Source organism: Rhizobium leguminosarum (assembly GCF_010668065.1).
In the GTDB taxonomy this organism is placed as follows: Bacteria; Pseudomonadota; Alphaproteobacteria; order Rhizobiales; family Rhizobiaceae; genus Rhizobium; species Rhizobium leguminosarum_S.
In genome coordinates this window covers 57,525-115,195 of sequence record NZ_WUEN01000014.1, presented here as the reverse complement: position 1 = coordinate 115,195, position 57,671 = coordinate 57,525, and the positions used below count along the sequence as shown (strand labels likewise).

Sequence of the window (57,671 nt, the reverse complement as noted above, 5' to 3'; positions counted from 1 at the left end):
TCGCCTCGGCACAGGTGATGATATTGCGCTCTGATAAATCCTTGCGCAGGAAGGCGATCGGATGCTGCCGCAATGTCAGCCCGGTATGGCTGTAGTCCTCAATGACGTTATGCCCGTCCGTCATCTGCCGAAGTGCCACCTCCGGCTCCTGCTGCTCGGCGATTGCAGCCATCTCCCGTTCGGCCGCGGCGGCAAACAGCGGCAGTGGTTCATCGCGCAGCGCCTTGATCGCCCAGAGCGCGTCGCGGCGTTCGAGCTTCAGCGACGGCAGAAAGGCATCGGCCTTGGCAAGCTGGACGAGCGCTTCCGATGGCACGCCGGATCGCCGCCACATGTCATCAACCGAGCCAAAGGCCGTGTTCATGCGTGCCGCGACGATGCGCGCGGCGTCAGCGATCGCCAATCCCTTCACCTGCCGGAAGCCGAGCCGCACAGCGTGGCGGCCAGAATTGCCGATCCGCTCCAGCGTGCAGTCCCAACGGGACCGGTTGATGCAGACCGGCCGCACTTCGACATCGTGGGCTCTCGCGTCGCCGACGATCTGCGCCGGCGCGTAAAAACCCATGGGCTGCGAATTGATCAGAGCAGCGCAGAAGGCTTCCGGATAATGGCATTTGATGTAGCTCGACGCATAGGCGATCAGCGCGAACGAGGCCGCATGGCTCTCCGGAAAACCATAGGAGCCAAAGCCTTCGAGCTGGGAGAAAGTCTTCTCGGCGAATTCCTGAGTGTAGCCGTTCCTCACCATGCCCGATACGAGTTTGTCCTTGAACCGCGAGACGCCGCCGGTGAACTTGAAGGTCGCCATTGACTTGCGGAGTTGGTCCGCCTCGCCGCCGGTAAAGCCGGCACAGACCATCGCCACCCGCATCGCCGACTCTTGAAACAGCGGCACGCCGAGCGTCTTGCCGAGCACCGCTTCCAGTTCTGGCGTCGGATATTCCACCGCCTCCTTGCCTTCGCGCCGACGTAGATAGGGATGCACCATGTCCCCCTGGATCGGACCGGGCCGGACGATCGCCACCTGCACCACAAGATCATAAAATGTCCGAGGCTTGAGCCGCGGCAGCATCGCCATCTGGGCGCGGCTTTCGATCTGGAACGTGCCGAGCGTATCGGCCTTGCGGATCATCGCATAGGTCGCAGGATCCTCCTGCTCGATGTCAGACAGGTCGAGATCGCGGCCCTTGTGCTCGCGGATCAGATCGAAGGCCTTGGCCATGCAGGTCAGCATCCCAAGCGCCAGGATGTCCACCTTCATGAATTTCAGGGCTTCGACGTCGTCCTTGTCCCATTCGATGATCTGACGGTCCTTCATCGTCGCCGGTTCGATCGGCACGAGATCGTCGAGCCGATCATAGGTGAGGACGAACCCGCCCGGATGCTGGCCGAGATGCCGTGGCGCGCCCATCAATTGCTGCGCAAGCTTCAAAGTCAGCACAAGACGCCGGTCGTCTGGATTGAGATTGAGCTCGCGGACATTGCGATCGCAGACCTCCTCCGACCAGGACCACATGCCGGACGACAGCGCCTTGATCACGTCCTCCGGAAGCCCAAGCGCCTTGCCGACATCGCGGATCGCGCCGCGCGCGCGGTAGCGGGTTACGGTGGCGCAGAGCGCTGCCTTTTCTCTGGTATAGGTTCGATAAATCCACTGGATCACCTCTTCGCGCCGCTCGTGCTCGAAATCCACATCGATATCCGGCGGCTCATCGCGCTCCTGGCTGACGAAGCGTTCGAACAGAAGATCGTTTGTCGAGGGATCGATACTGGTAATGCCGAGAATGTAGCAGACGGCGCTGTTGGCGGCAGAACCCCTCCCCTGGCAAAGAATGCCTTGAGACCGCGCATAACGCACGATCGAGAAGACAGTCAGAAAATACGGGGCGTATTTCATGGTGCGGATGAGATCGAGCTCGTGCCGCACGACCTTCAACACATCGGGCGGCAGACCTTCGGGATAGCGATCGGGCACGCATTGCCAGACATAATGCTCCAGCGATGCCTGGGCATCCTTGCCCGGTACGATTGCCTCCTCCGGATATTGGTAGGTAAGCTCCTCGAGCGAGAAAGTGCAGCGACGGACAATCTCCATAATTCGTGCCAAAGCCTCAGGATATCGCGGAAACAGACGCTCCATTTCTTCCGGCGGCTTCAGATAGCGGTCGGCGTGGCGCTCGCGCTCGAAGCCCACCTCGTCGATCGTGGTGCGGGTCCGGATGCAGGTGACGATGTCCTGCAACTGCCGACGGCCTGGCTCATGGAAGAGGACATCATTGGTGACGACCGTCCGCACCTTGAACCGCGCCGCAAGATTGGAAATCTCATGCAGCCGCAACTGATCGTTCTGCCGGCGCCGCAGACAAAGAGACACATAGGCGCGATCGCCAAACAGATCGGCCATCTTGCGCAGCTGGATCGCGCAGACGTCATCCGGCAGATCCGGCACCAGGATGCCGATCATGCCGTCGGCGTAGGCAATGACATCGTCCCAGTGCAGGATGCAGTTGTTCTTGCCGCCGCGCGACTTTCCGAGGGTAATGAGGCGGGTCAGCCGGGAATAGGCAGCCCGGTCGCTCGGGTAGACCAGCAACGACATGCCGTCTGCGAGATCGAGCCGGCAACCGACAACGAGGCGTAAGCCCGTGGCGCGCGATGCTTCAAGCGCCCTAACGATTCCGGCCAGCGAATTGCGGTCGACAACGCCAAGCGCCTCGATACCGAGAGCCTTGGCGGTCTCGAACAGTTCCTGCGCCGAGCTTGCGCCGCGCAGGAAGGAAAAATGGGTCGTGACCTGCAGCTCGGCATAACTCATGCAAAGATCCCGTGCATGAACCAGCGATGGCTTCCGGTTTCAGGATCGATTCCGTCACCGGAGCGAAACACCCACAGACGCTCGCCGGCCTCGTCTTCGATGACGAAATAATCTCGCACCGCCTCCATCTCGGCGTCGCGCCGCCACCACTCGCCAAAGATCCGTTCCGGACCGTCGGCCCGCTTGACCTTCCGGCGCTTGCCGCGCCAGGTGATCGAGACCGGCGGCCGGTCCGGCAGCAATGCGATGGCCTCGATCAGTTCGGGATGGGCCAGCAACCGAACCGGCCGGCGCCAATGGCTGACCCAGGTGACCTCGACCGGATCGGCAGCAGGACTGATCCGATGGACGGAGCGCTCGGGCACATCGGAGGCAACGGGTGCCACCCGATACACACGCTGGCCGCGGTTGCCGTAGATATCGATCAACGGTGTGACGTCCTTCACTTCCTCCTCGACCAGCGAGGAGAATTTCTGGCGCTCCTCCAGCGGCTCGGCCATCACCGCAACCAGGTTGAGCTTTTCGATCCCGAAGCCGGGTTCGATCTTTTCCGTCCGGTCGCGAAACAGCTTCGTCAGCCAGGCGACGTCGCGCACCGGCTTCACCGTGCCGGCGCGGATTGCCTGCCGCGTACCGTCAACCTTTTCGACGATCAGGTCGGCACGCCGAACACCAAGGCCGCGCCTTTGCAGCTCTTCGATCAGTTGCACCACCAGCCGGCCGACATATTTGTCAATCGTTTCGGCAGCACCGATCGGCTCGGCGAAGGCTCTGGAGACCTCGACGAGCTCGGCGGTGCGGATCGGATCGATCGGTTCGCAGGCGCGGCCGAACATCTGGTCGAGCCGCCGGCCGATCTCCGGGCCGAAACGGAGCGTCAGCGGCGCGCGTGGGGTATTGGCGAGTTCTCCGATTGTCTGGAATCCAAGCGTGCGCAGATCGCTGACGACTTTCCCAGGAAGGCGCAGCAACGATATCGGCAATTTTTCGACGGCACGGACGGTCTCACCTGAGGGCACGATGACCGTTTCGCGGCTGATGGCACGGGCACAGGCGTGGGCCGCACCCCAGGTGTCGGCGATGGCGACACGGGGCGTGAGTTTTTTTGCCAGGAACTGATTGGCGATCTTCGTCACCATGGAAAGCTCGCCGCCCTGCAGGTGGTCGGCACCCTCGGTATCCATGACGATCCCGTCGATCCCATCGACCGCGACGATCGGCGAATAGAGCGCTAGCGCCCAGAGCGTAATGCGTTCGAGTGCTGCGGCATCCTTTGCAGGATCCGCGTCGACCAGCATCAGGCCGCGGAACAACGCCTGTGCTTTGGCCGCCGGCATGCCGACATGCACGCCGGCCTTTCGAGCGGCCGCGTCGGCGGCCGACACCCAGCGTTTCGAGCCGCTCCTGGCGATCACGGCGATCGCCTGTTCAGGCGGAATAGAGGGATCGGCGCGACGAATGCGATCCGTCGGCAAATCCGGAAGATAGATCGAGACAACCCTTGTCATCGCACGCCCTCACGAGAAACTCAGCACATTCACCCGCTTTCACGCGCATCAACTCCAGCAACCATTGGGCCCTTCCGACACCCGGCACAGGCAATTCCTCCGACGGCATGACGCTCACCCGCCATCGGGTGATCGACGCCGTCGGCTGCCCGAAATCATTCGCCTCCGTCTGCCGACGCCAACGTCGGACGGCAAGCGCCATCGTGCCCGTGCGCTCGGCCGCCAGCTGCAGCCGGCGCGAGCTGACCATAGGCAGGCGAACGAGTTCACCGACGACGGCGCCGAGCCCGCCGAAGGACAGCCCCTCCTCCATATTTGCCAAAACGTCCTCCTCCCTGTCGGATTCGACAAAGATCACCCGGTCGGGATGGAGGCCGACCTGGGCGAGCGCCGGAAAGAAGAGATCGGGGCGCGTCAGGCACCAGACGATCGGGCCTTTGGTGCGTGCTGCGATGCCCGCCGCACACAGGGCTGCCGCTGCACCATCCACCGTGCCCGACCCGCCGCCGGCAAATTCGTGCAGGGCGCCATAGGCCAGACCACCTCCCGGCAGGACTGCGTCGATTTCCGATACGCCGAAGGACAGACAGCCAGCCTTTCTGGCTGACACGCCCTCCAGCGAGGCAATGCGCTCGCGCAAATCGGAAATCACCCGTTCACGGGCAGCAGTCATCGTTCACGGCTCCCTTCAAGGTCGTGTTGGCGGTCGACATCATGTCGATCAAAATGCGGATGTTCTCTATATGTTCCCGAACAGCGGTTGAGTCAAGCAACCGGAGGACGGGAATATTATCCTGAAGAGGGAGTTCAAAGTAGCTGAGAGAGCGTCTTATGTCTTCCTGCAGTTGCGTCGCCCCGCAGACCCTGGATCTATCTACCCCCTGCCCCTTCCTACATTCACCCCAAAGAAGGTCAGCGTCTCGGAGCCATCTATTTCCGCGGAGGCGTTCCCTCCGCCCTTTCTGTTTGGGGCCAAACGATTGCAAAGTCATAGGCGCTCCGACAGAAGACATCTTCGATCACGCGTGCGACACCGGCAACGGGTTTTCGGGCGCTCCCATCTTTGATGCAGAGTCGGAACGCGTTTCGGCGTGCATTTGGTCGCGGTGCGGTCGGTGGTCAGGCCTATCTGTTGCGGTCGCCAGATTGACGGCTTCAGCAACGATAGCCTTTAACGCCAACGCGATCCTGAGATCACAAAACGGCGTTTGAAGACGCTGCCTTGACAGGGACTTTTCACGGATTCACAAATATCTAATATTGAATAGTTGCTCGCACTCAAGTACAAGTAGTGTAGAGGGCGGCGAGATCCAAGGTTAGGACCGAGGGGCCAATCTCCTACCACATTGCGGATCTTTGCGAGGCTAATCATGAAAACCATGACCTTGGCATGCATATTCGTGCTCACGATTTTCCCGGTATCAAGCGGAGCCGAAGACCTCACGGAAGCGAGCTGGCGAGAGCTCACCGACGACACGTCAAGGGCCACTCTGTTCGAGGACGAGATCATTCCTGCCCGGCTCGCCGAGAACGAAAAACTCGAAACCGATCCGACGATCTCGCTGAATATCCCGAAGGAATTCTGGTTCCCGGACGATGCCAAGTTCGACAAAGTGCTGAATAAGCCTAGGGACAAGACCCTATTTGGCGTCGATATCAGCCATCACAACGGAAAGGTGAGCTTCAAGAACTTGCGGCTGCAGCATATCAGCTTTGTCTACATGAAGGCCACCCAGGGCGTGCGGTTCAAGGATGGGAAGTTCGGCACATATTGGAGCGACATCGCCGCTCTCGAGGAAACAAGCCGGCTCTATCGGGGCGCCTATCACTTCTTATCGGCCAACGGTAGCGCCGAGGATCAGGCCAACAGTTTTGTGGACTACATCACGCTCCATGGGGGACTGAAACCCGGCGATCTGCCTCCCTGTCTCGATCTCGAATGGGATCGAACATCGACCAATCCCGATCAATGGCGCGGCCAAGACCCGGACGCCATCCTGACCAAGACGCTCAAGTGGCTCAAGATCGTTGAAGATCGGACCGGTCGCAAGCCGATCCTCTACACTGCCCGCAGTTGGTGGCGCGAACGGATAAAGGACGAGAAAGCGCTCGCCCGCTTTGATGGCTATCACGTCTGGATTGCCGATTATTCGACTTCGCACAAAGCCGCTGAAAAGCCCGCGATCATCAATGGCAAGGAGCAAAAGCTGTGGCAGTTCACAGACAACGCGCTCATGGCGACCGGATACAATCGCGGGATAGACGGAAACATCTACTACGGCACGACTGATACCTTTGAGGCGGATTTTGGGATCTCGCAATGATGAAGAGGTAAGTTTCTAACTGGGGAGGTGAGCGATGAACGAGGCCGTCATTGACACCGCAAAAGCTGGCTCGTGGTGTTTGCTTTTCGCACTGGTCTTCTCGGGCTCGCTGTCTTTCGCGACCTCCTCCTTCGCGTGCGAGAACGGCCCTGACTTGACGAACGACGATATGTGCAAGTTCGTTGTGCATTATGTCGATGAGGGCAAAATCCCGGTAGATGAGAACATCGCGTCGCGCATTGTTCCCGAAAGCGGCACTGCCCTCCCGGTGCGCAGCTACGCCCTGATCGTCGACGTAAACACGTATCCCAATTTCTTGAACAAAGACGATCGGTATCTCGCACCTGCCAAGAATGATCTTGCGAATCTGGTGACCTTCTTCAAGGAGCAGAAGTTCGAAGAGATCATCGTGTTGGAGAATGACAATGCCACGCGCGGCAACATAGAATACTTCCTTCGGGACTACCTGAAGGGTATTTCTCGGGCCCGCGATAAACGGAGCCGGATCGTTTTCGCGTTTTCTGGACATGGTTCCCCCGGAGCCACACCTTCCGACCCAGGAGCGATAGTGCTTTCACAGGCACGCCATGGAACCGACGCCGCCCAAATAATGCAGCTCAACGAGCTCGCCCCATTGCTGGCAAACGTCGCAAAAGAGAGCTACCACTTCCTCGCCCTGATCGGCTCCTGCTATTCCGGCGGCATTTTTCCCAACGTAGACGGTACCTTCGGAACCAATAACGTTTTCCCCCGGGCTCGCGGTGCTCATGCGGTTTCCAGCACCACTGCTGACGACCTGGCCTATGGACTCGGCGAGAAACATGGAAGCCTGTTCTTTGACAGCTTCATCGATGGGATAAACACCGGGTGGGCCGACCCGATCTATGCCGGTCTGGTTTCCTTCGAAGACGGGAGACGCCAGATCGTCGGCGGCGGCATCGCGCGCCTGGGTCCGATCACTGCGTACATTTCAGGTAGGCTAGATCAATCCATCAATCCGCGCACAGGCAAGTCCTTCCCGCAGATACGTTCGGGCAACCTCTACAGCGGCAGCGATGGCGCCTTCTTTTTCCTCGTCCCGAAAGCCCGCGGCGTTAAGCTCGACTCCGGCGATATACCAGTCGCGGGCGACGCACCCATTGAGGTCAGTCTCGCGACCCAGAGTACCGGCAGCGCTCTCCAGGACCATCCGGACATCAAAGTTTTCAGCGCGCCCGACGCCTACGAGATCATCGGCATCGATATTAGCCACCATAGTGGGCAACTGAACTGGGAGAAAATCAAAGCGGCCAATGTCGACTTCGCATTCACGAAAGCCACCGAAGGGGCTACGTTTGTCGACAAACGGTTCAAGGAAAACTGGAACGGCGCACGTGATATGAAAATCGCTCGCGGCGCGTACCACGTCGTGAACTTCTGCAAGGACGCAGAATCTCAGTTCAAGAACATCGCAACCGTCGTGCCAGCTGAGACAGATGCGATGCCTGTAGTCATCGATCTGGAATGGTTCGAGGACGGCCCCGCGGCCAGAAGTCAAAAATCCTGCAGAGACATCAAAAGCACAAGAGAAATGCTTCATCAGCTGCTCGAAAGAGTCGCCCTGCACTACAAGAAACCCCCGATGATATTTGCGCACGAACAGGGAGTAAGGGAACTCCTGGGCAATGAATTCAACGACTATGCGCTTTGGCTCCAGGATTGGACGAAGGACGGTACCCCAGAAGCATATGGGCCGCAGCTGTCCGGCACCAATCCATGGACGTTTTGGCAATACGCGGGGAATACGGAATTCGCAGGCATCAACAACACCGATGTGAATGCCTTCTTTGGCAGCAAAGAGCAGTTTCAACGGTTCGTCGATGGCAGCCCAAACCTCGCATTGCGCGCTGCCTCGGAGAAGCAACCCCGTTGATGCCTTCGCTGATCGGAGGTGGTAGAGAGACCGAACATGTACTCAAGAACGAGCATTGGTTTTCTCTTCCTCCTTTTATCGGCAACTATATCTTGGTCCGCCGAGCTCAGACTCGGCTGGGAGGTAGTCCAGCCCTTCCGCTTCTTTCGCTTTCATTCTGACGCACACATCCATGAATGGGCGTTCGCCGATGCGGTAAACGCGTCAGGCGGCTCAACCGAGGACATCGTGTCCAAGATGGAGTCACGGCTAAACAGCACCGCCTGGTGGACTGGTCTATCCGAGATCGCCGGGATGACGAGACTTGAGAGATTTCGGCAGTTGCGACGAGAAGAGCTCAATGAGTTGAAGCGACCCTACATCGAGTTCGATCCACGATTGGGATGGGCTTCGATGTTGCGAAACGAAGCGCGCGGGTCCCCCGCCGGAGGCACATGCTGGGACCCTGACCGAAAGACCTATAAGGGATGCGTCAGTGATATCGGGCAAATTGGGGAAGTTAACAACGACGACTATGTCATGCCGAAGCGGCACACGGTGCAGCTTCGGATCGAGGAAAAGACCACCAACGGTTGGCGGCCCTATGCGGGTGCCTGTCGCTACGCCATAAGGAAGACTGCGGAGGCGGGGTACGGCTTTGTACCGAGTCCCCTTTACCGGGGACCGGAAAGCTGGGCGATCTCGAGTCCCAATTGCGAAGTCCCCCTTTTCCTTAGGACCCGCTTCGGAACATCCTATCCCATCGAAGTGACGTTCCCTGCGGCACCCGAACAGGCGTTGACCGAAGAAATCTCCGTTACCGACCTGCTAGTCGTTGGGATCGGCGATTCCTTCGCGTCTGGTGAGGGAAATCCCGAGTTGCCAGCGGTCCTTGATAAGAGACGCGGAACCTCCCCTTACGTCCGTCTTTCCGGCACGAGCGACAATGTTCCCGACGGACAATCGATCATCCCAACACGAGAGCGGAACAGCGATTACATCACGAGCAATTCCCGAGCCCAGTGGCTTGACGATCAATGCCACCGTTCGATTTACTCAGCACAGGCTAGGGCAGCTATTGCGCTTTCGCTTGAAGGCCAGCGGCATCACGCGATTACGTTCGTATCCTACGCGTGCTCCGGAGCGGAAATCACGGACGGTATCTTCTGGCCGCAAGACCATCGGGAGTGCACGGACAATTCTCCGGCCCGCGAGCGCCTCCACCAACCTCAAATTAGCGGGGTCATAGAAGCGCTCAGCGCCAGCGCCGCGCGATATTCACAATTTTCCCTCGGCCTCGAAAGTGAGGACCTGTACTACAAACGCTATATTAAGAGGATGGAAGTTCTGGGCGCGACCGCGGGATTGCCGGCGCTTCGAAAGACCAACTATACCTGTGCCAGTTGGCCAGGGCGCTCGGAAATCCGCCGCAATGCGGTCCTTCGCACAGCCGGGCTTAACCGTCCGATCGATCTCATGCTGGTGAGTATCGGCGGTAACGACATCGGGTTCGGCCCCCTGGTCTCGAAAGCTGTGATCAATTCCGGTGTGGCATCGGCAAGCCTACCCATCATCACCGAACGCGCCATTCGCAAGTACCAGCAGGAAGCTGGCGCCATTACCTTGGACGAAGCGAACGCGCGAATGGACTTTCTGGACAGACGTTTCCTGATGTTGAACACTGCGATCATAAAGAAGTTCGAAATGAGCACTCCGTCGCGCGTCGTGATCACAGCCTACCCAAGACTGACCAAGACCCAAAACGGGTTCTGCGGCCCTGGCAATCGCGGAATGAACGTCTCGACATTCTTTGCAACCGTCGAGGGCGAAGGGCCCAACAGGGTGACGCCCAAATCTGCTGACGGGATTGTCGCGGCGCTCAACGGCAAGATCCGGTCAATCGCGGAACGCTATGGGTGGTCGTATGTCGAGGAACACGTTTCAAAATTTGTCGGCCACAGCTTTTGCGACTCTTACTCAGGTGTCACGAGCACCAACCGTTTCATCGAAAGCATGGACATCCCGCATCGTGGCCGAGCAGCGCCCAACTCACCCTGGCTCGCATTCGAACCCACAAAGGATTTCTACCCCTACGAAAGCAGGAAGAGATGGGTTCGGACGTTTAACGACGCCTATCTGTTATCGTTCTACTTCAAGGGATCGACCGCTGGCGCTCCAGCTGTGGATGACGACATCGGCATATACCAGGCGCAACGCGCGCTGGGTGGTCCCATGCATCCAAGTGCCGAAGGGCACGCCCATATGGCCGACGCGATCGTTGAGCGGGCACGCAAGCTGCTGTTCATCAGCGGCCTTGCAGCGCCTTTAAGTGAATAGGGATCGCGCTGCGAGCCCCACAGCACGGCACCCCGCGTGGAAAGGATTTTGGTTGGGAGGATGATTGAATGTCACAAGAGCATAAATCACTGTCACCGAAAATCGTCGAGGTGTCCTCAAAGCGCGCGGGTGGAGTCCGACAAAAGATGACACAATGCAACGAGAGAGATTGCCTCGCGAGTTCGTTAGAGATTTGATCAAAAGCTACCCAGAGGTCTAGGTCGCGCGAGATGAATTCGCTGCAATTATCGACTCGTATGGAGGCTGGATATCCAACTTCCCTGCATATTCTCTCAAGGGTTTGAACCACGTCTTCGCCTTTGTAGCTGAAGCGAGCGTCGACTGCCGGCGAGAAGCGCGAAAAAGTGTCGACTACCGTCAGCACCCTGATCTTGCGACCGGTGGCCAACTGGTCATGAACGAAGTCCATCGCCCAGACATGGTTGGAATGGGTCGGTTCCGTGCGATCGGCGCGAAGCTTCGCCTTGACCCGTCGCTTCGGAACCTTGTTGCGGAGCTAGAGGTCCATCTCCTTGTAAAGCCGATAGATTCGCTTCGGATTGACGGGCCACCCGTCGCGCTTGAGCAGGACATGAACGCGACGATAACCGTAACGCACTGGCGTCTGGCAGATGTCCCTGATCTTCAGCTTCAACTCGGCCTGCTCGCCGCGCCTGGACTTGTAGACATACAGCGACCGATCGATCTTCAAAACGGAACATGCACGCCGGATCGAGACCTTCCAGTCCACCTTGACCGTGTCGACAAGCTTGCGCTTGCGAGCAGGCCTCAGAGCTTTTTTGACAGCACGTCCTGAAGCATGGCCTTGTCCAGTGACAGGTCGGCGACAATCCGCTTCAGCTTGGCATTCTCCTCTTCGAGCTGCCGCAGCCGCTTCATCTCCGACGGCATCAGCCCAGCGTATTTTTTGCGCCAGTTGTAAAACGTCGCGTCCGAAATTCCCGCCTTGCGGCAGACTTCGCCGATCGGCGTTCCATCTTCCGCTTGCTTCAGCACGAATGCGATCTGCGCTTCCGAAAACTTCGAGGCCTTCATCGAATTCTCCTCTTCTTCCCATCAGGGATCATAAGTGGAAAATTCCAGTTCCAAATGGCCTAAATTATTGGGGGCACCTCAAGGTTAGTATAGTCGCCACTTTACTCGCTAATGACTACGATACTCTCTAACTGAATGGTGCTATATCTTCAAACGACCATAGCTAGGAATTTGCGAAACACCGGGAGGCCAAAAAGATGCATAGACGATCGATCCTGCGGGCAATTGCGTTGCTCCCTTGGACTACTCAGTTCGGTTTCGCACAAGACGTTGTAGAAGATGAAGATCTGGATCTGATTGAAGTTCCCAAAGTCCTACAGCGCGCCGACTTCGGTCTAGCCTGGCAGCGGATCGACGACGGTATCGTGGTGTCGGATTTTGTCTCGCCGAAGATTCCAGCAAAATACTTGAACGAGCTTTGCACGACGCCGATCGGGAGCGCCGATGAAATTGACGCTATTATAACGCAAAAAACTGGTATCAATTTCATCGCTTGGTTTAATTCGACTGTATCTGGGACAAAATATTGGGAGACAAAGAACATAAGCCACGCTGATGCGCCGGCAAACTTCAAAAAATTCTGGGACTTATTTCCGACGCACCGGGGGTCTTTGAGCTTGTTGGACTTTCTTACCTACATGTCAGTTTTTATCAATGAAGTGGATGGGAACCTGACTTTTAGGTCGGAAAAAATCAACTCAGTAAAACACAAGACACAGCCTGGAATAACTTATTTATTTGACCGGTTAATCGTCGACTCGCCTGAATTCGGAAAGTGGAGCAAGAAATCATATAACGAAGCACCGAATAGGACATGTTTTCAGTTGTTCAATGATGCGTCGTTCAGACGGCAATTTTCGGAACTTAAATATGCAGCTCAGCTTAGCGGAACACAGGACCGCGTCTGGGACGGTAAGCTTTATCCACGGGCTACATATCCAGTATCAACCTCTCCCGAAGAGACTGGCATCATTTTGGAGTGCGACTTCTACAAATTCAGAGGTAGGGGACTTATACAAACAACGTGGAGAGCAAATTACCACCCTCTGGCTGAATACATTCAGCACTACAATGGAGTTTCTCCGACGATACGTGACCTCAAAAAACGCTGGGATGGGATATCAGCCGATCGAGCCCTAACAATCAGCAGCAATGTGGAGTGGGATACTGCCTTCAAGGATCCCGCGTGCGAGGTCTTAACTTACGGGGTCTGGAGACACCGCGAAGACAATGGATATTGGCTGAGCACAGATCCTGATACGATAAACGGCACCAAAGCCGGCTCACTCCTGTTCTTTGGTAACAATCTCGGGGGGGCAGGCTATGGGCATCGCCTGCGCGCCAGGGTTTTCACGATGGCGAATCTATTGCTTAGGTGAAGTAAATGCGTCTCATCGAATTAATTGCCGCGGGAATGATTGCAATCACCTCTGCTCGCGCTGCACCTTGCGCCGAGGTTAAGCTTCTGCGTGACGATCAAAACGTAGCCGAAATAAGCCTGTCTGGTCGAATTGTAAAAGGCGACAACGAAAAGCTGCATGCTTTGATTTCGCCAATTCGGAATGACCCCGAAAATCCGTACGCGATGCTGAAAACCATTAATCTCCAATTGGACAGCGAAGGGGGGGACTACTTCGAAGGCATCAATATGGCGCGTACCATCCGTACGAACGGCGTGCAGACCTGGGTTTTGGCAGACCGTGATTGCGTTTCTGCTTGCGCTTTTATGTTTCTTGCAGGCTCCTATTTTAATAATGATGGAATAACCCAACGTCTCCTCCCCAGCCGAACGATCCAACCTGGCGCCCACTTAGGATTCCATTCCCCGTACAACGACCTCGATCTTGGCAAGTTTGATGACGGTGTCAAAGCCATCCGTGCCTTAAGACAGGTGCTGGGAGTTGCGCTTCCTTCTGACCTATTTCTGATCGCATTGGAAACTGGTCGAGATGAAACCTTTGACATCGAGTTTGTGGCAGACATTCTGCGTTGGGAAATTGACCTCGAAGGATACGCTCTAGGAGATGTACCAGAGCGTGAAGGCCTTTATAACGCCTGTGTTAACTATATTAAATTGAAGCTAGAGCTTTTCCCCTACTACGACATCAGCGTGCGCGACATCGTTTTCGACGCATTTTATTGGCGTGCGCATGAGGAAGAGCAAGACCTGACTCCGGCTCAGATTGCTGCGATCTCAGAGCCTTCCGCTAGTTTTGACGGCCAGACGTTCGCAGATCGCTATCGCTTGGAGCAAGACGGTTCAGTGCCGCTCGTGCGTGATTACTGGATCGAGATTGCAGAGGAAGGGTCCGAGAGCCTCACCTCAATAAGGGAAAGTTCTGATGGGAGGCTCTTTCGACTGAAACGCTCTCCCGAGAGCAATAGGCTTGGGATGGCCTCGGGATTTGCGTATGGGGACGAGTTTTGGTCAATGGGGTGTACTGCGGTCTGGGACAAGAGTACCCGTTCTGTTGAGATTGCAGAGGGAGTTCACGAGCTCAACACACGCCAGGAGCTTCAGAAAAAGTTGGGCGAACAACAAATTCTTATCGAGGACTTCCCGTTAGAAGGGAGCGTATACTATAGGGAGTGGATATTGCTCCCGATGGGTATGCGCCTTGAAGATCTCCGTATGAAGTACTGAGGCGGGACGTCGTCTTCGCTACATTCGCTTCTCGGCTTGAATTGGTGTGGGTGTCTGATTTCTGCTCAGAGCCAAAGTTGCCCCTCCCGAGAGATGGCTGACATTTCATTCCGGAGATGGAGTATTCGAATCGCCTCATCTTCTACGGTGATGCGGGGTGTGCTGCGCTTCGAGCTGATGATAGAACGTGGTGTGTTCAAACGTAAGCGCCCGGTGAGGGCCGTCTTGCGAGGTTGAGACGAACATCGGAAGTCCTAGTGCAAACACTAGGAGTAGTCCTATGACGAAGCATCAGATTGAAGTGATCACGTCTGTCGAGCGCCGACGGCGCTGGTCTCACGAAGATAAAGAGCGGCTCGTTGCAGCCTGTTTCGAGCCAGGTGCGGTGCTTTCCGAGATTGCGCGATCGGCCGGTATCCATGTCAGCCAGCTCTTCCGTTGGCGCAAGGAGCTTTGCCAAATCGAGGAGCCGAGGACGGAAACAGCGAGCACGTTGGTGCCGGTGGTCGTGTCCGAGGCCGCGCTTCCAGCCTCGCCTATTCCCTCGGGCCACCCGCCCCATCGCAGTCCTGCCGGAAGTGCAGCGATGTGACGATTGAACTCGGTCAGGACCGTCGTATCCGCGTAGACAGCGACATCGACACGGACGTGCTTGGCCGCATTCTCGATGTCGTGCTGGGGCGGAGATGATCCCGGTTCCGAGTGGTGTGAAGGTCTGGCTGGCGACCGGTCACACGGACATGCGCAAAGGCTTCCCCGGTCTGTCGCTGATGGTGCAGGAGACGCTGAAGCGTAAGCGATGTCCGCATCACACAGCCCAGAACGTTCATCCATTGCAAAGATCGAACCAACCCTCCGTAGTTGCGCTCAATGTAGGATTGGGTTGTGATGCTTAGACAAACTTACGATCCAAAGGTGACGCGAGAACTCGCGGTGATGAAGGTTATATTCCCTTTGATTGGATTGGTGATCTGCGTCGCCATTCTTGGCCTTTATCTCACTTCGCCGGATCGAATCGCGGCGCTGATCGCTGCCTTCATGGCGACGCTGATCATGAGTGCCAAGCTCAACGACATCGATCCGCAGGCTTGGCTTGCTGACGTCCTGGCCCGCATCGCCGACACGCCAATCAGTAAGCTGGAGCAATTGCTTCCGTGGAATTGGCAGCCACACGGACTGAACGCTCAAGCAGCCTAACCTGCGGCCTTCACCGGATGCTTACGTTCAAACAACTACAAGCATCAGGAAAGGAGGCGCAGCATGAGGCGCATTATTGACCTTGATGTCTCGGTGATTGAGACCCGCCATGTAAAGGCATTCCTGAAGGCGCAAGCTAACAAGACGGATCGCAACGATGCGCGCGGCACCGCTCAGATGATGCGCGTCAATCTGTATATCGCCCGGGGCAGGTGTCGGTGCCTGAATAGATGGATATCTTCGAATTCAACGGCAACTATCGACGTCCCGAATTTGGGTTATGCCCGCATTTTCTTAGATATTCGCAACTCAGTCTGAGAAGGAAACCAGCGGAGTACACCGGACGTCGGATAGACCGATGCCTTAGACCATTTCCCATATATGTCCACCCGTTATCGCGAAGGCGGCTCGACACCATGTATTACAGGCCAATGCAGTGTCGCCGTTATCGCGGCCGCCGCAACTATGTAGGCGTCTCGACAAACGAGCGGCGCGCAGCTTTTCCATCTCCGCTGTTGGCTTGCAACTGGAGGCGGCGACCTGCTTCAGCGCCTCTTCCTGCCTCTTGAACATCCAACGGCATGTTGTTGCCGTTTATCGGCCTGCGCCTGCGCTCCAAGTGTTGCCTGCGGGGTGGCGCCATGGCCATAGTCGCTGTTCAGAAGTTCGGGTCGATCTCGTCGCGGATACATTTGTAGACTTTCTCGGAGCCCCCAAAACGCGCCAAAGCACTTTCACCCGCTTCTGCAATCCGCGCTCCCGTTATCGGCCTATCCAGAATGAGAGCATTACCGGGGAAGAGCAGAAGGGCTGTCCGTCCCGCCTGAAAACGGTTTATAGCGTCCTGACGGTGCCGCGGTTGATCATTGTCAGCCATTCCATTGAGCTTGCGATTCATTGCAATGTTGGCTTCGCCAATTTCCTTAACAGGACCGTAATCGCCCACAATCCCAAAAACTGTTCTCTTCGTCGTGCTCCGCGAGAAGCCGACGACGAGGCTGCGCTTGACTAAGCCGTTGTCGGCAAATTCGGATGGCGCGGAGCTAGTTTGTTTTGGGAGGACGATGGCGGGAGCGGACAAGGCGTCAATCCACTTCGACTGATCGCAGTCACCCACCCGATTCCAGCCACCCGCGACCGCCACATCAGCGGTCATCGACACAAGATAGCCATCCGGCGTTATGCAGGGCTTCTTGGTCACCGTATTCTTTTCGATAATATCCGGGCTGAGAACCTGCCAAGTATTATTAAGAGGGAACCCGGAATCGCGGACTGCGACGAAATCCGAGACGGGCCTGTCGGAGTTATTGTAGGCGTTCCGGATATTGTTGATGGCACACGGGGTAGCGGACGGATCGGAGGCGCAGCGTCGTCCAGTCGTATCATCAACGTGGTATGATATCTTCGTCCCGTCAGTGTTGACCTTCAATGAAGTGACGAAGAGAAGTGGCCGGATGCCGCTGAGTTGGAAGACAGCATTCCCGCGATAGACTTGCACAACCCTTGATCCACCTTCGTCAGGTCGCGTGAAGCTTGGTTGAAATCCGCAGTCGCCAGGATTGGCATTTAAGTCCGACGACAGCATGAAGAGGGAAAGCAACGCCGCACGACAAAATTGCTGATTAGACATACCTAATATCCCGAAGGTTTGTGATCAATCGACATGGTTTAATTACAAATTGACCGCATCCGCCCGGCCTGTTTGCTGGCGCACGATGAACAAGCCCGCCAGACATTTCAGCCAGTGGCCTGGCCCATCGGTGCGCTTTTTCCGCGCGTCCATGGCATTCCACGCATCCTTGGTTCGCAAAATCAAGGCGCTGCTTATTGAACCCTTCCCAACTTTTTGGCACAGCCTAAGCTGATGCCTGAGATGCGGCGACCTTAAGCAACCGGTGCGAGTTCCTCCATCTTTGCGAGGTACTTTCGCGCGATTTTGATCGCTGCAATTTTGTCAGGATGGAGCTCGTCATGCCAATGCCCGGTGCAGCATCCCCTGGCATTGATCAGATGGACGCCGCTTTCCCGACGTTCAAAATCCGCCAGGAGTCCGTAAAACTCGTCAACGACAACGCGGATGATTGCGGCTGCGATTGGATCGCTCGCGTCATAGCCGAGCGCGCTGAACGGCGAACCCATCCACCGGCCACCGGGGCGAGGTATGGCATGGTCATAGCCGTGTAGCAGAATTTGAGTGTTTCCGCTCCATGCCTGGACGTTGTCGATGATCCGCTGATAACCAGCAGCAACTTCAGTAAAAATTACCTTCAGATTATCCTTGCGAACATACGCCCAGGGATCGCCGGCACCGCTGCCTGCCGAAAATGGCTTTACGAAACGCGCCAAGCTTCGCCCGCCGAGAAAATCGTTACCTCCGCCGGAGAGTATGAAGAAACCGAAAATCCCGCTCTGTATTGGAGCCTTATATTGCTCCTTCGCGACGATGTCCGAGAACTCATCGCCCGGCCATCCAATGTTGTTCACGAAGCAACGACGGTCACCCTCGATGATATCGACGAAACTCTCGTTGAAACCTTTGACCTCCGAGATTGGCCAAAGGATATTAACCCAAGAGTCCCCTTCAGCACAAATCTTGTAAGGTCGCGTCAGACGCGCTTGTAGTTCGTGATCAACGGAAGGGGACGGGCTCGGAAATGGTGGATAAGGCTGCCGAATGGCCTGATACTCGGCTTCGGTCATCGGTACCGTCACTTCTCTTTACTTCGAAAACGAGACTGTCGCTTCGTTTCTCGAGCTTGATGTCATCAGGAATCAGACGCGCGTTCATTCTGTTCCCAGCTCCTTATTCAAGAGACGACGATCAGCTTTTAGGTGGGCATTTTGCCAACGCTTTTGTCAGCTTTAGCATCGGTGCAGCGGCGTCTCCGGAGACCCCTGATGAAATCATGCATTTCACTGCCTCCACACCGGTGTACTCGGGCCGGATCAGGCGGAACAGGACATGAGCGGAAGCACAATATGGTGAGGCCATGGATGTCCCGCTCATCTTTCCATAGGAGGAGTTTGAAGGGTTGCTCTGTCCGTCGAAGGCCAGCGAACTGATCACGTCGACACCGGGGCAGGAAATGTCTGCATCGACATTCGAAAAGTTTGCGCGCTTACCGGCGGTGTCGTGTGCGGCGACTATAACTCCGTTTTCTATGCCTTCGTCTCGGGCTGCCAATGCCGCCCAGTTGAACGGGCTTGCATACTTCGAGCTGATCGGTGTTTCACCTTTTTTGCTGTCGTTGCCGGCAGCGGAAAAAATTACTTTTCCGTCTTTGTTGGCTGCCTCCAGGATGGACACCAGGATCACGCCTTGGGATTCCACGAGCGAACGCCATGCGCCGGATTCAGGGAGATCGGGATTGATTCCAAAGTTGCTCCGCCAATTATACCCCAGACTGACGTTGTAGGTGGAAACGTCGTCTTCGCCAGCGACGAAGTTGTTGAGGGTAGCGAGTATCTGGCTAAAGAGAATGACAAAGCGCAATTCGGGCGTCTGGGCTCCGGACTGGAAGAAGACGTCGCCCGAGCGCGCCCGGACAAAGCAATTGGGCAGGACGCCTTCAATGCCTTTCGAATTGTGTAGTCCACACGCAATTCCCGCAACATGGTTGCCGTGATTGTCCGCATCGGTGTCCGGAAAGTTAATGAACGAGAGATCTTCATGCCGCGAAAATCCGACATCCATCACGCCGAATATGGTCCCATCATTGGCACCAGGCATAGACCAGAGCTTGTCTGCCTCGATATCCTGGACACCCCAGTCGATCGTTGGCGCTAACGCCGCACCCGATGTACCGGTAATTACATCGGGCTCGATCATATTCCGGGCGTCGACGTCTTCCTCCGATGCCGCTTTGTCTGATAGAAAAACGTCTGGCGTCGCGCTGAGGACGCGCGGGTCCTTCTTGAAACTGTCGATTGCCTGATTCATGCCTCTAAGAATGGACTCGTTCGCGTTCTTGTCCGTAATCTCACTCTGAAAATATTTTGAAATATCGGTTTTAACCTGGACCGCGCCGATATTTTCGAATTTTTGAATGACCGGAAGATTGTTAGACTTCAGGTAGTCATCAACTTGAGCGGGTGTGACGTCGGAGTCGAACTTGATGATCATGGAATTCGGTACGACGAACGGTACTGTCTTTTGCTCACCATCAGACGTTTCAAGCTTCTGCTTTCCAGCAGCGTTCAAGTTATTCTGGTCCACCACAAGATCGCGGAACACGGGCTTCTCGGACGCCCAAGCCTTGGCACCCACTTCAGGCAGGCTACGAATGAGATCGTTTGTCGCCTGACTTGGAAGCGTTGTCGCTTTCAAAAGTGCATCCTGCGCGCTTGCATTTACAGGCGCCATCATCTGTGCCGTCGTCAATGTGATGACGAATGCCCCACTCAAGCGAGACGCAATCATTTTCCCCTCCATACCTTAACGCCTTTGGCCCGTGAAAATCAGGCCGAGCCACCATCCACATAGACAGGGACCGGATAGAAGTGGACCTTGAGCCCCTTCATGTCGTGATAGCGGGCCACCCACTTCTTCAAATTAAAGTTCTGCTTCCAGAGCGCCGCTGCGCTTGAGTTCGAGTAAATTAGCCTGCTGTCGTCACCGGTGGGGGGACCAAGAATACCCACGTGACCAATGTTCGACCCCTCAGTCGGCGATATGATAATCCCGCCGGCAGGAACGTCACGTTCCCTAATGCTCGAGCCAAAGCATCGCCGTAGTTCCGGGTCAAAAACCGCAGTGCCGTCGGTGCGCGTGATCCAACGACCGAGGGCGTTCTTCGCGATATGCCTCACTGCCCAAACGCAGGCGAGGTTCCCGCCGTCTGGTCCTGTTGCCGAAGAAAATCGGTCGACGGACTCCATGGACTTGTTGTGCACGGCGTTGATATCACCTGGATCACTTACCTCGCAGCGGAGCGCTGAAGCCGGTGAGAACGTGTCGATTCTTGGACCGACGATGACCGCGTTATCGGACTCTTTTAAAACCAAACCCTGATCGGTCATTTCGAACAACAACTGGCCGGAATCCACCTCGCCGACCTGCGTAACGATGAGATACTTTCGTCCGCCGGAGTTTATCTCATTGGTCGAAAGGCTGTAAGAATCCGTTTTATCAATGAAATTGTCGATTTCCGGGTATTGATCAAGAATGCTCATGATTGCCCCCTGTCGTTGAACCCAAGGCAGCAGGATACACGTTAAACTATACTTTACAACGATTATTAACTAGCGCGGAAATTGCATTTATTGAGGAACTGGGGATGTAACGTCTGGAACATCAATCCGATACAACTTTGTGTTGAGAGATCTATTTGAATATTGAAAGTGATTGCTTTGCTGAAACAACGATGAAGCAGAGAGCCGAAGTGCGGCAACTACGGGGGCGGCGTCAACGACGCTGTCAATTTGGAAACTATCTCGTGCTTTGCAGATACAATTCTGGCGCGCTTCAAATAAGGACATCAAGTGCCGATTTCCGATGAAGCTCGCCTGTGTCCCAAGATGATTGCGCCCGCGGCTTCCCGGATGATCTCTGACTTTCCATCCAGCTTTGGACCTCCCCTCACCTAGCCGGTCTCGCCAGCGACCTTGCGATATCGACCAATCGTCGCGCGAGGCGGTCGGGTCCTCCTTGTTCCAGGCAACCCCCTAGCCCGATCCGAAAGTCGATGCCCCGCCTTCAGCTCGACGGCCCGGTTTGGCAGGCCCTCGGTCCATTCGGGCGCAAAGCCAAGGCCAAGGCCTGCCGAAACCAGTGACATCAGCGAATAGGTTTCGTCGCGGCTAGCCAAAGCGACGGCGTTCACGGGCCAGCGCCTTCATTCGCTCGCGAAGGCCAAGGTCGTCGCTGCGCCTGGCTTCATAACGGATCGTCATTCGGCAAAAGCCGCTGGCTTTACACGCCCGACGTTCGCTCATCGCATGTTGGCTCATCAGATGCGCCATCTTATCCCAAGCCAGAGACTATGCCGATGAAGTTGGCTAAGCCACGGATCTTCCGTTAACAATAGCGGCCGACGCTCGGCTTAGTTTTTAGCGTGCTAGCCTGCCCGCGAGGAGAGCTTGCGGTGTTCTCCATCAATATGAATGAATAATGCCAGCTCAGCATCGGTCATGAGTGAAAGGTCGGGATCTTCGTAGCGCGAGCGATCAGCTCGGTTGACGAGCCGGATCAATTCGACACTAGCATGCTGTGCGTTCCTGCGCACAAGGTCTGCGATTTCCAACATCGGGAACTCGCCTCCAAACTCCACTTCTGCGCTGGACGAGATCTGCCGATCAAAGCGCGCGCGCCATGACGCCGATGTGAGGCCGGCGATATGCGCCCAGTTCCTCCCAGACATTCGCAAGAGTGCTTCTTTTACGGGATAGGCGAAATTGTCCCGAGGCCGAATTTGGGACGCACGTGAACCAAACAACGATATCATTTGACCTGCGGCCAGGCACGAACCCGCGCCAGAACTGGATGCGCAGCAAAAGTAAAACCGCAGTGACCTACAAAGGTATATCTCCAAGACCCGTCGATCCCATCGCGAAACCGTTAACGCTGGGGCGTGGGTCCAATTCCAGCTCCAGCTCGGCCAAGCGGGTCGATCCGTCATAACGACGATCAAACCGAGCTAGTGGGTGATTGAAATAGTGCTCATCAAGGACTTTGATCAACCCTGGTGTCGGTAGATCTGCCACGTATTTCCGAACCGCCGGACCGTCTTTGAAAGAGACGCCATACTTCCTCGTCGCAGCGGATGCTCTTTCGAGTAACTGTTGAGCCTCAGGTGAGAAGTTGCCAGACGTCCAGAACTCGAAGTGAATCTGATGGTTGTGAAATTGGTCCGCCGTTAGCCACTTGTAGATTCCCGGAACCTTTTCGGTTATCCAGGCCTCTACCTCCCCAAGGGTCACGGTCTGACTTGGCTGGTAGCCTTTGCATTCGTAGACCGTGACCTTGTTGCCAAGGACCCGAAACACGTCCAGCTCAGCTTTAAAAACCTCTTGGCCGCTCGCGACGTGCAGGCGTTTGCCTATGTCGATTGAACCGCCACTTATCGCTTGTACGGCGTGGCCAACGATCATCTCGAAGAGGGCGCCGCGAAGATTCTTGGCAGCGCCTTCGATTCCTCCCAGCCTGTTAAATAGCTCCTCGATGACTTCAGGCTTTGAAACCGCCACTGCCGCAGCCTTGGAAAGCGTGGTCAGCAATGTCGCCAGGCCTATCGCCACTTCCGTGCCGAACAACGTGCGTGGCGTCGCCATGACAATACCGTTGGCCTTACCTAAACGCTGGGCTTCCCGGGTATAACGATCGGCAATCGACACGGGAAACATGTGTGGCATCTTGGGTAGACCGGCGCTCAGCTTACATTTCCGAACAAAAGCCGCCATCGCCAGTTCGTCGACATCGCCGCCAGCGACAGCATCGCAGACAAGGAATCCGGGAATGACGGCGCCGGCATCGTTGCGGCGCAGCAGGTGTCTCAGATAAGATGGCCCGCATAAATCCCAGTTGAAGGTGCCGTACCGCGGGAGAGCCCCCTCTCCCCGCAGTTCGATTTTATCGAAGCTTGCTATGCCAAGGCGGCGGGCCCAGTCACCCACCGCACAAAGGAGAACATTTTCGGTAATCAGCCTGGCACGCATATTGCTGGTATCGGGTAAACCGAAATGGCCGTTAGCGTCGATCGCGATGCATTCCCCGACCCCATCCACCTGAATCCGCGTCAGGAACTTCACCGCCTCAAGCCTGGCAAGAACGGTTGAGCTGGCAACTTGCCCCTTCTGCAGGATTGGTGAACCACTCACGATGTCAAAATGTGCCAACGGGACCACACCACCGCGTGACAGGATTGCGCCGATCGCTGGACCATACGCGGGACTCGCCTTTCCAATGTCCCGCAGCAAGGCCCGCCAATAGCGTTCTTTTTTGTAGTCTGAGTCATGGTAGAGGAAGCGCGCGTTCTTCGGAAAAACCAGACCGGAAAGACGGCGAACCTTCTTCCCGCCACGAGAAACCCGCTGCCGGGCCGCCTCGGCCGAAACGCCTTGTTCCATCAGGCGTTGGGTCAGCACAGTCGACAGACAGGGACCGTCACTCTCAAGCCAATCTTCGATCTGGTTGCTCATAAATCGGAATATGTCACACTGCGCAATTTATAACAATACTTCACACTCTGCTCGCCATTTTCGACTGTTCGAAAAAGCATATATATAACAAACGGTTACAAGCGATAAAAATGTGGGAGATGCCTCGGTATGTCACGGTCGAATGTCACACGCCGATTTTGGAAGCTTTTTTTGAAGCGCCAGTAAGAAGCGCACCGCCGTTGGGTAAGTCTGAGCATTATACCATTTGCCGAAGCGGCATAGTGTTCAACTGTCATCGGGCGCCCAATACGGCAGCATCTTTGAGGCGAATTTGTCGGGAACAACAAAGCCTACGCTAAATCGCGCCCGTGTGATTGCGACATAGATTTTGGCGAGTTCTTTGCCAGCATCTTTCAATTTACCAGTAGCAAGATATTTTTCGAAAGGTCCATGTGGATAGATCAGCGTCCGGTCAAAGGTCAGGCCCTTGGATTCGCCGAAATTCAGCGGACGCCCGTGGTTGATCTTCTTTGTCCGATTGTACCTTAGCGGTTGCGGAGCAAAGCTCGCGGCATACGCCTCAACGCAGCTCTGCCGGACAAAAAACAACCCATCATGGCCTCTCTCCTCGCCATTCCGGGACTTTGTCTTGTGGCAATGGGGGAAGATCGCATCGGCGAAATCACAGATCTGCTGATTGCAGCGGTAGGAATGAGCCTGATGCTCTATTTGGCCCAGACCAGCCCTTTCCCATTCCTCGAATTTCAGGAGTATGTTTTCGCCAGAAAATCCCTTGTTCTTCGGGTTGTCGTTGGTTGAAAACGTCGCCTGACGATGATCCCCCATCAGGCAGACCTCAACGTTTGAGCGGAGGAGGTGCTCAACCAGCTCCAGATCCCAGCCGGAAAGGTCCTGGGCTTCGTCGATGTAGATCCGCCGATAGATCTTCTCGATTCGCTGAACCGGCAGGCCGTTCGTGACCTTAATGACCTGGCAGGCAAAATCGGTGACCCGGTCCTTCCAGATCCGGCCCCTGCTGGAGAAATAGTATTTGGCCACGTTGGTTTTCGGAATGTGCGGATATGAAGGGATACGATCGATAAAATTGATGTTCTTTACGCGAGGAATGTAGAGGTAATTTTGGAATGGCCGCACGAAATGCGTAAGCACGAACGTGTACCAGGTGGTGATAGCGACATGCGGCGCGATCACTCCATCCAGCTCGTAGGACTTATCGACCAGCTCCTCCTTCCCGTTCAAGGTATAAGTGACGAGACCGGTACGGAATTCATGGCCTGCGTTGGCTTCCGAGACCAGACTTGTGGTTTTGCCAGATCCTGCCGACGCCAGGACAATCCGGTTAGCGGACCGCATTTCGAATATATTCCGGTATCACTAGCGCGTCAGGATGATCGTAGAGCGCCAAGGCGCAATCCGTTTTGTTGGCCGTACAATATGTGAGCAGGTCGGCCGATGTAGCGAACGCCTTACCGAGCATGATGTTCATTTTCGCGAGCCCGTTTGCCTTGATCAGCTGCGGCTCCAAGGTTGGAGCAGCATCATCGGCATCGATGTTGATGTGGATTCTGGCCCCGCCGGCATAGTCCACGAACAATGCCTTTTTCTCGGCCGCCTTCCCGTCGTTGTCGCGCACGACGTCAACATCGAGAGCAAGGAGAATCGCGATATCCAGAAAGCGTTTGAACGAAGTACCGACGGAGATGACCTCGACCCCCGCTTCCAATGGCAGTTTCCCATGCCGCTGCTTGAACGCCATCTGGACAATCAGCTCATCAGAAGGCCCTTCGACCAGGATCGACCGGTCGGCGAGGATCATTCGGAGAGTATCGTGGCCTGGGAGACGCTGGAAATATGATTTCGTCTCGGGCGGAAGATGATCAAGGGTGACGGCCTTCTGTCCGTTGAACATCAGCACATGATCGATACCAAGCTTGTTGAGCACGAAGCTACTATGCGTGCTCACAATCAGCTGCCGCCCCTGACAGCGGTCAGCAAGGTGGCTCACCAGCCGACCCAGGTTACCATGTGACAGATGGTTTTCGGGCTCCTCAAGCAGAAAGACGTCGCACTTATCGGCGGATTCGATAGCCAGCTTGATCTTGACCGCATTCTGCTCCCCCTTCCCTACCAGCGTCAGCGGGATGTCATTCAAATGTGGAAGCACGCCAGTCTCCCAGCTGGCACGGGTCGTGGTATCCATCGCTACAGAAAGGACTTTGCTAGAGACCACTCCCTGTTTGGACGCCAGTTCGGCGTTGATCTCAGTGATCCGCGCATCGCCCTGAAACGTGTCGCGCATGGTCCTATAGGCCAGCGCAAGATCCACGGATTGCTCCTTGGTGAGATAATCGCGGACAATCTCCAATACATATTTATTGGCAGCATAGGAGTTGGAAATGTTGCTGGGGTCAATAAGCGCCGACTTGATGGGAATGGATGAGGGTGACAGCGGCGTCCCCGCAAAGGAAGTCCAGACAATCTCGTAGAACTCCATCGGGATGCTGTTTAGCACACTGGGGTCGCTGATGTACGACCGGTATTGATCCAGACAGTTTTCGTCGAGCTTGATAGCCAGGGTGATGCCGGGGCAAGTGATCCGCTCACTGTTGATGGATCCGATCAGGTCCACCGTTTTGGCCGTTTCCTGAAGGTACAGCTCAATCACCGCCTCCGGAGGCGGTACTTTGACACCGCCTTTGTGGCTGGCCACGAACTCTGTCACCGCGTCGGCATTGATCAGGAAGGGATGGAGCTCATAGTCGGCGGCCCTCCGGTTCAGTTGGCGCCGCAAAGCGAGGTTGATTGCTTCGAGAAGCGTGGATTTGCCCGCCTCATTATCCCCGACAATCACGTTGACCTCGTCACCGAACGTAACGTCTGCATGCCGCAAGGTGCGGTAGTTCTTCACAACGACACGAGTGATCGACATTCGGCTCCCCTGGATGATCCTCGCCTTAATAGGTGCCAAAACCAGAGATTGCGCAAGCTGGTCGACCTATTCCAAGGCACATAGTCGTTCGTGTTTGATCGACGCTCTTGAAAGGACACGAACCTTCGGTCCGCCAGCTTGAACAGATCAACCATCTGGAAAACTTAACGGCTTTTCGAAACTGCTGCACTTAGGCACGGAACAATGTGGCGCAGACGGAGCTCCGCGCTCTTTGTGTATCATCACGACGGGAGCCAACATGGCAATGGCAGCTATGGGCTTGATGGCTGACGATCACCGCCGCACTCGCCGTGACCGGCTACCCGATTAAGCTCGCGGCAGGAGTTCCGCGGGTCAGCAAGCCAGGATTCGACAGAGGGGGCACGCGTTTCGGCTGTCACGGTTCCGTCATCGCTTTATCTACATCGAGCGACTGCGAAATGAATCACAAACACTGGGAAGATTCCGGCATCCGGCCAGTAGGGGCGGGGCAGAGGTGTACAGGCACAGAACCTGCGACCGCCCCTCACTGCTTGGCCAGTCGGGTTCGATGCAGTCTTTCACATTTCTTGTGAATACTACCACAAGATGAGTAATCACTCTTTCAAAGAGAACACCTCATGGTTTAACCATGTCACTAAACATTCATGATGAAAAGACGATGACCGCCTTTCAGCCAATCAACTCAAAAGCCTATTATGACTTTCTTCCCACGTCGGAGAGTGCGTGCGGTGATATATGGCTCGGGCTTCCTTCCATGGGCTTGTTCGACGGCCCAGTATCGGGCATCGTGATTTCCCCCGCATGCGACCTCAGTAACTTCAAAACTGAAACGATAACTTTTCTACCAATCATTCCCATCAGGGCATACTTCTCCAATCTCGCTTTCCTGCCCACACTGCGTCGCGAAATTTCCGAACGTTTCCGCTCGGCGGGTTTTCTTTCCCGCGTCGCGTGGCCTGAACCGGGCTACATTCTCCCAAGGCGCGAGTTGATTGATGATGACCTGACGGAGATTGAGGCGTGCTTGGCCAACTCCAAAGCGACCAAGGCCGAGAAGGAGCATCTACCTCGCGCAGCCGCTGGCCTGCGCGTTATCAAATCGACTTCATCGCCCTCTCTAGCTTCCTTGGAAGACGTTGCGCTGCTCTTGGGAACGAAGTGGTCTTCAGTCAAGACGGAGCTTGTCCGAAACAGCCATCGCCCAGATCTGCACTTCCTTCCAAAAGATTTCAGGGATGGTTCAACCCCATCGCACCTAAAGGCCCACTCGCTCGTTCTACTCCGATATCCGGTAACACTTCCGGCGGAGTTCTTGCACGCTGCGCAACATTGCCTTCCAGGCCAATGGGATGCGTTTCTCAAAAGCTCCGACGGATCATCGTGGGCACATTTGCAGGGAAAGTCTGACATCCCTCCCTTGAAATGCCTGTCTGTTAAGCAAGCATTTCTTGCGGATATGCTCAGTCGGTTCACAGCATTATTCAGCCGCGTGGGGTCTCCGGATTTTTCGCGATCCACGATCGAAAAATATACGTTGGAGATGGAACATGACTGATTACCTAGCAATCACTCAACAGACATGCTCATGGCTCCTCGCCCACCCAGCCGTACTCAGCGCGCTGTACCAATCAATTGATAACGGAGACATCCTCGCGCTTTCGAAAGGCGAGTTCGCTGCCGGTCCGCTACGGCTTGCTGGGACACCGGACGGAAAAGTGGCCGCGGTGTGGAATAAAGAATACGTAAGTGGAACAGGTCACGAGGCTTGGGGAATAATCCGGTTAGTTGGCCCCTTCGGCCTTCGTCCGCCGTCTAGCATAGGACAACAGGTCTTTGAACGCCAAGTCTACATATTCAATCAACGGCTACAGGGATTGATTATCGACAGCGACTTTATCCATCGTACTTGGCCGAATGGGAGCCAGACTTGCCTCGCGGGGCGCGGGACTGAAGCTCGTCAGTTCAATGTTTCCTACTTCGAAGGCGGCCCCGGTTTTGGTAACCTCAGCACAAAGGCCGTAATAGCCATCGGTCCTGCACATGATTTTGACGAACTGCATAGCGCGATAGGTGCCGAGATTTCTAATCTCTCGCCCATCTCTTTAATCGCGGATGGGATTATTGACACCAGGCGCAGGCCGCTCATAGACGCCCCCGCATTTCAGGCACTTCGAGATGCATTGAGCCCAAGCCAGCAACATGAATTCCAGTTCGATAAGGTGAGCATCAATGCAACGTTTCACCAAGGCTCCTCGTCGATCGCATCCCACGAGACTGCCTTTTGGACGTACGAAGACTGGGTTTCCAACGGTGCCCTGAACGAAGCACAGCGTCGAGTACTAGAGTCCGATGTACTGACACGTCATCCGGTGCGCGTGATCGGACCAGCTGGATCGGGAAAAACCTTGCTCATGCAGCTATTGGCGATCCGTCATCTGCGGAAAGCTGCGCATGTAGGCGAAGAAGTTAAGATTATATACATCGTCCACAACGCGGCAATGGCTCAAAGCGTGATTGACAGATTTCGCGTTCTGGGTGCCGAGGACTACCTAACAAACCCAGTGCAAAGCATCCGGATCACCACCCTGTCGGAGTACGGCCGTCAAGTGTCGGGTCTGACGGAGACGATGGTGATAGATAAGGACGCTCAGCAAACCAAGCTGTTCCAGTTGAAACAAGTTCGCGACAGCTTTCGTCAGGTACTCGACGAAAACCGTGAGAAGGTGGCCGGCAGTGTGCTCATGAAGCAGGTTGCAGCGGACGAAGATCTTTTTAGCGTTTTCTCAGCTCTAATTGTTTCCGAGATTTCAAATGCAATCAAAGGGCGCGGGCTTACAGAGAACGAAAAAGGATACGTGAACGCGGAAACGCCGTTGAGCAGGTTGCATGGTGTGCTCGACACCGTTGAACGGTCTATCGTCTTCGCTACTTTCAAACGCTATCACGCTGCGGTGTTTGAAGAATTCGAAATGCTCGACTCGGACGATATTGCACTGACGTTGGCCGGTCGTTTGCGGACGCCCCTATGGCGACTGAAGCGGAAAACCGAAGGCTTTGATTACATCTTTGTCGACGAAGCCCAGCTTTTCAATGAAAACGAGAGGCGTATTTTCCCCTATTTGGCCAACGGAAAGGTCGCTCACACGGCAATTGCGTTAGCGCTCGACGAAGCCCAAGATCTATATGCATTTTCGAATGCTGGACTGGCCACGCTCGGCATTGCAGACGTCGAGGACAAGAATCTTCCCTCCAATCATCGCTCTACGCGTGAGATCGTTGATCTCGCGTTCTTTTTCATTCAGCAGACGACTGATCTATTCTCGAACGAGTTCCCAGATTTCAAGCTAATTGAAGAGGGGATGGTATCATCGTCTCATCAACTCGCAAGCCCACCATCGATTGTGATGTGTAATGAGGATCAACCCAGCTTTGGGCGGTTCGCCGTCAAGCAGGTGCAGAAGCTCCGCGCTGGCAACGTGCGACAGATCGCTGTTGTGTGCCACGCTGAGACCTACTGGAAGGAAATGGTCGAGGCATTCACGGCATCAGGCCTGCCGCTTCATCTGATGCAGCAACGCGGTGAAAAAGTGGCTCCTGACCAGCCGATGGTGATCCTTAGCAGACCCGCATTTGTCGGCGGACAAGAGTTTGACGCGGTGTTTGCGGTGGGTTTGGAACAAGGTGTGGTCCCCCCTCGGATAATCGACAACGTTGCTCTTGCTGCTGCCGTCGAGCAGCAGGTCCTGAGGGAGATGTACCTTGTAACAACAAGGGCGCGCTACCGTTACGTCGCACTGCTTAATAAACTCGCTGTACCAAACAACATTCTTCAAGGCGCAATATCCGAAAACAAACTGCGTAAAGTCGCTGTCGGCCCCACGTGACCCCTTAGCCTCGCGCAACCGACCTTTAGTTGTACTTCGCTGCGTTCCTGACGACCGCAAAGCTCGTCAAGGAACGAGAAAATTGCCAGCAGTACAAAAGGTGCAAGACAACGTTGCCACGAGAGACGCTCTCGGCGTGTTCCTCATTGGGGAGACCTTGCCCCCAAGTTTTATCCAGTTTGTCAGGCGCGCGACAGCACGACGATCGGCTGGCGATCGATGACGAAGATCACGCTGCTGCACCCCTCGCCTCGATGGTTGCAGCACGCGCCTGAACGCTCTTGGCCCTTCGAGCACCCTGCTTCTGCGTCAAACATTCTGATTGTGCCGGCATGGCCAGCCACCCAATCTGCCCCGCTTACGCGCAGCAGCGTCGAAATGGGCAAGTTCGCGACGTTGCAAGCCGTTGAAATCATGGTAAACGCGCCATTAACCAGAAGTGATATGGTCGCTCGCTTCCGCGATGGCTGCGGACTTTTCGTAGGCTTCTAACCATCGATAAGTACTGGTTATCGATGGTGAGACGAGCACGCTCTGAGCAAATCCCGTTTAGAGGCGCCAACCCCTTCTCTTTTCAGCGTTACCTCTAGCAAATGCGTCGGGTGGCGGGTCTTTCCTTCCCGTTCCTACTGAGTGCGAAGCCTGCCTAGGAACCGGCATTCACGGTCATCTTCGATCAACACGATTCTCGAAAGAAGGTGATCTCAGATGTGACTACGTCCTACAGTTTCCCTCTCAAAACTGCGAGTAGACGGTACGGGATCTTTCGCCTATCGATTGCTTATGAAATCGTCGCTTGAACATATGCCGCTCCGCAAGCAGCGAGAACTCGGACGGGTTCTCGAAATCCTCCACGAGGAATTCCAGGACGCGCTGAAGGAAGGCACGGCCGATTTCAAGAAGCGCGGCAGGATCCTGAAGATCATTCTGTTCGGCTCCTACGCCAAGGGCGGATGGGTCGAGGAGCCCTTCACCATGAAGGGATATCGCTCCGATTTCGATCTGCTGATCATCGTCAACAACCGCAAGCTCTGCGAGTTCGCCGAGTACTGGTACAAGGCCGCTGACCGCCTCATTCACGACGCCTCAATCGAAACGCCGGTGAGCTTTATCGTCCATTCCAGACGCGAGGTGAATACCTACCTCAGGGAGGGGCAATATTTCTTCTCCGACATTCGCAAGGAAGGCATCGCTCTTTACGAACTGGACGATGAGTCCCTGCCCGAGCCCGAGCCACTCTCGACTGAGGATCGGCTGCGGGTTGCAAAGGAACACTATGAGGACCGGTTCGTAGCAGCAGAGGAGTTCGCTGATTGGGCAGAATACGCCCGCACTAAACAACAGCGAAAAAGAGCCGCTTTCGCATTCCACCAATCGCTTGAACAGGCCTACTCTTGCGTCCTGCTCACTCTGACCAATTACGGTCCACCATCGCACAACATCAAGTTTCTTCGCTCACTCGCCGAGGAGCAGGACCGTCGTCTCGCTGAAGCCTTTCCACGTGACCAGCACCGGGAACGGGCCTGGTTCAACACATTGAACGAAGCATATGTGAAGGCACGCTATTCAAAGCATTATGAGATTAGCGAGGAGGCTCTCACCTGGCTTGGCGAGCGGACAACCATGCTGCTCGAATTGGTCAGGACGGCTTGCTCCGAGCATCTCGAAAAGCTCAAACCCGACAGCCACTAGGGAGCCGGACGGCACGGCTCACGCAACTCAAGGCAGACACAAGGACGGGGCCACGAAGTCACCGCGCTCGTGCGCTTGGCTCGGTGGATGCCGAACCGCCGGCACCCATTAAACGCGAATATTACCTTCGCCTTGAAAGGATACGAACCATCGACCCGCAAAGCGCAAAGCGCCTGATCTCAATGCGATAGGCTACACCGACCCAAAGGCTATAGTTCTGGACGAAAGTAGACCATGCTACGCAATGGCTTTCCACAATTTTCCGCTGGATCGGGAGCTTGAAAATAAGAACAAAGAGTAGACAGAAATTCATCTGTATAGGATAGGTAAGCGGCAAGACAGCGAACCCATGAGTGCATGATTCGGGAGCTAGCCGTGACTTTCGTTACCCATCGCGACCCTATCGACACTCCCCTTCTCCGCAAGGAAAGAGGCGCGTTCTTCACGCCTCCGGAAATTACCCTGTTCATTTCCAGATGGGCAATTCGCGCGCCTGGCGATCGCGTGCTCGAGCCTGCCGCTGGCGACGCGGCATTCCTGGTTTCCGCGATCGATCGCCTTCGTGAACTCGCTCCCCGCAGGTGCTCGTCTCCGATGGTTCATGGCGTGGAGATACACGCCCACAGCGCGGATGTTGCCCGCAAGCGGGTCGCTGACGCCGGGGGCGAGGCCAACATCCAACTGTCCGACTTCTTTGCCGTCACGCCTGACCCCGCGTTCGACGCAGTCATCGGAAATCCTCCCTATATCCGGTACCAGGACTTTACCGGGGAAGCCCGCGCCCGTGCCCGGGAGGCGGCCATCAGGGGCGGCATTTCCCTGACGGGGCTCGCGTCGAGTTGGGCTGCATTCACTGTGCACTCGGCATTGTTTCTGAAGAAAGGTGGCCGCCTTGCCTTCGTCTTGCCCGCCGAACTGCTCTCGGTGAACTATGCGGCTCCCGTCCGCAAATTCCTGTTCAGTCGATTCCGCGACGTGCAACTCGTATTGTTCGACGAACAAGTGTTCCCGGAAGCGGAAGCGGACGTCGTGCTTCTCCTTGCTGATGGCTACCTTGAGGGGCCCGCGGACTTCGCAACGATCCGCCAAACAAAGAACGCTGCAACACTCGACACTTTAGGCCCGGGACAGAGCTGGACACCGGCCGACCCAGCGGGCAAGTGGACCAGCAGTCTCGTCGATGTCGACGCGGTGCATGTTTTGCACGCTCTCTCGGCAGCTGGCTTCTACACGAACCTGGAAACCTGGGGCGACACGACGCTCGGAATGGTAACCGGAAACAACAAATACTTCACGCTTTCCCCTCAGCGGGTAGCCGAGCTCGGACTACGCCCGGACGAGTTGCTCAGTCTTTCACCACCCGGAAGCTCCCATTTGCGGGGCCTCTCGCTTTCGAATGCCCAGTTGAAGAAGCTCGGTGAAGAGGGCAACGCAATCCACCTGTTCTATCCAAATGACCCTCCGTCCAAGGCTGCTGCGGCATATATTGCCGACGGCCACAGGACAGGCGTCGACACCGCCTATAAATGCCGGGTCCGCAAGACCTGGTACCGGGTGCCACTCGTTTCACCCGCGGACCTTTTGCTGACGTGCATGAATGCGGACACGCCCCGCATCACGGAAAACGCGGCCAAGGCCCGTCACCTTAATTCAGTGCATGGGGTTTACCTAAATGAGGCCTATACGGTCCTTGGCCGCGAGCTCCTCCCTGTCGCCAGCTTGAACTCAATTACCTTGTTGCATGCCGAAATGGTCGGCCGCGCCTACGGAGGCGGAATCCTGAAGATCGAGCCAAAGGAGGCCGACGTTTGGGCCATGCCTTCCCCGACCCTGGTTGCCTCCAGAGCCGATGAGCTTCGCAAGGCCAAGCGAAGCGTTGGGAAGCTCCTGGACAAAGGGCGGCTGCTCGATGCCGTCAAGCTCGTTGACGAGGTACTGCTGGTCGACGGCGAGGTTTCGGCGGTGCAAATGGCAGCCGTGCGGAATGCACGCGCGGAACTCGCGAACCGCCGCAATTTGAGGGCAGCAAGTGGCCGCTAAACCAAGTTCGAAAGCGGAAGCCTGGGAAATCTTCGACCACATCGTCGCATCTGCCGCACCTGGCGGGAAACACAGCAATCCGTGGGTTCTTGGATCAGACGGCCAGCCGTCCTTCCGGCCCGACTACAAGACCCTCGCGCTGCTGCTCGGCGTTCCGCTCCACCTGAAAGTGGGGACGCAGACGGGAGTGCCCGCCCTCGCCCTTGATGTCTGGCTCAGCTATGAGCTTCGCAGGGCTGGTTTCGGCACGGACCAAGTCTGGCCAAGGCCGGTGAACCCTCGCGTTCTTCCCGCGCCTGTCGCGGCATTCGTCAAGTCACTTCCCATTGCGATTCGAGCCAAGGCCCAAACCCATCTGATATCGAACACGTCCATTCCCAGCGTTACCTCCTCCTCTGCTTCGATTCTCGGCAAAAACTACCTGAAACAGGTAGATGTGATCATCGCCGATTGGGTGACCGGCCCGGAATTGTTGATTTCGACGAAGCGAATGGATTCGTCCTATGGAAAGAATGCGCCGAACCGCATCGAGGAATCCTATGGCGACGCCAAGAATCTTCGCTTGCGCCACCCACTGGCGGCTCTGGGGTTCTTGTTCGGCCTGCGGTCTGACATCCTGGAAAAGGAACCCAAAACGGCAGAGTGGTTATTCGACCTTTTGTCCAAGCTTGGCCGTGAGGACGATGCGTATCACTCCACATGCCTGGTTTTGATGGAATATTCAACTGATCCAATACTACCGACAACCGATGAGGAAGAACCCAGCGACGGCATATTGGAGCCAGGCCCGCAGCCGATAACGGATCCAGCCGACGATGAGATCGCGCACCTTGCGGAAAGCACGGTCGAGAGCATCGTCAAGGCCCTGCCCAAGGTATCGATCCTCGAAGAGCGAACCCCAGATGACCTTTCGCCGGCCCGTTTTCTGACGTCGTTGATTACGCGCGTTCTCGCGACTACGCCTGTCAACATGCATGAAGAGGCGAGGCGGCGCCGCGCTTCTATCTTACCGAGGAAATAGAAGCCCAAGCGGTTTTTTAAAGTTGCCTGATCGCATGACGATGGCTTTCACATGCGCACATTTGTCTAGCACCTTGATGGGAATCTCGCTCCTCTGATCTCCAACCGCATGCGCGGCAATTGATCCAGAATCGCGATCCGTTCCCCCATAGCTTCGTGAGTCTTGGCTGCCAAAGGACTTTCGGCGTTAACGATCACAACGATCGCAGCGCGCAATATCATCGACCTTGGTTTCCGCGGTGGCACGATAGTAGATTTCAGTCACCCGAAACCGACCATCGATGCGTTTGCATTGGACGATGACGTCGATCGCTATCTTCAGCATCTCGCGTATGTCGTTCCGCTCCAGATCCCGCCCGCCGTCCGATTCCTTAACCAGCAGTGTCAGCTGTTCGAATGCAAGCCCGGCCGAGTCGGCGTGGACGGTGGTGATCGAACCGGGATGTCCTGAGTTAACGTTGCGAATGTAGTAGAACGCTGTGCCGTCACGCAGTTCCTGGAGAAGAATGCGATCCGGCCGCATGCGCAGGCAGGATTCGAGCAGGTCCTTCGCCCCGACTTTCGCCAGCCCTTGGCCACCTTTGGAATAGAAGAGACGGACGTGGTTCGGCTGCGGGATGACGAGCTCGGGCGTGTCTTCGATGGAGATGATGCGTTCGCTGGAAGGAATATGGCGGATCAACGCCTTCGAAAGCGTCGTCTTGCCGGATCCTGTCGCCCCGGAGATGATGATGTTCTTGCGCGCATGGACAGCCTCTCGAAGAAATGCCTGGTATGACCCGGTTCGATGGAGGTCCAGGAGCGTACGGTCGATTGCAGAGACGTCCGCCTCTTCCCTTGCCACCTCGGCGAACAAGCCGCCTTGATCAAGATCGTTCAGGCTCAGAGACACCGACGACGGCTTTCTGATCGTGATGCTGACGGTTCCCTTTGTCGTGGCCGGCGGGATGACGATCTGGATGCGCTCGTCGCCCGGCAACGTTGCCGAGAGGATGGGTCTGGTTTCGTCGATTGCCTGGTTGGAATAGCTGGCGACAGCGCGTGCGAGACGCATCAGCTTGTCGAACGACAGCTCCGGCAGATCGTGGGTTTGCCACCCGGCCGTGCCCTCGGTGACCACCTGGGTTGGCCAGTTGACGATGATCTCGTAAAGGGACTTGTCGCGGAGAAAAGGCGACAGCGGTACCAGCAGCTCGCGCACGACGCCGGAGTCGGCTCCCTCCGTCATGAGCGGGCCTATTTCGTGACCAGGGTCGAGGCTGGACGGAAGTCGCCAAGAACCGCCCGATCGTAGATGCGATTGCGCGGTTCGGTCACGCGAAGCCGATAGACGCTCGAGAAATCGAGATCACGTGCCACGAAGATCGAGACCAGCTCGCCTTGATGCTTCAACAGCGTCGGCGGAATATTGATCGACTGCTCGACGGCGATGGTCGCGGCTTGCTTGCCGGCGCTCGTCGTGTTGTCTGCCTCGACATCGCTATCCTGCAGCTGGCTGTTGGCGTAGGAGGTGGCGTCGCCGACGATGGACAACAGGATCGCGCTGCCGAAACGTTCCCACCAATGGGTATCGACATAGCCGTCGACACCGGCACGCCCAAGGGCATCGGTTGCCGGTGACGCCAGGGTGATGATCACCCCCTTCGGCGTCTTTGCCCGATTCCAGAGAACAAAAAGGCGTTTCTGACCGCGGCGAAGGCCGCCCCGATATTCGCCGACGACCTGCGTGCCCTTTTCCATCAGCACGACGCGGCCGTTGTCCGACAGGACGTCGCGGTTGATGACACAGCTCGTGAAGCCGGGTTGGTCGGAGGACAGCGCCGTCTCCAGGACGCATGGAATGGAGGTCCCCATGGCGACGATGAAGTCGCGATTTCCAAGGGTTCCTGCACGCGAGCCCTGCAGCTGTGTCGGCGCCAGCATGCGATTGAAGCGCTGGTCCTCGTTTTCCGCCTCGGCACTGAGGCCGCCCGGCCTGTCTGCGAGCGGAACGTAATTCGACGCGGCATCGGCACTGCCATCCTGGTCTCGAGGATGAGACTGGGGAGACTTTTCACCACCAAAGGCGATCACAGGCGCGCGGCGGGCAGCGTCGAGAAGCTTGTCATCCTCGCCCGGCTGCTGGTCGGGAATCCCGGGCGTCGGCAGGACTGTTTCCGGCGTCGCGACCGGTTGGACCGGCTCCTTCGCTGGCTCGAAATCCGACGTCTGCCGGATGACGACGCGTTCGGGCTGGATCCCGTCGGCGGGCTTATCCTGCCCGCGCATCGACCAGAGGGCAAAGCCGACGAAGGCAATGATCGCCAGCGCCACCACGCCACGTCTCACCGTCGGGTTGTTGTCGAGGCCGCGGCCGGTCGTCGTTTCGGCGCGCTCACCAGGAATTTGGGTGCTGTCTTCCTCGGCCATGACGTCCTCCTATTCTTCTGTCGCAGCCTGCGTCTTCACAACACGCTCGACAGAGGGTGAGGTCGTATTGGTGTCGGGATTGATGCCGATCCGATCATAGGCCTCGTTGAAGATGCAGAGGACGTCGCCTCCCCTGCGCAGGATGAACTTGCGGCTGATCGCGTGCACCAGCACCAGGTTGTTCTCCACCGACTTCGGCACCAGGCTTTCGCTGCCGTCGGAATTTTCCATGTAGATCGCCGGCATTTCCTGGTTGCCGGCAAAGGCGAAGGTGGTGACCTTGCCGTTGTCGTAGACCGCCTGCGGTTCGAGTGCCGCCGATCCTTGCGCCGAATAGCGCCAGTTGCGTGGACCATAGGCTTCGTGGAGCGCAAGAACCTTGTCCGCCTCGCCGGCCTGGGCCGCCTGCGCACGAGCAGCGGCATCGAGCCTCCGGCGTTCGGCCTCATCGGCGGGATAGCGATACTTCACATAGAAGTAGGTGTTTTGCCCGGCCTCGACGGTGCCGTCGCGAACCGTGAGTTCCATCTGGTAGCTGCGCATCGAGCCGTCCCGCCTGGTCGTCACGACCGAGATGTTGGTCACCGGCTGGTTTTCGCGGGGTTTCAGGAACAGGATGTTTCCGGCCGGCGCCACTTCCCATGCGACGCTGTTGCCGAGCGCCACATGGGCGATTTCTTCGTCGGCGGCGAACTCGATCTGTACCGAGGAGCGTAGCGTGCCGACGATCTTCGTTATGTTGTAGGGCTGGTAGTCGACGAAACGGATACGGCTATCTTGCGATGCGCCGCGCGGAATATCGAGCGCCAACGCCGTCGTGGAGAGGCCGGCAACAAGGAGGGCGATCAGAAGACGCTGGCTCAATTGATGGCCTCCGGATCGGCGCGATACTCGCTGACGGCAAAACCAAGCGGATTGGTCAGCCGATCGGTCGATGACATCGGCGCGTTGACATAAGAGAAGGTGAGCGTCGCCACCCAGTGGGTTGTCCTGATGTCGTCACCGCGGGTGACGGTTCTGATATAGCGTACCGATACGACATTGGCGTTGATCAGCGAGATCGAGACGACGTTGATGCGTGACGTCGCGCCGCGGCCATAGATATTCTGCGGAGAGTCCGGATTACCGCCCCGGTAGATCGCCGCGAACCGCGTCTGTTCCGACTGGGTCGAGAGCAGGGCGACCGTTCGAAAATTCTCCTCTGCCTCGCTCCAGATGTAGGCTTCCCGCGCACGCACATACTTGGCGGCGAAGTACTTGGTCACCGCCTCGTCATAGCTGCCGGCCGTCGAGGTCAGCGCCGAGACGACGTCGACGATGCCGGTCGAATTGTCGACCCGAACGACGAAGGGCTCGACCGTTTTCAAGGGTGTGAGGCCGGCAACGGCGACGATCGAAGTGGCGGCAAGCACGCTTGCGGCGATCGCGATGGACCAGGCGATGCGCGCCGACCGCTCCACCTGGATAAGCCGATCCTGATCGAAGCGGCGTGCCCTTTCGAAATAGCTCTTCAGACTGTCCGGACTCACCATCTCACCCCTCCTGGCATGGCCGATAGGAGGCCACGACGTCGAAATGCGCGAAGGCGGCAGGTTCCTTCGTCAGCGGCTCTTCGCCATAGGAGGATACCTGGCCAGTCTCCGTTGCCGGGACAGCGTCGGAACCGTCCTGCTTGGTGGGATTGTTGTCCTCCCATTGCCACATGGCGCGGTTGAGCGGCCGGCGCGAATAGCTATCGCATTTGGGCAAAGGGTGGGACTTCGAAGCGCAGCCGGTGAGCTCCATGGCAAGGAGGAGTGAGACGATAATGCGGATCATTGAAATGCAAACCTCTGAAACGTTTGTCGTGGAGAAGTCGTCATCCGGCCCCTCAAGATCTGAGGCGGCGGCCGACGAACCGGGCGCCTCGCCCAACCGCTCTGGTGCCATGCGAGGCGGCCCAGGCAAGCGTACTTTCATGGGCGTCTCGGCTGGCACCATAGCCGTAGGTCAGCGACGCCCCGCCCGCCGCGAGCGCGGAGGCAATGCCGGGCAGCTGGTAGAAGACGTAGAGAGCGGCAAGGCAGATGGCGCAAAGGGCGACCGGACGCATCATGACATCCGTGTAGCTTTCGATTGCCGTAAATGTCGTGTCGATACAGCTGATCAGCAGTGAACCGATGGCGACGACCAGGACCTGGAGAATGACGAAATTGGCGAGCTGACCGATCCAGGATTCGGTGAAACGACGGGTGGACTGGAACATCGCCAGCGCGACGAAGATCGGGCCGATCGCCAGCACGATGGCGAGCGCCAGCCGGGCATAGAGCGAGACGATATAGCCGATCGCCGCCACGGTGAAACTCGCGCCGATCGCCATCATCCCGCCGATGCCGGTGACGATATCGGCAGGCCAGGTGGCACGCGCCCAGATTTCCTGGGCGCATTTCTGGCCCTTGTCGAGCAGGCTGTCGAAGGTGGAAGCACTCGGTGCGCTACCCGAGTTCAGCGCCTGCGAGATCTCGCGCGGCAGCGTTTCGAAGAAAATATTGGTAACATAGGTCTGATAGTCGCTGGCGTTTCTCACCAGCATGACGATGATCGCAAGCTTCATCGCCCGGAAGGCGAATTCGAGAATGGGCTCCTGGACCGAGCCCCGCAGGACAAGGTAACCATAGAGCACGACATAAAGTGTCAGCGCCACGGTGAGCGGGCCGCTGATCCAGCTGGCGATGTTCGATGTGCCCGACGAGATGAAATTTTCCAGCGGCGACTTGAACTGGCCGTCGACGAAGCTGAAGACCTGGTACACCACTCAGCCTCCTGGCGATTTACGTGGAAGATGAAGCCGAACCCTCCAGTCCGCCGCCTCGGCGTTTTGGCAATTGGGCGTCTGACGCAAGGCGCCGGGATTGTTGCGGCATTCACTTGTGATCTTCGCCAGCAGGACCTCATCATCCATCAGCTCGTCGACAGTGTAGATCCTGTCTTCCTCGGCGAAGCAGCCAGCAAGGGTGAGCATGACGATGCCAAGCAGGAGATGTTTCATTTGAGCGCCTCTCCCATGGCATCGAGGCGCTTGCGCCAATCCTCGGCCTTGCGCTGGTCGTCGACCTGAACCTCAGCCTGCTGGACCATCTGCAGGGCCTGCATGCGCAGCACGTCGGTCTGCAGGAAGGCGGTTTCGGCTTGCAGCCGTGCCTGAAGATCGGCGATGTCCTTGGCATCCGTGGCGCTGGAGATCTGCTGGCGCAGCTGATCGATGCCGTCGATGCGCTTGGTGGCGGCATCGTAGATCTGCTGGCCGAGGCTCAACTGGCCGGCATTGCGGTTCTGGGCGCGCGCCAGTTCCTGCGCATAGAAGTCATTGGCATCGGTGCGATAGGTGGAATTATTCTCGAGGAATTTCGAGGCGGAGGTTGCGAAGGCCCCGGTGCCCGAGCCTTTGAGCAGCCCTTCGATGGCGTTGAAGTCCTGCGGCAACGCCTTGCGGATCGAAGGGTCGTTCAGCAGACCGGCGACATCGGCCATGTTGGTGACCTTGTTCAGCGATGCGTAAAGCTGCTGGGCCTGCTGAAGCTGTTGATTGAGCGTGTCGAGCTGCGATTTCAGCTGCGTGATGCTTTCGATCTGCTTGGCGATCGCGGTCTCATCGATGACCGGAATGCCCTGTGCGAATGCCGTTCCTGCGGGCGACAGCGCAGCCATCATCGCCAGAGAAAACCCTATTCTGACCCTTTGCATCAATCCGTTCTCCTTCTTTGCTGAAACACCGGTAGCCAGTCTTCGAGCCGGTCGCCGACCTCCTTCCGGATCGCCTCGGCCAATTCGACGCTGGCGGTGCGGCCGGAGAGAATCTCGAGCTCGTCGTCGAAACCCCTGAGGTTCAGTTCGGCAACGACGCTGTTGTGCCCCTGCTTGACGATGAAGCGGCGGCTTTCGACCGGAAGCTCGCGGGAGAGAAGCTCGAACTCGCGCTCCGTCAGTTTGAACCCGTCGACATAATCGGCATGATCGCCGCGCGGATTGGGTAGGAAGATCTGCGTCGGGCACTGCTCGATGATCGTATGGGCGATCGGCGAGACGATCGCATCGCGCGGGCTTTGGGTCGCAAACAACATCAGCCCATTCTGTTTGCGGATCGTCTTCAGCTTGTTCTGGGCGAGATCGCGAAAGCCTTCGTCCTGCAGGGCCTTCCAGAACTCGTCGATGACGATGATGATGCGCCGCCCGTCGATCAGCTGCTCGATGCGGAAGAACAGGTAGGCCATCAGCGGAGCGCGAATTTCCTCGTTGTCGAGGAAGTCGGTCATGTCGTAGCCGATGAACTTGGCACCGATCCCGATGTCGTCGGTCTCGTTGTCGAACACCCAGCCGAGCGGACCTCCCCTTTCCCACCGCCTCAGCCGCGAGGCGATGCCCTCGGGATCGGTGTTGTTGAGGAAGGTACGCAAGGCGCCAATGGAGCGGCGCTCGACAGGAAGGTCCGCCAGACCGTCGACGGCCGAGGCGATGTCGCGCAGCTCGGTGACGGTCAGTTCTCGGCTTCCCGCTCCCACCAGCCTGCCAACCCAGCCTGTGAGGAACACTTTGTTTTCCGGCGTGAGGTCGAGTGCCTTTAGCGGCGCGCAGCCGGTGGCAACACCGTTTCGAAGCGGCAGGTAAGTGCCGCCCGCAGCCCGGACGAACAGGTCGGCGCCGCGATCCTTGTCGAAGAAGACCATGTGGGGATCGTGTTTTTCGAGCTGGGAGAGCATGAAGTTCAACAGCACCGTCTTGCCGGCGCCCGACGGTCCGCAGACGAAGGTGTTGCCAAGGTCGCTATGATGGAAATTGAAATAGAAGGGCGAGCCGGAGGCAGTCTTCAGCATGGCAACGGCCGGTCCCCATTCATTCCCGTCCTTCCTGCCTGTCGGATAGGAATGATAGGGAGAGAGTGCTGCAAAGTTTCGCGAGGTGATGGCGCCCGACCGTGCCCGATAGCGGAAGTTGCCCGGCAACTGCCCCCACCAGGCCGCCTCCAGCCCGAGATCCTCGCGGGCGACGACCGCGCCGCCATTGGTGAGATAGGCCCGTGCTCTTGCCATATGGTCGGTCAGTTCCTTCACCGAAGGCGCAAAGACCGACAGCGCCAGATGATGCTCTCCAAGCACAAAGCGGTTCGATTCCAGGTCGTCCATGGCATCGTCGAGTTCGTCGATCTGCGAGGCAGCCTTGTCGCCGGCGCTCACCATCTGGTTCTGTTTGCGCCCCATGATCGTGCGCGCATCGGCTTTCGAGACGTAGGCGAAAGACTGCGTCAGGATGAGCTCGAACGGCGCCGTCAGGATGCCGTCGAGCATGCCGCCGCGGGTCGTCGCCGGATATTCCTTGAACCCGAAGATGCCGGCATAGCGGCTATCGGCCTCATGACGGATCTCGATGGTTTCGCGCCCGACGATCACCCGATCAGAATAGATCGCCGAAGATATCCTGCCCTCCGTCAACGGGACGCGCTCCCGCCGGCCGCCAACGACCTGATGCAGCACCTCGCTCGGTTCGGAAAAGAGGATGCCGTCCTGCTCGTAAATGGAGAGCACTCGAGCCTCGAAGCGCTTCAGGCCCGCGGTGACGTCGGATACCTTGTCCTTCAGGTGCTTCAAGCCATCCTCATCGACTTCGACGCCGGCGCGGCCTGCCCTGCGCAGGCGCGAAACAAGATTGGCGGCTTTTTCGGCTGGATCCCGGCCCGGATGCCAGACAAGCGAGAGGTAAAGATCGTTTCGAAACAGATCCTCTCCGATCATGCGGTCGCGGTATTTTGTGTTCAGCCCCTGCGAAAAACGATTGGCGAACTCTCCGTCCGGATAGGCGTTGTCGCGGCGGCGAATGACATGTGTCCAGAGCGCCAGGCGCTCATCGGCGATGTTGCGGTAGAGCGTATTGAGGTCGCGGTGCAGGCTGTTCAGGTCCAGGACATCTGCGGTTTCGAAGGATACGCCATCGAGCGCTAGCATCACCATCAGCGCCCTGGATTTGAGCGCGATCGTTGTCTCGTCGACATGGCGGACGTGCGGAATGAAGGTTTCGGGGCCGAGTTCGCGTGAGCGAAGCGTTGCGATGCTAGGCAAGGCTCAGATCCCTTTCGTCATAGTGCCGGATGAGCGTCAGCGGCGAGAGCGTGGCGCCGCCCCAATAGGCGGTGTTGCGTGACCGGCCGCGGGTGTCGATCCACGAGATCAGGATCCGGAACATGTTGTGGTCGTGCTTGACGAGCGTCCGGAATATGAAATGAAAGACGACGCCGACCAGTGCGTAGGCGATCGATCCCGCGGTGATGTAAAGGATCGTCGTCAGCATGACATTGACGCCCATCGCCTCCATCGTCACACCGGCGATCATCGCCGGGCGGGTGCAGGCAAGGAACAGGGTGTCTTCCTCGATAGCGGCGGCGGTCGGCATGATCATCAGCTTCCGACGATCGTATTGACGAGTTCCGTCGCACCGAAAATCCCGCCGATGCCGATGATCCAGAAACCAGCGCGGCGCAGATCCATGTAGCCGAACATCCAGGCGATGCAGATGATGATGACGGCGATGACGGCAAGCAGCCGGGCGATGTTGCCGGTCAGCATGTCGACGATGTTCTGCAGCACGGTTTCGACGCCGGCGGCCTGGGCGAAAGCCGGCTCCACCAGGCAGGCGATGATGGCGACTGCCATCAGGAGAGAGGCCGCGACAGGGCGAAGGCTTGTTTTCGAGATCATTCACTTTGCTCCGATCGTTCGTTCTGAAACACGAGAACCTCGGATGACCGCCGGGCGTTAAAGACGTCCCACGATGCGGCTTCACCGGATTGGGGAAGGAATTGTGCGCGCGGGGATGTCTCCCGGCTGGCCGGCCGGTCCGCGCGAGGGCTTTCTTCAGGCGGCTCGGCGACAGTTAGAGACGCCAGGTCGGAAGGCAGACGGACCATTTCCTGGCGGACCTGCTGGTCATATTTGATCATTTCGCCAACAGAGGGATCGTCACGCCCGTAGTAGGACTGAAGCATGACGTTTTCGGCTCGGATCGCATCGGCGCCGGCGCGCAAGGCCAGACGATAATAGCCGTCGAGCAGAGTGGCCGTCGCCTTGAGGTTCAGGCAAGGATCGAACGCATCCGAGATCGAAAGCTTGAGCCTGCGCAACTCCTTCTCGCCGATGCCGCCAAGACCAATCTGAATGTCCTGCCGATCGGCAACGAGGGAGGTCGCGAGTTCAATTGCCTCGGCCTTTGATGTGGGTTGGCGCTCAAGCGGCGGACCGCTGTTGATCCGAATGGCGAAGGGTTGGAAGCCGCTCTCGAGACTGATGACAGCGGCGAGCGTTCTGATTTCCACCATGGGTGCGCAGTTCTGGGCGAGATCCATGAATGCCGCTGCCATCGATCAGTACCAGACCCGTTGCGTCGCCGCCCCGTCGATCGTCACGTCGACATAGTGCGGCTGCGATCGGACGTTCGGGCGGGCGGTGGGATAGCCCATGCATTGTCGCCGTCCGTCCAACAGCTGCCATCGCGGGGACAGAACCGAGCCGTCACTGAAATTGTACTCGTCCCCAGCATGAGGGCAGAATGCATCACTCACCGGCTGGAGGGCTGTCGCCACGCAGGTTGTTTCTTGCCCGCGCGGACCATAATCGCTTTCCAGCCGGTATCCGGTTTCGCAGTAATACGGCTCATAGCCCGGGCGCGAACTGTGGAAGGTGGCGCCGCTACATGTCGGGAATGCATGCCCCTCGGCAAGCTCGCGCCACAGCTTTTGGATCGGCGGCCGACATTCCGCGAACTGCGTCGGGCCTCCGGGGTTGGAAAGGCACAGGATAACCTCGCAGCCCCATTCATTTGCTTGCGCCCTGCCAGGTGAAGTAAGGTAGGGTGGCAACATGCAGCAGGCCGCCACGACTGAGTTGAGCAGAAGGTTTTTCATGAGCACGACCCTTCAACGGACATCCCATTGCGGAAGAGGTGGTTTGTCTGTAGAGCAACTTATACTGATTTATATAACACAGTAAAACAGCATGACAAGAGCACTGACGACCCAATGGCGGAATCTGGCTTTCTCAGGTCTTATCCTGCATGAGATCCTCGATCATCCCCTCGAAGACGAGACGCCTCAGGCAAGGCTGAAGCAGGTCGGCATGATGACGGTCCTGTACAGCATGAACCAGGCGCACCAGAAGCTAACCCTTTCCAGTATTATGGAAATTACGGCTCTGACGCGCAGTGGCGTCAAGGAGACGGTGGATCTTCTGGTGAGGCGAGGAATGTTGGACGAGACAATCGTCAAGAACTCGATGGGGCGCGGAACAGCGCGCCAGTTCGAGATTTCCGAAGCGCTTCTGAAAAAACTGAGTTCGTTCGGAGCCGAATAAAGACTGGGTTTAAGTGGCTAATTTCGGCCAGGAAGGGCGAAGTGAGCGCCCAATCCCAGGCCATGCCGACCCAGATGTCGGAAGGCTGGATCGGCATAGTGGGCGACTTCTTCAACAATCGGAACATGTCCCCGCAGGGCGTTCAACAACGCCTGCATGACCTCCTGATCCAGCGCTGAATGCGTAATCTTGATACGCACGGTCATCGCTGGGTTATCCAATTTCCGGCCTGGCGGAAATGTCCCACACCAGCCTCGTCGGCCTGGTCTTCGGCCCGAGAAAGAGGAGAACCTGCCGCCAAAGCGCTGATATCCGTGCTTGGATGTCAGGCAGTTGAACGAAAACGCTGGAGAGGTCGCGGATGGGCGCCGGGCATATCGCCGCGTCCGGCTTCACTCACGCATGTGGATCCCCGCAGCACGAATGAGATGATATGTCATTCCACGGCTATCCATAATTCGCAGACATATACAATTTGCGCACGAAACATTGAGTCGGCAGTCCGCATTTCATCGGAAAACGCAGGAATTAACAAAGACTTAAGCAATTTGGATACTTCTTGCACATTAGTATGACTTATTGACGGTGGTCATTTTGCGCTCGGGTCTTTCATATTCAGTTGATCGGGTCTTCAGAACCTTTCGCGGTCTCGGAAGGGACAGGGGTGGCAATGTCGCGATCGTCGTTGCTCTCACCCTGGTGCCGATGATCGTCGCAGTCGGTGCGAGCTTTGACTACATCCGTACCTACAATGTCCGCCAGAGGATGCAGAGCGATCTCGACACGGCCCTGATCGCCGCAGTCAAAGGGATCGATACCGACGACGCCGACGCCCTCAAGGAAAAGGTTGCAGACTGGTTTCACGCGCAGGTGGAAAACAGCTATACGCTTGGCGACATCGACATCGATACCTCAAACCATAAGATCACCGCGACGGCCAGCGGCACGGTTCCGACGACGCTGATGAAGATCGCCAACATCGACACCGTCGACGTCAGCGTGGCAAGCGCCGTCAAGGGGCCGGCCACCTCCTATCTCAATGTTTATATCGTCATCGACACATCCCCGTCGATGCTTCTCGCGGCAACAACGGCCGGCCAGTCGGCCATGTATTCCGGCATCGGTTGCCAGTTCGCCTGCCACACCGGCGATGCGCAGACTATCGGCAAGACGAAATACGCCAACAATTACGAATACAGCACGGCCAAGAACATAAAGCTGCGTGCCGATGTTGCCGGTGACGCCGTCAGAGACGTGCTCGATATGATTGACGACTCCGACAGCAATCATCAACGCATCAAGGTCGGATTATATAGCCTGGGTGATACCCTCACGGAAGTTCTGACCCCGACGCTCAGCACGGACACGGCGCGAAATCGCCTTGCGGACGCAAGTTACGGCCTGACCAGCGCGACCTCGAAGGCAGCCACCTATTTTGACGTCTCTCTGGCGACGCTCAAGCAGAAAGTCGGCACCGGTGGGGACGGAACATCCTCGGGCTCACCGCTCAAGCTGGTTCTGCTGCTGACGGACGGCGTCCAGTCGCAGCGCGAATGGGTGACTGACAAGGTGACTTGGAAGAACGGGCAGGCAACGTATGGGGCATACTGGAACAAAGTGGCGCCGCTTAATCCGGATTGGTGCGCCTACGTCAAAAACCAGTCCGCCACCATGGCGGTTCTTTATACCGAATACCTGCCGATCACCTCGGACTGGGGTTACAACGCCACTGTCGGCTCGACCATGGCAAGCGCCAGCTGGAAAAGCACCTACGGCGGCACCATGCAAAGCGGCGTGTCGACCAGCATCACGAGAAGGGATTACATTCCCTATGCGCTTTCCGACTGCGCATCCTCCAAGAGCTTGTTCATATCCGCATCGTCGTCGACCGAGATCACCGCAGGTCTGTCGGCGCTTTTCACCCAATATCTCGCATCCGTCCGGCTGACCCAATGAGGCGAGGGAAACGCTTCGCATCGTTGCGCCGCCTGCTTGGCGATCGCAAAGGGGTCGCTGCGATCGAATTTGCGATCCTGGCTCTGCCGCTCTTCATCATGATATTCGGCATTATCGAAGTGTCGCTGATGTTCTTCATCAACTCGGCGCTGGACGCTTCGGTGCACAAGATCTCTCGGATGATCCGCACCGGCGAGGTTGCGTCCTCCAACATCACGCTAGCCGATTTCAAGGCCAGGATTTGCAACGACATGCTTCTCTCGTTCAGCTGCTCCAGCGGTCTCCTGGTCAAGGTGAACGTGCTTTCCGACCTCTCGTCCGCCGCCAGCGCCGACCCCATCGACGACAGCGGCAATCTCACTGTCACCGAGACCTATGATATCGGCAAGGGCAGCGACTACATCCTGGTTCAGACATTCCTGCCATGGACAGCCGTCGTCAATTTCTTCAGCCTGTCGAGCGCCAAGCTTTCGGACGGCCGCTACCTGCTCGGATCTTCCGTTCTGTTCCGCAACGAGCCTTTCTGACATGATCATGAAACGCAGCCTGTCCTTCTTCCGCTTCGCCCGATCCCGCGCCCGTCATCTCCTGTGCGACCGGTCGGCGGCTTCGGGTGTGGAATTCGCGCTGGTGTTGCCGATCCTGGTGATGCTCCTGTTCGGCACCGTCGATCTCGGCCATGCACTCACAGTCAGCCGAAAGATAGATGAGATCGCCTCTTCCACAGGCGATATGATTTCACAGCAGGGCTCCTGGACGAAATCCGATGTCGCCAAGCTTCTCTCCGGCGCCAGCTTCATCCTGCAGCCCTATGACACGACAGGGCTGACGATCACCCTCGCGGTGGACGATATCGCCAAGAGCGGCAGCGCGACGGTCAACTGGTCTGCAGCGCTCAACACCTCCACCCTTACCTCCGGCTCGGCGAGCACAATCGAGGTCCCTTCGGAGATCCAGGATGACGGCGTGCAGGTGGTGCTGACCCGGGTGCAGTACACATTGACGACGCCGGTCTCGGCGTTCTTTTCGAATTTCACCGGGCAGAATGGCTACAGCTTCGATCGCCATTACTTCAATCGCCCGAGGGTCGGCGACACGATCACTTACAACTAAGCCGGAGAACGAAGCCTTGTGGACGATAGCCCAGGCTCACTTGGGCAGCCTGACTATGCCGTATGGATTGAACTTGAACTCATCCGGTTCGTAAGTCGAATCGAAGGAGAGGCTTGCACGGCGCTCCTTGAGCGTCGGCTCGAGGCCCCGCCGCGCGATCTCGTCGGCAACCGCATCCATGATGGCGACGATCTGCCTTTCGCTGCCGGCCGTCTCAGGCACATAGACCTCCGGCAATCCGACGAGATGGAAACCGACGCTCTCCAGATACCCCGGAACCGATAGCGGCCGCTTCGCAAAGGCCAGTCGGCCGATCCGCTGCTGGGCCAGCGGGTCGGCGGCCTTTACCGCCTCGGCGCCTTGCCGGATCAGCTCTCTCCACCGGTCGAAGCCATGGGCAATGCCGGCGCTTTCGCCCTTTACCGCAACCGCTCCCGCACCGATCAGCCGTTCGACGAGGCGCAGCGCCAGCATCGAAACCTTCACCGTCTCCGCCTGTGGCATGCTCGGCCCAAGGACATAGAGGACCGATTGATGATCGGAGACGGCATCTTCGTCTGCCGGGCTCCACGCATCGGCTTCGACCCGATCCCAGCACACGGCGAATGACTGGCTCATACGGTCATCAGGCTCGGCCTGGGAATAGTCCTCGTCGATGCTGAAGCCCGTGGCGAAGTCACGGATTGCCTGCGATGCCGCATCGGACAAGGGGCTGAGGTCACGTCCCTTGCCGAGGAAACATAAGACATGCCGGGGCGTCACCGACGATTCCTCCGCCTCGGTTTGGATTGCCGTTTCGCCGGAGGCCGGGCTGATTTCCTTGGACGATGATGGTTTCCAACCGATCATCGCCGCGATGGACGCCAAGAGCGCGCGACGCAGGAGATTCAAGATCGATGCCTTCCGTTCTGTCGAATGTTCGCAGCCTCCTCGCCTTGTAACCGGATGAAATCCGAAACAAAAGCAGGATCAGGCATCCGCCAGCGCGCAAATAACGGCGTCATGCATCGGCGTATGGATTTCGCCGGGGCAGACGGCATTGACCCCGATCTTGTCGGGTGCATAGTCGCAGGCGAAGTTCTGGGTGAAGGCGGTAACCGCCGTCTTGCCGTTTGTAGGTGATGTGGTTCGGCACAGGGATGTCGCATTGGGCCCGCTGCGGGCTGCGGAGTAATCAAATGAAAATCGACAGTATCGGCTTCGTCGGCACCGGCGCGATTACCGAGGCCATGGTTCGCGGGCTTCTCACCGAGCCGGCCTATGCCTCCCAAATTCACGTGTCTCCACGAAGCGCTCACATCGCCGCGACGCTGGTCGACGAATTCGCCACTGTGAGAATTGCCAAGGACAACCAGGACGTCGTCGAGCGCAGCGACATGGTGTTCCTGGCAATACGGCCGCAGGTCGCCGAGGAGGTCGTGCGCGCGCTATCGTTCAGGGATAGCCAAATGGTCGTCAGCCTCGTTGCGGCGACGGAGCGCCAGGCCCTGTCCGAATGGATCGGCGCCGACGTGCATCTGGTGCAGGCGATCCCCCTGCCCTTCGTCGCAGGCCGGCAAGGCGTCACTGCCATCTATCCGCCGGATACCGCTGTCGCCGCGCTGTTCGACACGCTCGGAACGGCCGTTCAATGCCAGTCGAGGAAGGAATATGATCTTCTCGCGGCAGCGAGCGCAATGATGTCGACTTATTTCGGCATCATGGAGCAGGTTGCCGTCTGGCTGGAAAGAAGCGGCCTCGAAAAGGCGAAGGGACAGGCCTACATTGCCCCGCTCTTTGCAAGCCTCGCGCAGAAAGCAAACAGCCCCGGCAACGAACCGTTCAGCGCGCTGAGTCGCGAATTCGCGACCAAGGGCGGGCTGAACGAGCAGGTTTTCTCCGACTTCGAGAAGAAGGGCGGCCTTGCCGCGCTGACCGCCGCACTCGACGGGGTGCTTGCCCGCATCGAGGGCAAGAACTAGAAAGTCGGCGGCGTGCAGGCGCTGATGACCTCGCAGGGCACCGGTCCGACACAGCGGAAGCGGTGCGGGCGCCTGCTTTCGAAATAGTAGGCGTCACCCGCTGCAAGGATCCGCCGCTCGTCATCGACCGTCACCTCGAGCCTTCCCGAGAGCACGATCCCGCCCTCTTCCCCCTCGTGAACAAGGGGAACCTTTCCGGTATCGGCGCCCGGCTGGTAGCATTCCTTGAGGATTTGCAGGCTGCGCCCGAACAGGTTTTCCCCGACCTGCCTGTAGGAAATGGCGCCCTTGCCGATCTCCACCAGCTCCTCGGCCGCATAGAAGGCCTTCCTGGGACGCTCGGGCTCGAAGGCGAAGAACTCCGCCAGGCCGATGGGGATGCCGTCCAGGATTCGCTTCAAGGCCCCGACCGACGGGTTGGAGGCGTTCGATTCGATCAGCGAGATCGTCGAATTGGGCACTCCGGTGCGCTTGGCGAGCTCACGCTGGGAAAGCTTATGGGCGATGCGGAGATGGCGAAGACGGTTGCCGATATCGACTGACATGATGTGGTTCGTTTGTGTTGTCCAGAATATCCAAAATCATATCTTTCCATCCATTGAATTTCAATAGCTTGCACCGACAAAGAAAAGGACTTGTTTGAAAGGGAGAAATTGCCATTCTCGGCGCCACCCCAAAGGAGGCCAGGATGGACCAGCTCAGCAAAACGAACGCGCCCGTACTCGAAAATTTCTGGATGCCGTTCACCGCGAACCGGCAATTCAAGGCCACGCCGCGCCTTCTGGCAGCAGCCGAGGGAATGTACTACACCGACATCGACGGAAATCAGGTGCTTGACGGCACGGCCGGGCTCTGGTGCTGCAACGCCGGCCACGGCCGCAAGAAGATTGCCCAGGCCGTCGAGCGACAGCTTGCAACACTGGACTATGCGCCAACCTTTCAGATGGGGCATCCGATCGCCTTCGACTTCGCCTCGAAACTGGCTGCAAACGCGCCGGGCGGCCCGCAAGCCAAGCTCGACAGGATCTTCTTCACCGGCTCGGGCTCGGAATCGGTCGATACGGCGCTCAAGATCGCCATCGCCTATCAGCGGGCGATCGGCCAGGGCACTCGCACGCGGATCATCGGGCGTGAGAAGGGATATCATGGCGTTGGGTTCGGCGGCATTTCCGTCGGTGGTCTCGTCAACAACCGGCGGGTCTTCCCGCAAATACCGGCCGACCATATGCGCCATACGCTCGACATCGGGCGCAATGCATTTTCAAAGGGCCTTCCCGCTCACGGCGTGGAACTGGCGGACGATCTCGAGCGCCTGGTGCAACTGCACGGCGCCGAAACCATCGCCGCCGTCATCGTCGAGCCGATGTCGGGATCGGCAGGCGTGGTTCTGCCTGCGAACGGCTATCTGGAGAAGCTGCGCGCAACCGCCGACAAGCACGGGATTCTGCTGATCTTCGACGAGGTCATCACCGGCTTCGGCCGTCTCGGCACCCCTTTCGCAACCGACTACTTCGGCGTCGTGCCCGACCTGATCACCACGGCAAAAGGCATCACCAACGGCACGATCCCGATGGGCGCGGTCTTCGCCAGCCGCAAGGTCTATGACGGGCTGATGGTCGGACCTGATAATGCGATCGAACTCTTCCATGGCTACACCTATTCCGGCCATCCGGTCGCCTGCGCAGCCGGGCTCGCTACTCTGGAGATCTACGAGGAGGAAGGCCTGCTGACCCGCGCAGCCGATTTGGCCGCGTACTGGCAGGAGGCTCTCCATTCACTGAAAGGCCTGCCTCATGTCGTCGACATCCGCAATCTCGGACTGGTCGGCGCAGTCGAACTGGCTTCTCGTGACGGCGCGCCGGGAGCCCGCGCCTACGAAATCTTCGTCGACTGCTTCAACAAGGGCCTGCTGATCCGGGTGACCGGCGACATCATCGCCCTCTCCCCACCGCTCATTATCGAGAAAACCCAGATCGACACGATCGTCTCGACGCTCAGTGATGCCCTGAAGCGCGCCGCATAGGCCCGTTCCCGTCGGCGATCGGACGTCTGATCCATCGTCGACGGAGCCGTCAGGCACACCGAGATGGCTCTCAGCGCTTCAAGCTCTGTGATGGCAACTGGCCGAAGCGCTTCCTGTATTCCGCTGCAAAGCGCCCCAGATGCGTAAACCCCCATCTCAGCGCGACGTCGGCGATGCCTTGCTTGGCGTCAGACTCGAGCAAATCGCGATGGGCGGCAACCATCCGAAGTTCCTGCAGATAGGCCATCGGGGATGTACCCCTGAACTGCCGGAAACCCTGTTGCAACGTCCGAACGCTGACCTTTGCTGCCATCGCGATATCGTTGAGCGAAATCGGCTCGGCGATGTGTTCCTGCATGAAGTCGATGGCCCATTTCACATGGCGTGGGGCTGGCGCCGGAGCAGGGAGTGCAAGCTCGTTCGAATAGCGATTAGGACAGGTCTCCAGAAGCAGATAGATCGCCGCGTCGCAGAGCGAGTTGGCGGCCAGCGGCGACCGTTGCAACGGTCCGTTCCCACTGAGACCGCGATGGAGGCTCGAGACAAGTTGCTGCAATACCAGCCCCGGACCAGTCGTCAAATCGATGTGAGGATGAAAATCGATGTCGCCACTGATCGTTCGTTCGAACATATGCGTCAGGTGGCTAATGATCTTCGCCTGATCGACGAACAGGCCGAAATGACGGCGGGGCCCAAACAGGCGGGCACCCGCGGCACGACCTGCCTCAAGGATCGTACCACGAGCAGGAACGGAATAGATTTGCTCCCGCATGCCTTCGAAGGATGCGTTCCCTGCCATCGGTAGAAAAACGATCATCCTATCGCTGGGCGCCTCCCGCCTGATCAGGATTGTGCCTTCGTAGGTACAGTCGGCTACCGTTACCTCTTCTCCCACGGAGACGAAATTGCAGTGGTATGCAATCGGCATATTGCCTTCCGCCGCAACCTTGATCGGGGAGGTTGGCGTAGACAATATTTCCGAGAGTTCATCCGGGTCCGTTCCGCTGTGCGCCGTTTCCCGAAACAACATGCTCTGCACCGCCAGCTGTCGGGCGAGGCTGCCATCGTTTTGTATATGAGAATTAGCGGACATTCGTGACCTCGAAAGACGATGTACACAAGTGGTAATGGATTTGCGCAATCATGTTCATCCCTCCTTTAGTGTTGCCCCGGGGGCGGTTTCAGCCGTAGCGGCCGATTGCGAGATCCGTCACATCGATTTCCGGCTGGCCGCCGCCGACGAGATCGCCGATAAGCCGCGCCGAACCGGTGCTCATGGTCCAGCCGAGCGTGCCGTGACCGGTATTGAGAAAGAGGCCGGCGACCTTTGTCGGGCCGATGACCGGCGTGCCATCCGGCGTCATCGGGCGCAGGCCGGACCAGAAGGAGGCCTTGGAAATATCGCCGCCGGGGAAGAGATCGGTGACCGAATATTCCAGCGTGCTGCGGCGGGCCAGGCCGAGATCGTTGGTATAGCCTGAGATTTCAGCCATGCCGCCGACCCGGATGCGATCGCCGAGCCGGGTGATCGCGATCTTGTAGGTCTCGTCCATCACGGTCGATTCCGGCGCGCGTGACGCATCGGTGATCGGGATGGTGAGCGAATAGCCCTTGACGGGATAGACCGGCAGCCTGATGCCGAGCGGCGCGAGCAGCAGCGGCGAATAACTGCCGAGCGCGACCACCACCGCCTCCGCGCTCATCCGCTCACGATCGGTGATGACCCCGCGCACCCGGCCGGCCTCGACATCCAGCGCCTTGATCGTCGTCCCGTAAGCAAAACGGACACCGAGCGCCTCGGCTTTGGCCGCCAGCGCATTGGTGAACTTGAAGCAGTCGCCGGTTTCGTCCTTCGGCGTCAGCAGACCGCCGACAATCTTGTCGCGCACATGCTTCAGCGCTGGTTCGAAGCGGATGCAGCCATCCCGGTCCAGCACCTCATAGGGAATACCGTCGGCAGCCAGCGCCTTGACATCCTTTGCCGAGGCCTCGAGCTGCTGCTGCGTGCGAAACAGCTGCAGGGTTCCCTGCATGCGTTCATCATAGGCGATGCCGGTCTCGGCGCGAAGATCGGCCAGCGCGATGCGGCTGTAATCGGCAAGGCGCAGCATGCGGCTCTTGTTGATCGCGTAACGCTCGGAGGTGCAGTTCGACAGCATCCTGGCCATCCAGGAGAGCATGGCCATGTCGAGTTTCGGGCGCAGGATGAGCGGCGCATGTTTCATGAACAGCCACTTCATGGCCTTCATGGGAATGCCGGGCGCCGCCCATGGCGAGCAATAGCCGAAGGAGACTTCGCCGGCATTGGCAAAGCTGGTCTCCAGCGCCGGACCCGGCTGCCGGTCGACGACCGTGACCTCATGGCCGGCCTTGGCCAGCTGATAAGCGGATGTGACGCCGACGATGCCGGCTCCTAGAACGATGACCTTCATGATGTTCCCAATGATGGAGGCGCCGGCTCTTAGCGATATTGCCTGTCGTAACGATCGCCCAGGCCGGTTAGGATTTCGTAAGAAATGGTGCCGGCGTCGCGGGCGATATCCTCGAGCGTCTGATGGCGGCCAAGCACTTCGACGAGACTGCCGAAGGTCAGCGCGCCCTCGGGCAGTGCTGTGATGTCGACGGTCGTGCTGTCCATCGACACGCGGCCGACGATCGGCAGGCGGATGCCCTTGAAATAGACGGCGCCGCGGTCGCTGAGGCATCGCGGCAGGCCATCGGCATAGCCGGCGGCAATGGTGGCGAGACGGGTTTCCCGTTGCGTGACATGCGCGCCGCCATAGCCGACCTTCGCACCCGCCGGTACGGTGCGCGTCTGCACGACGGCGACATTGAGGCTGACGACCGGCTCCATCGGGTTCTTCTCGCCGGCGTTCGGAGCGCCGCCATAAAGCGCGATGCCGGGGCGGGCGAGTACGCCGTAATAGGCCTCGCCCAGGAAAACGCCGCCGGAATTGACGAAGGAAATGTCGAAGCCGGGAAATTCGTCGGCGATGCGGGACATCTCGGCAAACTGTTCGCCGTTCTGCTCGCTGCCCATGTCATCGGCCGAAGCCAGATGGCTCATGATGAACAGGATTTCGACATTGCTGCCATCGCGAAGAGCCGCCGCCAGCTCTGCTCGCTCTTCCCTGGGAAAACCGAGCCGCGACATGCCGGTGTCGAATTGCAGGACGGCCGGCAGGCAGCGCTTCAGAATGCGCGCGGCCGCCGACCACTGCCGCCACTGCGCCAGCGAATTGAGAACCGGGACAATGCCCATCTCGGCGCAGGCGATCTCGTTGCCCGGCTGCAAACCGTTCAGCACGAAAATCTGAGCGTCCTGAGCAAGGGCCGGCCGGAGCCTCAAGGCCTCGACAAATTGGGCGACGAAGAAATGCCTGCAACCTTCACCGTAGAGCGTTCTCGCCACCCGTTCGGCGCCGAGGCCATAGGCGTCGGCCTTGACGACGGCGCCGGCGCGGACCGGCGTCAGCATCGATACGAGCTTGCGATAGTTACGGCCAAGGGCGGCAAGATCGATTGTCAGATAGCCGGTGGCTCCCGGCGTGGTCGTCGCAATGCGTGTTCGGGAAACCAAAATATCGCTATCCATGTCCACCCCTTTTCGATCTCAGGTAGTTTATGAAATAATGAGCGAAATTGCCGACTATTCAGTAGTTGATTATTGCATGATCTGCCTATTATCCGCATAATCGATAAAAATTTGGAATGATCCACTATGCCTGCTCTCGACGCGATCGATCGCAATATTCTGAGACTGCTGCGCCTCGATGCCCGCATGAGCAATGCCAAGCTCGCCGCCGAGATCGGTCTCTCTCCCTCGGCCTGCCTCAGGCGCATCAAGATCATGGAAAAATCAGGCGTGATCCGCGGCTATACGGTGCTGGTCGACACCGGCAATGCGGATGAGATGATCGCCGTGATCATCAACATCACCCTCGAACGACAAACGGAGGACTATCTCGACCGCCTCGAGGCGGCGGTCCGCCGGCATCCCGAGATCCGGGAATGTTTTCTGATGACGGGCGGTTCCGACTATCTGCTGCGCGTGGAGGTCGCCAATGCGGGCGAGTTCGAGCGGATCCACAAAGAGATCCTGTCGACCTTGCCCGGTGTCCTCAGGATCCATTCCAGCTTCTCGATCCGCAATGTTCTGGCGACGCGCACGAGGGGCAGGCGCTGAACCGCGAACCACCCGCGCATCCAGCCAGATCGCACATGGCCAGCCTCGCTGTATCGTCAACTGCGCCGCTGGCGCAGATTGGAGAGCCCGCCTATCACTCGGATCCCGCGCTCCACTCGCGATAGGCGAGGTGGATCTTTGCTCCGATCGTCGTGAAAGGCTGAGGCGGCAATGCCGTCGGGGCAGCCAGGCG

The 57,671-nt window shown here is 57.7% G+C and carries 51 protein-coding genes and 6 pseudogenes (2 of these 57 cut by a window edge); 23 read left to right on the top strand and 34 right to left on the bottom strand.

Annotated elements, in window-relative coordinates:
- The 3 genes in view from GR198_RS29360 to GR198_RS29350 are tightly spaced (each overlapping or abutting the next) and all read right to left on the bottom strand, a layout consistent with a single transcriptional unit that may run on beyond the window.
- A protein-coding gene (locus GR198_RS29360; protein ID WP_164070051.1) for an error-prone DNA polymerase crosses the window boundary here: on the bottom strand, positions 1-2,815 show its 5' portion. 443 nt of this gene lie to the left of the window's left edge; 2,815 of the gene's 3,258 nt are visible here — the first part of the coding sequence; the start codon lies at positions 2,813-2,815; its stop codon lies off the left edge, out of view.
- The gene (locus GR198_RS29355; RefSeq protein ID WP_164070050.1) at positions 2,812-4,323 is read right to left on the bottom strand and encodes a Y-family DNA polymerase; all 1,512 of its coding nucleotides are present in this window, start codon (positions 4,321-4,323) and stop codon (positions 2,812-2,814) included. The genes GR198_RS29360 and GR198_RS29355 overlap by 4 nt, the downstream gene beginning before the upstream one ends.
- The gene (locus tag GR198_RS29350; protein ID WP_164070049.1) at positions 4,244-4,996 is read right to left on the bottom strand and encodes an ImuA family protein; all 753 of its coding nucleotides are present in this window, start codon (positions 4,994-4,996) and stop codon (positions 4,244-4,246) included. The genes GR198_RS29355 and GR198_RS29350 overlap by 80 nt, the downstream gene beginning before the upstream one ends.
- Before the next feature lie 697 nt (positions 4,997-5,693).
- On the opposite strand from GR198_RS29350, the gene GR198_RS29345 reads away from it, so the two are divergent.
- Genes GR198_RS29345 through GR198_RS29335 form a run of 3 tightly spaced genes read left to right on the top strand, consistent with a single transcriptional unit; the run spans position 5,694 to position 10,875 of the window.
- Positions 5,694-6,647, top strand: a complete 954-nt coding sequence (locus GR198_RS29345) for a glycoside hydrolase family 25 protein (RefSeq protein WP_164070047.1) — start codon at positions 5,694-5,696, stop codon at positions 6,645-6,647.
- 34 nt (positions 6,648-6,681) lie between these two features.
- A complete protein-coding gene (locus tag GR198_RS29340; RefSeq protein WP_164070045.1) occupies positions 6,682-8,559 on the top strand; it encodes a GH25 family lysozyme in 1,878 nt (625 codons plus the stop codon).
- A 36-nt stretch (positions 8,560-8,595) separates the two neighbouring features.
- Entirely contained in the window at positions 8,596-10,875 is a 2,280-nt protein-coding gene (locus GR198_RS29335) for a hypothetical protein (protein WP_164070044.1), read from the top strand.
- Between the two features lie 172 nt (positions 10,876-11,047).
- Here the strand turns inward: GR198_RS29335 and GR198_RS35995 are convergent.
- Positions 11,048-11,931 (bottom strand): annotated as a pseudogene (locus GR198_RS35995) (IS3 family transposase); the annotation flags it as partial.
- 197 nt (positions 11,932-12,128) lie between these two features.
- Between GR198_RS35995 and GR198_RS29325 the strand changes: the two are divergent.
- The 6 genes and pseudogenes from GR198_RS29325 to GR198_RS36395 form a co-directional block, all read left to right on the top strand.
- A complete protein-coding gene (locus GR198_RS29325; protein ID WP_164070042.1) occupies positions 12,129-13,310 on the top strand; it encodes a hypothetical protein in 1,182 nt (393 codons plus the stop codon).
- A 5-nt stretch (positions 13,311-13,315) separates the two neighbouring features.
- Positions 13,316-14,575 (top strand): hypothetical protein, encoded by a 1,260-nt coding sequence (locus GR198_RS29320; RefSeq protein ID WP_164070040.1) that lies wholly within the window; start codon positions 13,316-13,318, stop codon positions 14,573-14,575.
- A 280-nt stretch (positions 14,576-14,855) separates the two neighbouring features.
- On the top strand, positions 14,856-15,167 hold the full coding sequence (tnpA, locus tag GR198_RS29315; RefSeq protein WP_164070039.1) for an IS66-like element accessory protein TnpA: 312 nt from the start codon (positions 14,856-14,858) through the stop codon (positions 15,165-15,167).
- Positions 15,168-15,261: 94 nt separating this feature from the next.
- The gene (gene tnpB / locus GR198_RS36175; RefSeq protein ID WP_164070037.1) at positions 15,262-15,471 is read left to right on the top strand and encodes an IS66 family insertion sequence element accessory protein TnpB; all 210 of its coding nucleotides are present in this window, start codon (positions 15,262-15,264) and stop codon (positions 15,469-15,471) included.
- Positions 15,472-15,546: 75 nt separating this feature from the next.
- A pseudogene (locus GR198_RS29305) lies at positions 15,547-15,772 on the top strand (transposase domain-containing protein); the annotation flags it as partial.
- Between the two features lie 87 nt (positions 15,773-15,859).
- Positions 15,860-15,970, top strand: a pseudogene (locus GR198_RS36395) (IS110 family transposase); the annotation flags it as partial.
- A 460-nt stretch (positions 15,971-16,430) separates the two neighbouring features.
- Here GR198_RS36395 and GR198_RS29295 read toward each other — a convergent pair.
- The 10 genes and pseudogenes from GR198_RS29295 to GR198_RS29250 all read right to left on the bottom strand — a co-directional run bounded on the left by GR198_RS29295 (position 16,431) and on the right by GR198_RS29250 (position 26,819).
- Positions 16,431-17,402: a hypothetical protein gene (locus GR198_RS29295; protein WP_164070035.1), complete on the bottom strand. Its 972-nt coding sequence runs from the start codon at positions 17,400-17,402 to the stop codon at positions 16,431-16,433.
- A 254-nt stretch (positions 17,403-17,656) separates the two neighbouring features.
- Positions 17,657-18,472 (bottom strand): hypothetical protein, encoded by an 816-nt coding sequence (locus GR198_RS29290; protein ID WP_164070034.1) that lies wholly within the window; start codon positions 18,470-18,472, stop codon positions 17,657-17,659.
- Between the two features lie 121 nt (positions 18,473-18,593).
- Positions 18,594-20,192, bottom strand: coding sequence for a S8 family peptidase (locus GR198_RS29285; RefSeq protein ID WP_164070032.1), 1,599 nt, complete (start codon positions 20,190-20,192; stop codon positions 18,594-18,596).
- A gap of 38 nt (positions 20,193-20,230) precedes the next feature.
- The gene (locus GR198_RS29280; RefSeq protein WP_164070030.1) at positions 20,231-20,944 is read right to left on the bottom strand and encodes a hypothetical protein; all 714 of its coding nucleotides are present in this window, start codon (positions 20,942-20,944) and stop codon (positions 20,231-20,233) included.
- A gap of 406 nt (positions 20,945-21,350) precedes the next feature.
- Positions 21,351-21,573, bottom strand: a pseudogene (locus GR198_RS29275) (LysR family transcriptional regulator); the annotation flags it as partial.
- Between the two features lies 1 nt (position 21,574).
- Positions 21,575-21,733, bottom strand: a pseudogene (locus GR198_RS29270) (IS3 family transposase); the annotation flags it as partial.
- Between the two features lie 95 nt (positions 21,734-21,828).
- Positions 21,829-22,131, bottom strand: coding sequence for a hypothetical protein (locus tag GR198_RS29265; protein WP_164070028.1), 303 nt, complete (start codon positions 22,129-22,131; stop codon positions 21,829-21,831).
- 151 nt (positions 22,132-22,282) lie between these two features.
- On the bottom strand, positions 22,283-23,908 hold the full coding sequence (locus tag GR198_RS29260) for a hypothetical protein (RefSeq protein WP_164070026.1): 1,626 nt from the start codon (positions 23,906-23,908) through the stop codon (positions 22,283-22,285).
- A gap of 246 nt (positions 23,909-24,154) precedes the next feature.
- Positions 24,155-25,243 (bottom strand): UvrD-helicase domain-containing protein, encoded by a 1,089-nt coding sequence (locus GR198_RS29255; protein WP_164070024.1) that lies wholly within the window; start codon positions 25,241-25,243, stop codon positions 24,155-24,157.
- A complete protein-coding gene (locus GR198_RS29250) occupies positions 25,230-26,819 on the bottom strand; it encodes an ATP-dependent nuclease (protein WP_164070022.1) in 1,590 nt (529 codons plus the stop codon). The genes GR198_RS29255 and GR198_RS29250 overlap by 14 nt, the downstream gene beginning before the upstream one ends.
- 661 nt (positions 26,820-27,480) lie before the next feature.
- Here GR198_RS29250 and GR198_RS29245 point away from each other — a divergent pair.
- The 6 genes from GR198_RS29245 to GR198_RS29220 all read left to right on the top strand — a co-directional run bounded on the left by GR198_RS29245 (position 27,481) and on the right by GR198_RS29220 (position 35,459).
- Positions 27,481-28,377 (top strand): hypothetical protein, encoded by an 897-nt coding sequence (locus GR198_RS29245; protein ID WP_164070020.1) that lies wholly within the window; start codon positions 27,481-27,483, stop codon positions 28,375-28,377.
- Positions 28,370-30,706: a UvrD-helicase domain-containing protein gene (locus GR198_RS29240; RefSeq protein ID WP_164070018.1), complete on the top strand. Its 2,337-nt coding sequence runs from the start codon at positions 28,370-28,372 to the stop codon at positions 30,704-30,706. Before GR198_RS29245 ends, GR198_RS29240 begins: the two co-directional genes overlap by 8 nt.
- A 219-nt stretch (positions 30,707-30,925) precedes the next feature.
- Complete coding sequence (locus tag GR198_RS29235) at positions 30,926-31,198, top strand: hypothetical protein (protein WP_164070016.1); 273 nt, start codon at positions 30,926-30,928, stop codon at positions 31,196-31,198.
- A 291-nt stretch (positions 31,199-31,489) separates the two neighbouring features.
- Complete coding sequence (locus GR198_RS29230) at positions 31,490-32,398, top strand: nucleotidyltransferase and HEPN domain-containing protein (RefSeq protein WP_164070014.1); 909 nt, start codon at positions 31,490-31,492, stop codon at positions 32,396-32,398.
- A 375-nt stretch (positions 32,399-32,773) separates the two neighbouring features.
- Positions 32,774-34,438, top strand: coding sequence for an HsdM family class I SAM-dependent methyltransferase (locus tag GR198_RS29225; RefSeq protein WP_312876564.1), 1,665 nt, complete (start codon positions 32,774-32,776; stop codon positions 34,436-34,438).
- Positions 34,428-35,459: a hypothetical protein gene (locus GR198_RS29220; protein ID WP_105008616.1), complete on the top strand. Its 1,032-nt coding sequence runs from the start codon at positions 34,428-34,430 to the stop codon at positions 35,457-35,459. The genes GR198_RS29225 and GR198_RS29220 overlap by 11 nt, the downstream gene beginning before the upstream one ends.
- Before the next feature lie 186 nt (positions 35,460-35,645).
- On the opposite strand, the gene virB11 is transcribed toward GR198_RS29220, so the two are convergent.
- From virB11 to GR198_RS29155, 13 genes are read right to left on the bottom strand one after another with little or no spacing between them, the layout of a single operon-like run.
- A complete protein-coding gene (gene virB11 / locus GR198_RS29215; protein ID WP_164070011.1) occupies positions 35,646-36,686 on the bottom strand; it encodes a P-type DNA transfer ATPase VirB11 in 1,041 nt (346 codons plus the stop codon).
- Between the two features lie 8 nt (positions 36,687-36,694).
- Complete coding sequence (gene virB10 / locus GR198_RS29210; RefSeq protein WP_164070009.1) at positions 36,695-37,867, bottom strand: type IV secretion system protein VirB10; 1,173 nt, start codon at positions 37,865-37,867, stop codon at positions 36,695-36,697.
- A gap of 9 nt (positions 37,868-37,876) precedes the next feature.
- A complete protein-coding gene (virB9, locus tag GR198_RS29205; protein ID WP_164070008.1) occupies positions 37,877-38,731 on the bottom strand; it encodes a P-type conjugative transfer protein VirB9 in 855 nt (284 codons plus the stop codon).
- Positions 38,728-39,399, bottom strand: a complete 672-nt coding sequence (locus GR198_RS29200) for a virB8 family protein (RefSeq protein WP_164070005.1) — start codon at positions 39,397-39,399, stop codon at positions 38,728-38,730. The genes virB9 and GR198_RS29200 overlap by 4 nt, the downstream gene beginning before the upstream one ends.
- A gap of 1 nt (position 39,400) precedes the next feature.
- On the bottom strand, positions 39,401-39,685 hold the full coding sequence (locus GR198_RS29195) for a hypothetical protein (RefSeq protein WP_164070004.1): 285 nt from the start codon (positions 39,683-39,685) through the stop codon (positions 39,401-39,403).
- A 52-nt stretch (positions 39,686-39,737) separates the two neighbouring features.
- On the bottom strand, positions 39,738-40,658 hold the full coding sequence (locus GR198_RS29190) for a type IV secretion system protein (RefSeq protein ID WP_164070001.1): 921 nt from the start codon (positions 40,656-40,658) through the stop codon (positions 39,738-39,740).
- 3 nt (positions 40,659-40,661) lie between these two features.
- The gene (locus GR198_RS29185; protein WP_164069999.1) at positions 40,662-40,895 is read right to left on the bottom strand and encodes an EexN family lipoprotein; all 234 of its coding nucleotides are present in this window, start codon (positions 40,893-40,895) and stop codon (positions 40,662-40,664) included.
- Complete coding sequence (gene virB5 / locus GR198_RS29180; protein WP_164069997.1) at positions 40,892-41,590, bottom strand: P-type DNA transfer protein VirB5; 699 nt, start codon at positions 41,588-41,590, stop codon at positions 40,892-40,894. Before virB5 ends, GR198_RS29185 begins: the two co-directional genes overlap by 4 nt.
- Positions 41,590-43,956: a VirB4 family type IV secretion/conjugal transfer ATPase gene (locus GR198_RS29175; RefSeq protein ID WP_164069995.1), complete on the bottom strand. Its 2,367-nt coding sequence runs from the start codon at positions 43,954-43,956 to the stop codon at positions 41,590-41,592. Before GR198_RS29175 ends, virB5 begins: the two co-directional genes overlap by 1 nt.
- On the bottom strand, positions 43,949-44,287 hold the full coding sequence (locus GR198_RS29170; protein WP_026158293.1) for a type IV secretion system protein VirB3: 339 nt from the start codon (positions 44,285-44,287) through the stop codon (positions 43,949-43,951). Before GR198_RS29170 ends, GR198_RS29175 begins: the two co-directional genes overlap by 8 nt.
- Before the next feature lie 5 nt (positions 44,288-44,292).
- Positions 44,293-44,592: a TrbC/VirB2 family protein gene (locus tag GR198_RS29165; RefSeq protein WP_164069994.1), complete on the bottom strand. Its 300-nt coding sequence runs from the start codon at positions 44,590-44,592 to the stop codon at positions 44,293-44,295.
- Complete coding sequence (locus GR198_RS29160; RefSeq protein ID WP_164069992.1) at positions 44,589-45,251, bottom strand: lytic transglycosylase domain-containing protein; 663 nt, start codon at positions 45,249-45,251, stop codon at positions 44,589-44,591. Before GR198_RS29160 ends, GR198_RS29165 begins: the two co-directional genes overlap by 4 nt.
- Before the next feature lie 3 nt (positions 45,252-45,254).
- A complete protein-coding gene (locus GR198_RS29155; RefSeq protein ID WP_164069990.1) occupies positions 45,255-45,794 on the bottom strand; it encodes a hypothetical protein in 540 nt (179 codons plus the stop codon).
- 91 nt (positions 45,795-45,885) lie between these two features.
- Here GR198_RS29155 and GR198_RS29150 point away from each other — a divergent pair, with 91 nt between their 5' ends.
- The 5 genes from GR198_RS29150 to GR198_RS29130 all read left to right on the top strand — a co-directional run bounded on the left by GR198_RS29150 (position 45,886) and on the right by GR198_RS29130 (position 49,308).
- Positions 45,886-46,239 carry a hypothetical protein gene (locus GR198_RS29150; protein WP_017957275.1) on the top strand — a complete coding sequence of 118 codons (354 nt, stop codon included), beginning with the start codon at positions 45,886-45,888 and terminating at the stop codon, positions 46,237-46,239.
- Between the two features lie 41 nt (positions 46,240-46,280).
- The gene (locus GR198_RS29145) at positions 46,281-46,418 is read left to right on the top strand and encodes a hypothetical protein (protein ID WP_017957276.1); all 138 of its coding nucleotides are present in this window, start codon (positions 46,281-46,283) and stop codon (positions 46,416-46,418) included.
- 415 nt (positions 46,419-46,833) lie between these two features.
- Positions 46,834-48,195, top strand: a complete 1,362-nt coding sequence (locus GR198_RS29140) for a TadE/TadG family type IV pilus assembly protein (protein WP_164070065.1) — start codon at positions 46,834-46,836, stop codon at positions 48,193-48,195.
- A complete protein-coding gene (locus GR198_RS29135) occupies positions 48,192-48,722 on the top strand; it encodes a TadE/TadG family type IV pilus assembly protein (RefSeq protein WP_029874507.1) in 531 nt (176 codons plus the stop codon). The genes GR198_RS29140 and GR198_RS29135 overlap by 4 nt, the downstream gene beginning before the upstream one ends.
- A 1-nt stretch (position 48,723) precedes the next feature.
- Positions 48,724-49,308: a TadE/TadG family type IV pilus assembly protein gene (locus tag GR198_RS29130; protein ID WP_164069989.1), complete on the top strand. Its 585-nt coding sequence runs from the start codon at positions 48,724-48,726 to the stop codon at positions 49,306-49,308.
- A gap of 36 nt (positions 49,309-49,344) precedes the next feature.
- Here the strand turns inward: GR198_RS29130 and GR198_RS29125 are convergent, their stop codons facing one another.
- Both GR198_RS29125 and GR198_RS29120 read right to left on the bottom strand, forming a co-directional pair.
- A complete protein-coding gene (locus GR198_RS29125; protein WP_164069987.1) occupies positions 49,345-50,199 on the bottom strand; it encodes a hypothetical protein in 855 nt (284 codons plus the stop codon).
- Positions 50,200-50,304: 105 nt separating this feature from the next.
- A pseudogene (locus GR198_RS29120) lies at positions 50,305-50,446 on the bottom strand (SDR family oxidoreductase); the annotation flags it as partial.
- Between the two features lie 40 nt (positions 50,447-50,486).
- Between GR198_RS29120 and GR198_RS29115 the strand changes: the two are divergent.
- Positions 50,487-51,269 (top strand): pyrroline-5-carboxylate reductase, encoded by a 783-nt coding sequence (locus tag GR198_RS29115; RefSeq protein ID WP_164069985.1) that lies wholly within the window; start codon positions 50,487-50,489, stop codon positions 51,267-51,269.
- Here GR198_RS29115 and GR198_RS29110 read toward each other — a convergent pair.
- On the bottom strand, positions 51,266-51,814 hold the full coding sequence (locus tag GR198_RS29110; protein ID WP_164069984.1) for a cupin domain-containing protein: 549 nt from the start codon (positions 51,812-51,814) through the stop codon (positions 51,266-51,268). The two genes, GR198_RS29115 and GR198_RS29110, sit on opposite strands and share 4 nt — an antisense overlap.
- Before the next feature lie 143 nt (positions 51,815-51,957).
- Here GR198_RS29110 and GR198_RS29105 point away from each other — a divergent pair, with 143 nt between their 5' ends.
- A complete protein-coding gene (locus GR198_RS29105; RefSeq protein ID WP_164069982.1) occupies positions 51,958-53,292 on the top strand; it encodes an aspartate aminotransferase family protein in 1,335 nt (444 codons plus the stop codon).
- Between the two features lie 70 nt (positions 53,293-53,362).
- Here GR198_RS29105 and GR198_RS29100 read toward each other — a convergent pair whose 3' ends face one another.
- The 3 genes from GR198_RS29100 to alr all read right to left on the bottom strand — a co-directional run bounded on the left by GR198_RS29100 (position 53,363) and on the right by alr (position 56,887).
- Positions 53,363-54,385 carry a helix-turn-helix transcriptional regulator gene (locus GR198_RS29100; protein ID WP_164069980.1) on the bottom strand — a complete coding sequence of 341 codons (1,023 nt, stop codon included), beginning with the start codon at positions 54,383-54,385 and terminating at the stop codon, positions 53,363-53,365.
- Between the two features lie 88 nt (positions 54,386-54,473).
- Positions 54,474-55,724 (bottom strand): D-amino acid dehydrogenase, encoded by a 1,251-nt coding sequence (locus tag GR198_RS29095; protein ID WP_164069978.1) that lies wholly within the window; start codon positions 55,722-55,724, stop codon positions 54,474-54,476.
- Positions 55,725-55,753: 29 nt separating this feature from the next.
- Positions 55,754-56,887 (bottom strand): alanine racemase, encoded by a 1,134-nt coding sequence (gene alr / locus GR198_RS29090; RefSeq protein WP_164069976.1) that lies wholly within the window; start codon positions 56,885-56,887, stop codon positions 55,754-55,756.
- 126 nt (positions 56,888-57,013) lie between these two features.
- Between alr and GR198_RS29085 the strand changes: the two genes are divergently transcribed.
- Complete coding sequence (locus tag GR198_RS29085; RefSeq protein WP_003550368.1) at positions 57,014-57,478, top strand: Lrp/AsnC family transcriptional regulator; 465 nt, start codon at positions 57,014-57,016, stop codon at positions 57,476-57,478.
- Between the two features lie 94 nt (positions 57,479-57,572).
- Here the strand turns inward: GR198_RS29085 and GR198_RS29080 are convergent, their stop codons facing one another.
- Positions 57,573-57,671: the end of an NAD(P)/FAD-dependent oxidoreductase gene (locus GR198_RS29080; protein WP_164069974.1), read on the bottom strand. 1,248 nt of this gene lie beyond the right edge of the window; 99 of the gene's 1,347 nt are visible here — the last part of the coding sequence; its start codon lies off the right edge, out of view; the stop codon is at positions 57,573-57,575.

What these genes read in the sequence shown, in the direction of transcription:
- GR198_RS29355 (WP_164070050.1), bottom strand. Translation starts at nt 4,323, where the DNA reads ATGACAAGGGTTGTCTCGATCTATCTTCCGGATTTGCCGACGGATCGC.
- GR198_RS29350 (WP_164070049.1), bottom strand. Translation starts at nt 4,996, where the DNA reads ATGACTGCTGCCCGTGAACGGGTGATTTCCGATTTGCGCGAGCGCATT.
- GR198_RS29345 (WP_164070047.1), top strand. Translation starts at nt 5,694, where the DNA reads ATGAAAACCATGACCTTGGCATGCATATTCGTGCTCACGATTTTCCCG.
- GR198_RS29340 (WP_164070045.1), top strand. Translation starts at nt 6,682, where the DNA reads ATGAACGAGGCCGTCATTGACACCGCAAAAGCTGGCTCGTGGTGTTTG.
- GR198_RS29335 (WP_164070044.1), top strand. Translation starts at nt 8,596, where the DNA reads ATGTACTCAAGAACGAGCATTGGTTTTCTCTTCCTCCTTTTATCGGCA.
- GR198_RS29325 (WP_164070042.1), top strand. Translation starts at nt 12,129, where the DNA reads ATGCATAGACGATCGATCCTGCGGGCAATTGCGTTGCTCCCTTGGACT.
- GR198_RS29320 (WP_164070040.1), top strand. Translation starts at nt 13,316, where the DNA reads ATGCGTCTCATCGAATTAATTGCCGCGGGAATGATTGCAATCACCTCT.
- tnpA (WP_164070039.1), top strand. Translation starts at nt 14,856, where the DNA reads ATGACGAAGCATCAGATTGAAGTGATCACGTCTGTCGAGCGCCGACGG.
- tnpB (WP_164070037.1), top strand. Translation starts at nt 15,262, where the DNA reads ATGATCCCGGTTCCGAGTGGTGTGAAGGTCTGGCTGGCGACCGGTCAC.
- GR198_RS29295 (WP_164070035.1), bottom strand. Translation starts at nt 17,402, where the DNA reads ATGTCTAATCAGCAATTTTGTCGTGCGGCGTTGCTTTCCCTCTTCATG.
- GR198_RS29290 (WP_164070034.1), bottom strand. Translation starts at nt 18,472, where the DNA reads ATGACCGAAGCCGAGTATCAGGCCATTCGGCAGCCTTATCCACCATTT.
- GR198_RS29285 (WP_164070032.1), bottom strand. Translation starts at nt 20,192, where the DNA reads ATGATTGCGTCTCGCTTGAGTGGGGCATTCGTCATCACATTGACGACG.
- GR198_RS29280 (WP_164070030.1), bottom strand. Translation starts at nt 20,944, where the DNA reads ATGAGCATTCTTGATCAATACCCGGAAATCGACAATTTCATTGATAAA.
- GR198_RS29265 (WP_164070028.1), bottom strand. Translation starts at nt 22,131, where the DNA reads ATGTCTGGGAGGAACTGGGCGCATATCGCCGGCCTCACATCGGCGTCA.
- GR198_RS29260 (WP_164070026.1), bottom strand. Translation starts at nt 23,908, where the DNA reads ATGAGCAACCAGATCGAAGATTGGCTTGAGAGTGACGGTCCCTGTCTG.
- GR198_RS29255 (WP_164070024.1), bottom strand. Translation starts at nt 25,243, where the DNA reads ATGCGGTCCGCTAACCGGATTGTCCTGGCGTCGGCAGGATCTGGCAAA.
- GR198_RS29250 (WP_164070022.1), bottom strand. Translation starts at nt 26,819, where the DNA reads ATGTCGATCACTCGTGTCGTTGTGAAGAACTACCGCACCTTGCGGCAT.
- GR198_RS29245 (WP_164070020.1), top strand. Translation starts at nt 27,481, where the DNA reads ATGACCGCCTTTCAGCCAATCAACTCAAAAGCCTATTATGACTTTCTT.
- GR198_RS29240 (WP_164070018.1), top strand. Translation starts at nt 28,370, where the DNA reads ATGACTGATTACCTAGCAATCACTCAACAGACATGCTCATGGCTCCTC.
- GR198_RS29235 (WP_164070016.1), top strand. Translation starts at nt 30,926, where the DNA reads ATGACGAAGATCACGCTGCTGCACCCCTCGCCTCGATGGTTGCAGCAC.
- GR198_RS29230 (WP_164070014.1), top strand. Translation starts at nt 31,490, where the DNA reads ATGAAATCGTCGCTTGAACATATGCCGCTCCGCAAGCAGCGAGAACTC.
- virB11 (WP_164070011.1), bottom strand. Translation starts at nt 36,686, where the DNA reads ATGACGGAGGGAGCCGACTCCGGCGTCGTGCGCGAGCTGCTGGTACCG.
- virB10 (WP_164070009.1), bottom strand. Translation starts at nt 37,867, where the DNA reads ATGGCCGAGGAAGACAGCACCCAAATTCCTGGTGAGCGCGCCGAAACG.
- GR198_RS29200 (WP_164070005.1), bottom strand. Translation starts at nt 39,399, where the DNA reads ATGGTGAGTCCGGACAGTCTGAAGAGCTATTTCGAAAGGGCACGCCGC.
- GR198_RS29195 (WP_164070004.1), bottom strand. Translation starts at nt 39,685, where the DNA reads ATGATCCGCATTATCGTCTCACTCCTCCTTGCCATGGAGCTCACCGGC.
- GR198_RS29185 (WP_164069999.1), bottom strand. Translation starts at nt 40,895, where the DNA reads ATGAAACATCTCCTGCTTGGCATCGTCATGCTCACCCTTGCTGGCTGC.
- virB5 (WP_164069997.1), bottom strand. Translation starts at nt 41,590, where the DNA reads ATGCAAAGGGTCAGAATAGGGTTTTCTCTGGCGATGATGGCTGCGCTG.
- GR198_RS29170 (WP_026158293.1), bottom strand. Translation starts at nt 44,287, where the DNA reads ATGCCGACCGCCGCCGCTATCGAGGAAGACACCCTGTTCCTTGCCTGC.
- GR198_RS29165 (WP_164069994.1), bottom strand. Translation starts at nt 44,592, where the DNA reads ATGATCTCGAAAACAAGCCTTCGCCCTGTCGCGGCCTCTCTCCTGATG.
- GR198_RS29160 (WP_164069992.1), bottom strand. Translation starts at nt 45,251, where the DNA reads ATGGCAGCGGCATTCATGGATCTCGCCCAGAACTGCGCACCCATGGTG.
- GR198_RS29155 (WP_164069990.1), bottom strand. Translation starts at nt 45,794, where the DNA reads ATGAAAAACCTTCTGCTCAACTCAGTCGTGGCGGCCTGCTGCATGTTG.
- GR198_RS29150 (WP_017957275.1), top strand. Translation starts at nt 45,886, where the DNA reads ATGACAAGAGCACTGACGACCCAATGGCGGAATCTGGCTTTCTCAGGT.
- GR198_RS29135 (WP_029874507.1), top strand. Translation starts at nt 48,192, where the DNA reads ATGAGGCGAGGGAAACGCTTCGCATCGTTGCGCCGCCTGCTTGGCGAT.
- GR198_RS29130 (WP_164069989.1), top strand. Translation starts at nt 48,724, where the DNA reads ATGATCATGAAACGCAGCCTGTCCTTCTTCCGCTTCGCCCGATCCCGC.
- GR198_RS29115 (WP_164069985.1), top strand. Translation starts at nt 50,487, where the DNA reads ATGAAAATCGACAGTATCGGCTTCGTCGGCACCGGCGCGATTACCGAG.
- GR198_RS29110 (WP_164069984.1), bottom strand. Translation starts at nt 51,814, where the DNA reads ATGTCAGTCGATATCGGCAACCGTCTTCGCCATCTCCGCATCGCCCAT.
- GR198_RS29105 (WP_164069982.1), top strand. Translation starts at nt 51,958, where the DNA reads ATGGACCAGCTCAGCAAAACGAACGCGCCCGTACTCGAAAATTTCTGG.
- GR198_RS29100 (WP_164069980.1), bottom strand. Translation starts at nt 54,385, where the DNA reads ATGTCCGCTAATTCTCATATACAAAACGATGGCAGCCTCGCCCGACAG.
- GR198_RS29095 (WP_164069978.1), bottom strand. Translation starts at nt 55,724, where the DNA reads ATGAAGGTCATCGTTCTAGGAGCCGGCATCGTCGGCGTCACATCCGCT.
- alr (WP_164069976.1), bottom strand. Translation starts at nt 56,887, where the DNA reads ATGGATAGCGATATTTTGGTTTCCCGAACACGCATTGCGACGACCACG.
- GR198_RS29085 (WP_003550368.1), top strand. Translation starts at nt 57,014, where the DNA reads ATGCCTGCTCTCGACGCGATCGATCGCAATATTCTGAGACTGCTGCGC.